The 52,833-nt window shown below is 73.6% G+C and carries 41 protein-coding genes, 1 tRNA gene and 1 pseudogene; 12 read left to right on the top strand and 31 right to left on the bottom strand.

The genetic code is table 11. The features are described from left to right. Window positions 1-429 precede the first annotated feature (429 nt). The 13 genes from ACWCXH_RS25645 to bldG all read right to left on the bottom strand — a co-directional run bounded on the left by ACWCXH_RS25645 (window position 430) and on the right by bldG (window position 17,283). Window positions 430-503 (bottom strand) — tRNA-Thr (locus tag ACWCXH_RS25645). Window positions 504-584: 81 nt separating this feature from the next. After that, window positions 585-1,244, bottom strand: a complete 660-nt coding sequence (gene leuE / locus ACWCXH_RS25640) for a leucine efflux protein LeuE (protein WP_449803821.1) — start codon at window positions 1,242-1,244, stop codon at window positions 585-587. A gap of 111 nt (window positions 1,245-1,355) precedes the next feature. Then, window positions 1,356-3,044, bottom strand: coding sequence for an alpha/beta hydrolase (locus tag ACWCXH_RS25635; RefSeq protein WP_449803820.1), 1,689 nt, complete (start codon window positions 3,042-3,044; stop codon window positions 1,356-1,358). Window positions 3,045-3,163: 119 nt separating this feature from the next. Next, window positions 3,164-4,309: a hypothetical protein gene (locus tag ACWCXH_RS25630; RefSeq protein WP_449803819.1), complete on the bottom strand. Its 1,146-nt coding sequence runs from the start codon at window positions 4,307-4,309 to the stop codon at window positions 3,164-3,166. A gap of 225 nt (window positions 4,310-4,534) precedes the next feature. Further along, complete coding sequence (locus ACWCXH_RS25625; protein WP_449803818.1) at window positions 4,535-5,746, bottom strand: DNA polymerase III subunit delta'; 1,212 nt, start codon at window positions 5,744-5,746, stop codon at window positions 4,535-4,537. A 262-nt stretch (window positions 5,747-6,008) separates the two neighbouring features. Continuing rightward, a complete protein-coding gene (tmk, locus tag ACWCXH_RS25620) occupies window positions 6,009-9,338 on the bottom strand; it encodes a dTMP kinase (RefSeq protein WP_449803817.1) in 3,330 nt (1,109 codons plus the stop codon). A 191-nt stretch (window positions 9,339-9,529) separates the two neighbouring features. Next, window positions 9,530-12,391: a type I DNA topoisomerase gene (gene topA / locus ACWCXH_RS25615; RefSeq protein ID WP_449803816.1), complete on the bottom strand. Its 2,862-nt coding sequence runs from the start codon at window positions 12,389-12,391 to the stop codon at window positions 9,530-9,532. 382 nt (window positions 12,392-12,773) lie between these two features. Further along, a complete protein-coding gene (locus tag ACWCXH_RS25610) occupies window positions 12,774-13,232 on the bottom strand; it encodes a hypothetical protein (RefSeq protein WP_449803815.1) in 459 nt (152 codons plus the stop codon). A 139-nt stretch (window positions 13,233-13,371) separates the two neighbouring features. After that, window positions 13,372-14,904: a DUF7059 domain-containing protein gene (locus ACWCXH_RS25605; protein WP_449803814.1), complete on the bottom strand. Its 1,533-nt coding sequence runs from the start codon at window positions 14,902-14,904 to the stop codon at window positions 13,372-13,374. 81 nt (window positions 14,905-14,985) lie between these two features. After that, window positions 14,986-15,741, bottom strand: coding sequence for a small secreted protein (locus tag ACWCXH_RS25600; RefSeq protein ID WP_449803813.1), 756 nt, complete (start codon window positions 15,739-15,741; stop codon window positions 14,986-14,988). A 123-nt stretch (window positions 15,742-15,864) separates the two neighbouring features. Continuing rightward, window positions 15,865-16,194 (bottom strand): hypothetical protein, encoded by a 330-nt coding sequence (locus ACWCXH_RS25595; protein ID WP_449803812.1) that lies wholly within the window; start codon window positions 16,192-16,194, stop codon window positions 15,865-15,867. Between the two features lie 169 nt (window positions 16,195-16,363). Continuing rightward, window positions 16,364-16,783 carry an ATP-binding protein gene (locus ACWCXH_RS25590; RefSeq protein ID WP_449803811.1) on the bottom strand — a complete coding sequence of 140 codons (420 nt, stop codon included), beginning with the start codon at window positions 16,781-16,783 and terminating at the stop codon, window positions 16,364-16,366. A 158-nt stretch (window positions 16,784-16,941) separates the two neighbouring features. Further along, a complete protein-coding gene (gene bldG, locus ACWCXH_RS25585) occupies window positions 16,942-17,283 on the bottom strand; it encodes an anti-sigma factor antagonist BldG (protein WP_030240921.1) in 342 nt (113 codons plus the stop codon). A gap of 223 nt (window positions 17,284-17,506) precedes the next feature. Here bldG and ACWCXH_RS25580 point away from each other — a divergent pair, with 223 nt between their 5' ends. Continuing rightward, a complete protein-coding gene (locus ACWCXH_RS25580; protein ID WP_449803810.1) occupies window positions 17,507-19,864 on the top strand; it encodes a DEAD/DEAH box helicase in 2,358 nt (785 codons plus the stop codon). On the opposite strand, the gene ACWCXH_RS25575 is transcribed toward ACWCXH_RS25580, so the two are convergent. From ACWCXH_RS25575 to ssd (ACWCXH_RS25545), 7 genes are all read right to left on the bottom strand, one after another. Then, entirely contained in the window at window positions 19,859-20,320 is a 462-nt protein-coding gene (locus tag ACWCXH_RS25575; RefSeq protein ID WP_449803809.1) for an Rv3654c family TadE-like protein, read from the bottom strand. The genes ACWCXH_RS25580 and ACWCXH_RS25575 overlap by 6 nt on opposite strands. Next, window positions 20,308-20,709: a TadE family type IV pilus minor pilin gene (locus tag ACWCXH_RS25570; protein WP_449803808.1), complete on the bottom strand. Its 402-nt coding sequence runs from the start codon at window positions 20,707-20,709 to the stop codon at window positions 20,308-20,310. The genes ACWCXH_RS25575 and ACWCXH_RS25570 overlap by 13 nt, the downstream gene beginning before the upstream one ends. After that, window positions 20,699-20,887, bottom strand: coding sequence for a DUF4244 domain-containing protein (locus ACWCXH_RS25565; protein WP_449803807.1), 189 nt, complete (start codon window positions 20,885-20,887; stop codon window positions 20,699-20,701). Before ACWCXH_RS25565 ends, ACWCXH_RS25570 begins: the two co-directional genes overlap by 11 nt. A gap of 201 nt (window positions 20,888-21,088) precedes the next feature. Continuing rightward, window positions 21,089-21,727: a type II secretion system F family protein gene (locus ACWCXH_RS25560; RefSeq protein ID WP_449803806.1), complete on the bottom strand. Its 639-nt coding sequence runs from the start codon at window positions 21,725-21,727 to the stop codon at window positions 21,089-21,091. Window positions 21,728-21,846: 119 nt separating this feature from the next. Further along, a complete protein-coding gene (locus ACWCXH_RS25555; RefSeq protein ID WP_449803805.1) occupies window positions 21,847-22,974 on the bottom strand; it encodes a type II secretion system F family protein in 1,128 nt (375 codons plus the stop codon). Window positions 22,975-23,106: 132 nt separating this feature from the next. Further along, the gene (locus ACWCXH_RS25550) at window positions 23,107-24,489 is read right to left on the bottom strand and encodes a TadA family conjugal transfer-associated ATPase (RefSeq protein ID WP_449803804.1); all 1,383 of its coding nucleotides are present in this window, start codon (window positions 24,487-24,489) and stop codon (window positions 23,107-23,109) included. Beyond that, on the bottom strand, window positions 24,489-25,148 hold the full coding sequence (gene ssd, locus ACWCXH_RS25545; protein ID WP_449803803.1) for a septum site-determining protein Ssd: 660 nt from the start codon (window positions 25,146-25,148) through the stop codon (window positions 24,489-24,491). Before ssd (ACWCXH_RS25545) ends, ACWCXH_RS25550 begins: the two co-directional genes overlap by 1 nt. A gap of 497 nt (window positions 25,149-25,645) precedes the next feature. Here ssd (ACWCXH_RS25545) and ACWCXH_RS25540 point away from each other — a divergent pair, with 497 nt between their 5' ends. After that, window positions 25,646-26,077: a hypothetical protein gene (locus tag ACWCXH_RS25540; protein ID WP_449803802.1), complete on the top strand. Its 432-nt coding sequence runs from the start codon at window positions 25,646-25,648 to the stop codon at window positions 26,075-26,077. A 78-nt stretch (window positions 26,078-26,155) separates the two neighbouring features. On the opposite strand, the gene ACWCXH_RS25535 is transcribed toward ACWCXH_RS25540, so the two are convergent. The 4 genes and pseudogenes from ACWCXH_RS25535 to ssd (ACWCXH_RS25520) form a co-directional block, all read right to left on the bottom strand. Then, a complete protein-coding gene (locus ACWCXH_RS25535; RefSeq protein WP_449803801.1) occupies window positions 26,156-28,135 on the bottom strand; it encodes a tyrosine-type recombinase/integrase in 1,980 nt (659 codons plus the stop codon). A 394-nt stretch (window positions 28,136-28,529) separates the two neighbouring features. Next, complete coding sequence (locus ACWCXH_RS25530; RefSeq protein WP_449803800.1) at window positions 28,530-28,880, bottom strand: helix-turn-helix domain-containing protein; 351 nt, start codon at window positions 28,878-28,880, stop codon at window positions 28,530-28,532. 4 nt (window positions 28,881-28,884) lie between these two features. After that, window positions 28,885-30,021: a tyrosine-type recombinase/integrase gene (locus ACWCXH_RS25525; RefSeq protein WP_449803824.1), complete on the bottom strand. Its 1,137-nt coding sequence runs from the start codon at window positions 30,019-30,021 to the stop codon at window positions 28,885-28,887. A gap of 149 nt (window positions 30,022-30,170) precedes the next feature. Further along, a pseudogene (ssd, locus tag ACWCXH_RS25520) lies at window positions 30,171-30,713 on the bottom strand (septum site-determining protein Ssd); the annotation flags it as partial. Window positions 30,714-31,425: 712 nt separating this feature from the next. On the opposite strand from ssd (ACWCXH_RS25520), the gene ACWCXH_RS25515 reads away from it, so the two are divergent. After that, window positions 31,426-32,325, top strand: coding sequence for an HAD family hydrolase (locus ACWCXH_RS25515; RefSeq protein WP_449803799.1), 900 nt, complete (start codon window positions 31,426-31,428; stop codon window positions 32,323-32,325). Window positions 32,326-32,751: 426 nt separating this feature from the next. Here the strand turns inward: ACWCXH_RS25515 and ACWCXH_RS25510 are convergent, their stop codons facing one another. After that, a complete protein-coding gene (locus ACWCXH_RS25510; protein WP_449803798.1) occupies window positions 32,752-33,642 on the bottom strand; it encodes an oxidoreductase in 891 nt (296 codons plus the stop codon). 233 nt (window positions 33,643-33,875) lie between these two features. Between ACWCXH_RS25510 and ACWCXH_RS25505 the strand changes: the two genes are divergently transcribed. The 7 genes from ACWCXH_RS25505 (at window position 33,876) to ACWCXH_RS25475 (ending at window position 44,317) form a co-directional block, all read left to right on the top strand. Further along, a complete protein-coding gene (locus ACWCXH_RS25505; protein ID WP_449803797.1) occupies window positions 33,876-34,883 on the top strand; it encodes an ATP-binding protein in 1,008 nt (335 codons plus the stop codon). A 496-nt stretch (window positions 34,884-35,379) separates the two neighbouring features. Then, on the top strand, window positions 35,380-37,788 hold the full coding sequence (locus ACWCXH_RS25500; protein WP_449803796.1) for a SulP family inorganic anion transporter: 2,409 nt from the start codon (window positions 35,380-35,382) through the stop codon (window positions 37,786-37,788). A 320-nt stretch (window positions 37,789-38,108) separates the two neighbouring features. Then, on the top strand, window positions 38,109-40,064 hold the full coding sequence (acs, locus tag ACWCXH_RS25495; RefSeq protein ID WP_449803795.1) for an acetate--CoA ligase: 1,956 nt from the start codon (window positions 38,109-38,111) through the stop codon (window positions 40,062-40,064). Window positions 40,065-40,650: 586 nt separating this feature from the next. Then, window positions 40,651-42,039, top strand: coding sequence for a Na+/H+ antiporter NhaA (gene nhaA / locus ACWCXH_RS25490; protein ID WP_449803794.1), 1,389 nt, complete (start codon window positions 40,651-40,653; stop codon window positions 42,037-42,039). A gap of 382 nt (window positions 42,040-42,421) precedes the next feature. After that, entirely contained in the window at window positions 42,422-42,898 is a 477-nt protein-coding gene (locus tag ACWCXH_RS25485; protein ID WP_449803793.1) for a phage holin family protein, read from the top strand. A 76-nt stretch (window positions 42,899-42,974) separates the two neighbouring features. Then, window positions 42,975-43,985: an alpha/beta fold hydrolase gene (locus ACWCXH_RS25480; RefSeq protein ID WP_449803792.1), complete on the top strand. Its 1,011-nt coding sequence runs from the start codon at window positions 42,975-42,977 to the stop codon at window positions 43,983-43,985. A 122-nt stretch (window positions 43,986-44,107) separates the two neighbouring features. Next, entirely contained in the window at window positions 44,108-44,317 is a 210-nt protein-coding gene (locus tag ACWCXH_RS25475) for a hypothetical protein (RefSeq protein WP_449803791.1), read from the top strand. A 75-nt stretch (window positions 44,318-44,392) separates the two neighbouring features. On the opposite strand, the gene ACWCXH_RS25470 is transcribed toward ACWCXH_RS25475, so the two are convergent. From ACWCXH_RS25470 to ACWCXH_RS25450, 5 genes are all read right to left on the bottom strand, one after another. Continuing rightward, entirely contained in the window at window positions 44,393-45,094 is a 702-nt protein-coding gene (locus ACWCXH_RS25470; RefSeq protein ID WP_449803790.1) for a metal-dependent hydrolase, read from the bottom strand. 212 nt (window positions 45,095-45,306) lie between these two features. Next, window positions 45,307-46,491 carry a MarP family serine protease gene (locus ACWCXH_RS25465; RefSeq protein WP_449803789.1) on the bottom strand — a complete coding sequence of 395 codons (1,185 nt, stop codon included), beginning with the start codon at window positions 46,489-46,491 and terminating at the stop codon, window positions 45,307-45,309. A 46-nt stretch (window positions 46,492-46,537) separates the two neighbouring features. Then, window positions 46,538-47,269: an NUDIX hydrolase gene (locus tag ACWCXH_RS25460; RefSeq protein ID WP_449803823.1), complete on the bottom strand. Its 732-nt coding sequence runs from the start codon at window positions 47,267-47,269 to the stop codon at window positions 46,538-46,540. A 14-nt stretch (window positions 47,270-47,283) separates the two neighbouring features. Continuing rightward, complete coding sequence (gene nth, locus ACWCXH_RS25455) at window positions 47,284-48,153, bottom strand: endonuclease III (RefSeq protein WP_449803788.1); 870 nt, start codon at window positions 48,151-48,153, stop codon at window positions 47,284-47,286. A gap of 572 nt (window positions 48,154-48,725) precedes the next feature. Further along, window positions 48,726-49,307 carry a CGNR zinc finger domain-containing protein gene (locus ACWCXH_RS25450; protein ID WP_449803787.1) on the bottom strand — a complete coding sequence of 194 codons (582 nt, stop codon included), beginning with the start codon at window positions 49,305-49,307 and terminating at the stop codon, window positions 48,726-48,728. A gap of 106 nt (window positions 49,308-49,413) precedes the next feature. Here ACWCXH_RS25450 and ACWCXH_RS25445 point away from each other — a divergent pair, with 106 nt between their 5' ends. After that, window positions 49,414-50,712 carry an MFS transporter gene (locus ACWCXH_RS25445; RefSeq protein WP_449803786.1) on the top strand — a complete coding sequence of 433 codons (1,299 nt, stop codon included), beginning with the start codon at window positions 49,414-49,416 and terminating at the stop codon, window positions 50,710-50,712. 112 nt (window positions 50,713-50,824) lie between these two features. Here the strand turns inward: ACWCXH_RS25445 and ACWCXH_RS25440 are convergent, their stop codons facing one another. Continuing rightward, on the bottom strand, window positions 50,825-51,652 hold the full coding sequence (locus tag ACWCXH_RS25440; RefSeq protein WP_449803785.1) for an isocitrate lyase/PEP mutase family protein: 828 nt from the start codon (window positions 51,650-51,652) through the stop codon (window positions 50,825-50,827). 136 nt (window positions 51,653-51,788) lie between these two features. Here ACWCXH_RS25440 and ACWCXH_RS25435 point away from each other — a divergent pair, with 136 nt between their 5' ends. Beyond that, window positions 51,789-52,823: a DUF5937 family protein gene (locus ACWCXH_RS25435; RefSeq protein WP_449803784.1), complete on the top strand. Its 1,035-nt coding sequence runs from the start codon at window positions 51,789-51,791 to the stop codon at window positions 52,821-52,823. Window positions 52,824-52,833 lie beyond the last annotated feature (10 nt).

Raw genomic sequence — 52,833 nt, 5'->3', positions numbered from 1 at the left:
GGACTTCAGCGGATGCAGGGGTCCGGGCGGCTCGGCCACCAGGCCGAGGCCCCGCAGCGGATCACTGCAGACTTCCTGCCTGCGTGCACCGGGTGCGCCCGCGTTCGGGGATCGCGGAGCCGACTGCGTCGACCGGCTGCGAGCGCGGCTCGCCGGTGGGCGCCATGACCGCCCGGGCCAGGACATGGCCTCGGATGACGAAGTGCAGCAGGGCGAGGGTGGACTGCCGGAGGTGCTGCCGAACTCGCGGAGCGTCGAGCCGAGCCCGCGCGGGCTCAGACCACCCCGGGCCGACTCGGCCCATGGGGCACACCCGCGCTCACGCATCGCTCACGCAAGCGATCCTGCAGCGCGCTACCGACGCCTGCCCGCACGCCAAGAAATGACAAAAGGCCCAGGTCAGCGGCTATCTGACCTGGGCCTTCACTGAGCCGCCTGCGGGATTCGAACCCGCGACCTACGCATTACGAGTGCGTTGCTCTGGCCAACTGAGCTAAGGCGGCGTCGCTGCCGTACGTGCTGGCAACGCGGGCCAGTCTACACAGGTTCGCGGGTGATCCGTACCGGGATATCCCGGCGGGGGGTCAGGCGGAGGAGACGGCGAGCTTGGCGGCGAAGCCAGCGAAGAGGACGGCGACCCCGCTGGTGAGGGTGGCGGAGAGCCGCTTGCGGCGCCGGAAGGCCGCGGCGAGGGTGGTGCCGGCGAAGATCAGCAGGGTGAGGTAGAGGAAGCTGAAGGTCTGCAGGATTCCGCCGAGCAGGGCGAAGGAGAGCGCGGGCTGCCCGTAGGACGGGTCCACGAACTGCGTGAAGAACGACAGCAGGAAGAGGATCGCCTTCGGGTTCAGCAGGCTGATCACGAGCGCGCGCCGGAACGGCCGCTCGACGGCCTCGGGGGCCTGCTCGCCCGCGGCGGAGCCGGTGTCGGCGGCGGCGCGGTGGTCGCGCCACAGCTGGCGGGCGGCCCGGAGCATGCCGAAGCCGATCCACAGCAGGTAGGCCGCGCCGCCGAACTTGACCACCGCGAAGACGGCCGGATTGGCCTTCAGGAGCGAGGCGGCGCCCAGCGAGGTGAGGCTTATGAGCGTGAAGTCGCCGACGAAGACGCCGGCGGCGGCCCGGTAGCCGGTCCGCACGCCCTTGCGGGCGGCGACGGACAGCACGTACAGGGAGTTGGGGCCGGGCAGCAGGATGATGACGAGGGCGCCGAGGACGTACGTCGTCAGGTCGTTGACTCCGAGCACGGTGCGCTCCGAAGAGAGGAGGGGGCAGGGGGCGCTCATCGTAACGTCGCACCGCTGATCGATTGAAGCTGAAACTACCTGGCGAGACGGCCCCTGATCCCCCCTGATCCCCTACCCCCCGCAGCGCATGCCTTCCTCCGGCGGCTCACCCGTGAGCAGGAAGCGGTTGACCGCGCCGTCCACGCACTCGTTGTGCCGCCCGTACGCCGTGTGCCCGTCCCCGTCGTAGGTGAGCAGCCACCCGGACTCCAGCTGCCCCGCCAGCGCCTGGGCCCACGCGTACGGCGTGGCCGGGTCGCGGGTGGTGCCGATGACGACGATCGGGGCGGCGCCCGCGGCCTGGACGGTGTGCGCCGAACCGGTGGCCTTCACCGGCCAGTAGGCGCAGGTCAGCGCCATCCACGCCAGGTCGCGGCCGAAGTGCGGCGAGGTCCGCTCGAACTCCGGCAACGCCCGCCGGACGTCCTCCGGGCCGGCGAACGGCGCGGGCAGGTCGAGGCAGTTCACGGCCGTGTTGGCGAACATCAGGTTGGGGTACGAGCCGTCCGGCTCGCGCCCGTAGTAGGAGTCCGAGAGCTTCAGCAGCCCGGTGCCGTCCCCGGCCTTGGCACCGGTGAGCGCGCCGCGCAGCTCGGGCCAGAGGAAGTCGGCGTACATCGCCTTGATGACGCCGGTGATGGCCTGGGCGTGGGTCAGGCGGCGGCCGCCGTCGGTGGTGGCCAGCGGCTGGGCGCGGACGGCCGCCAGCAGGGCGCTGAGCTGGTCGCCGGCCTCCTGCTCGGTGCGGCCGAGCGGACAGTCGCCGCGCCGGGCGCAGTCCCTGGCGAAGGCCGCCCAGGCGGTCTCGAAGCCACCGGCCTGGGCCCGGTTGCCGGTGGCGGAGTCGAGGGACGGGTCCATCGCGCCGTCCAGGACGAACCGCCCGACCCGCCCGGGGAAGAGTCCGGCGTACGTGGCACCGAGGAACGTGCCGTAGGACTTGCCGACGTAGCTGAGCCGCTCGTCGCCGAGGAGGGCGCGCAGCACGTCCATGTCGCGGGCGGCCTCGACGGTGCTGACGTGGCCGAGCGCCGCGCCGGCGTGCTGCCGGCAGCCGTCGGCGAACTCCTTGTCGGCGGCCACCAGGGCGTCGACCTCGCGCTGGTCGGCAGGGGTGAACCCGACGGACGTGTAGGCGTCCATCCGGTCGCCGCTCAGACAGGTGACGGGGCTGCTGCGGCCGACCCCGCGCGGGTCGAGCCCGACGAGGTCGTACCGGGCACGCACGTCGCCGTCGTACGCCTGGGCGACGGCCTCCACGTAGTCGACCGCCGACCCGCCGGGGCCGCCCGGGTTGAGCAGCAGCGAGCCGAGCCGGTCACCGCCCGCCCCCGCCCCCGCCCCCGCCCGGGGGACGGCGGGGGCGCGGACGGCCGTCAGGGTGAGGTCTCCGTCGGCCGGGCGGCCGTAGTCGAGCGGCACCTTGAAGGTGGTGCACTCGAATTCGTCGTCGCACGGCCGCCACGCGAGTCGCTGCCCGTAGTACGGGTCGAGCGCGGCCGGCACCGCCGCGGGCAGCGGCTCCAGCGGCGTGACCTCGGCGGGCGGCGATCCCGGCGACGCACCGACCGCCGCACCGGGCTCGGGCTCGGGCTCGTCCGACAACGCCGCACCGGGCCCGAACACGTCCGACGGCGCCGCACCCGGGCCGCCGCTGGAGCCGGAGCCGCCGCCCGGGCCGGAGCCGCCGGCGCTGCACCCGCCCGCCAACAGCCCGGCGACGACGAGCGCCGCGGCAAGTACCCGCCCAGTGGCCTTCATCCGGATCCCTTCGCTTCGATCGCCTCGATCGCCCGACTCACCCCACGAACCCGGCCAACGACGGCTGCCCGGTACCCTCCCGGGGTACCGAGCAGCACAGTGCCCGCCGAAAGCCCTGTTCAGGACGCCTTCGCCAGCGCGTCGGCCAGGTACTGCGCCGCCTGCCGCACGAGCCGCAGCCGCTCCCGGTCGGGCGTGTAGTCCTGCACGTTGTCCGAGATCCGCACGTCCGCCTTGGCCGCCGGCCCGGCACCGCCGCGCAGCGCGGCCTGCAGCTTGCGCGCCGCGTCGAGCCCGGCGGCGTCGGCCTTCGCGGCGGCGAGCATCAGCTTCGCCGCCGTGCCCGTGGGCGCCTCCGCGCCCGCCTGGGCGAGCGCGGCGGCGTCGTACCGTCCGGAGACGGCCGCCGCGACGCCGTACAGGTCCGGGCGGGCCAGCCCGGCCGCCGCGGCGCACGGCGCGCCGCCCTCGACCCCGAGCGTGCCCCAGGAGGCCGGACCGGGCGGCATGGCACGGAAGGTCGCGGCGATGACGGTGCGCAGCGTCGCGTCGTCGGCGACCGACTGCGGGGCGGCGGCGGCGAGGTCGCAGGGGTGCGCGGTGCCGTTCGGCGCCTCGGGGGCGACCAGGATGAACGGCCGCGCCTTGCCGGTCTGCAGGGCCGAGCCGATGCCCTCGAAGACGTCCGGGACCTCGGCGTCGGCGGTCTTGCGCGGGGTCGCGGCCTGCATCACGACGACGGGGAAGCGGGCGTTCGGTTCCTTGGCGTACTGCGGCGGCAGCCAGACCCGGATGTTGCGCGGCATGCCGTCCGGCCCGAGCACGGCGGACTGGAGCAGCTCCCCGCCACCCGGGTGGCCGACGCTGTCGAACCGGCTCGTCGTGGCGGCCGGTGAGGTCGCCGCCGCTGCCTGGGCCACGGCGGCCTCCGCCGTGGGCGGCGCTGCCTGCTGCCGCGGGGCCGCGCCCTGCGCCCCGCTCACGCCGGCCGCGTCCACGGCGGGCTCCGCCCTCTCCACCGGCTCCTGGCCGGCCCGCTTCATGCCGCCGAACGCGCCGAAGGCGGTGAGCAGCGTCAGCGCCGTGACGCACACCCCGCAGACCATCGCCCCGGCCGCCCGCAGCAGCATCGGCCACCGGTCGCCGGCCAGCTCGTAGGCCTCGGCGGCCCGCAGGTCGCGCCAGCGCTGATGGGCCCCGCGGGCCAGCCAGAGGCCGCCGAGGGCGGCCGCCAACAGGGGGATGACGAGGAGCGAACGGACCACGGGACGCACCACCTAGGGCGGAGGACCGGACGACCGGGGCGAGCCCGGCGCCGTACGGGACGCGACGGCCCCGGTGTCGGGGCGCAGTCGGCCCCCAGCGTGCAAGACGACCCGACGGTCACACGCGGGTGTGCCCGGCGCGTATCGCCCGTTCACTCGAAGGTGGGACACCCGAGTAGGGCGGGAAGCGGAACGCGCCCGGCCCCGCGCCTCCCCGTACGCGGCTCAGCCCGCGCGCAGCGCCACCGTCATCGCCTCGACCGCGAGCAGCGGGTCGACGTTGCGGTCCAGCGCCCGGCGGCAGGCGAGCACCGCCTCGATGCGGCGCAGCGTGCCCTCCGGCGGGCTGGCCTGGGCGACGCGGTTCAGCGCCTGCCGCTGGTCCTCGTTGGCGAGCGCGCCGGTGGAGCCGAGCTGGAGCGCGAGGACGTCGCGGTAGAAGCCGAGCAGATCGAGCAGCGCGACGCCGAGGGTCTCCCGTCGGGTGCGGGTGGCCCGGCTCTTCTGCCGCTTCTCCAGCTCCTTGACCGCCCCGGCCATCCCGCGCGGCGCCTTGCCGCCCTCGGCGGCGCCGTAGGCGGCCTTCAGGTCGTCGGTCTCCTTGGCGTCCTGCGTCTCGGCGAGCGCCTCGGCGTCGGCCTTGGCCGTGTCCACCAGGCGCTGGGCGGCGGCCAGGCAACCGCCGATGTCGGAGACCTCCAGCGGGATCCGCAGCACCTCGGTGCGCCGCGTCCTGGCCTGCTCGTCGACCGCCAGGCGGCGCGAGCGCTCGATGTCGCCCTGCCCGGCGAGCGCGGCCAGGCGCGCCGTGTCCGGGTCGACGCCGTCGCGGCGGACCAGCATGTCGGCCACTGCCTCGGCGGCCGGGGTGCGCAGGACGAGCAGGCGGCAGCGCGAGCGGATGGTCGGCAGCACGTCCTGGACGGAGGGGGCGCAGAGCAGCCAGACGGTACGGGGGGAGGGCTCCTCGACGCCCTTGAGCAGCGCGTTCGCGGCCGCCTCGGTGAGCCGGTGCGCGGCGTCCACGAGGATCACCGACCAGCGCCCGCCGGTCGGGTAGCTGGAGGCGCGCAGCACGAGGTCCCGCATGTCGCCGACGCCGATGGACAGCCCGTCGGTCCGGACGTACTTCACGTCGGCGTGGCTGCCGGCCAGCACGGTGTGGCAGCCGTCGCAGAACCCGCACCCGGGTGTGCCGCCGAGCGCGAGGTCCGGGCTGGTGCACTGGAGCGCCGCGGCGAACGCCCGCGCGGCCGTGACCTGCCCGGCCCCGGGCGGCCCGGTGAACAGCCAGGCGTGCGTCATCAGGGAGGCGTTGGCCCCCTCCGCCGGCCCGGCCCCCCGGCCGGCCAGCACCGTCGCCCCGGCCGCCCTGGCCGCGGCGGTCAGCTGCTCGACCACCCGCTCCTGGCCCACCAGGTCGTCCCAGACGGCCACTGCTGCTCCCAAGCTCCGTACGGCTGCGCTCCGCCGTCGAGCATACGTGCCCGCCCCGACACCCACTGCGCCGTCCGAGCGACCACCCGCCCCCACGCCCCCGCCGCCGCACCACCCCACCGACCAGCCCCGGCGGCCGCCGGCCACCATCTTCACGTCCGAGCCCACTCCGAACGGCCCCAGAACACGGGCGGCGCCACCAGGCTTCCTCAGCCCGGTGACGCCGCCCGTCATCCGTTCACACCGCCCTGCGGCCCCGGGATCAGCCCCGGCGCCCCCAGCGGCGGCCCTTGCCCTTGCCCTGGTCGTCGTCCTCGCCCTCGGCGCCGGCTCCGCCGCGCGGACCCTGTGGACCCTGTGGACCCTGTGGACCCTGCGGACCCTGCGGGTCCTGGCCGGGCCCGCCACCGTGCTCCCAGCGGGCCCACTCGTCGCGCGAGCCGAGCAGCGTGTCGGTGAGGCTCGGGAGGTCGTCCATCGGCGTCTCCTCGGCCCAGTCCGGCCGCGGCCGCGGCTCGGCGGCACCTTCCGGCGCCTGGCCCTCGCCGGCCACCGGAAGCTCCCGGGTGCTCTCCACGGACTCCTCGCGCCACAGGCCCGGGGGCACCCGGTCCCCGGCGCGACCCGGGGCGACGCGCGGCAGCACCTCGGTCCGGTCGGCTTCCGCCGACACCTTCGGCAGCACGGCGGTCTCGTCCGCCCCACCCGGAACCACCGGCAGCTTCGCCGTCTCGTCCACCGCCGACTGCCGATCCCGCAGCGACAGCTCGCGCGTGGTCTCGTCGGCGGCCCCGCCCGAAGCATCCACACCCTTCGGCGCCCGCAGCTGCGTGGTCGCCGCGTCACCCGGCACCGGAGGCGCCGCCGGACGCCCGACATCCCCGCCCTCGGCACGGTCGGCCGCGGCTGCGGCCGCGGCGAGCGCGGCGGCCTGGGCCAGCCGGGCCTCCTCGGCGCGCTGGAGCGCCTCCTCCGCACGGCGGCGCTGCTCCTCGCGCTGGAGCTCCCGCTGCCGCTGGAGTTCCGCCTGCGCGGCCGCCTCGTCGGCGAGCCGCTTGCGCTCGGCGGCCTCGGCGGCCAGGCGGGCCTCTTCCTCGGCCTTGCGGCGGGCCTCCTCCTCGGCCTTGCGGCGAGCCTCCTCCTCGGCCCGGCGCCGGGCCTCCTCCTCGGCCTTGCGGCGTGCCTCGGCGGCGGCCCGCTCGGCCTCCTCCTTCGCCAGCCGCTCCTTCTCGGCCTGCTCGGCCCGGAGCTGCTCCAGCAGCTCCTGCCGCTTGCGCTCGGCGGCCTCCGCCTCGGCCTTCTTCCGGGCCTCCTCGGCGGCGCGCCGCTCGGCCTCCTCCCGCGCCAGCCGTTCCTGCTCGGCGCGGGCGGCCTTCTCCTGCTCGGAGAGCGGCAGCTCGCGGTCGAGCCGGTGGCGGATCGCGGTGGTGACGGAGCCGGGCGCCTGGCTGCCGTCGACGACCAGGTAGCGCGCCGGGTCGGCCGCCGCGAGGGCGAGGAAGCCGGCCCGGACCCGCTGGTGGAACTCGGTCGGCTCGGACTCCAGCCGGTCCAGCGCCTCGGTGAAGCGCTCCCGCGCCCTGGTCGGGTCGACGTCCAGGACGACGGTCAGGTCGGGCACCAGCCCGCCGGTGGCCCACCGGGAGATCCGCGCGACCTCGGTCGCGGCGAGGTCGCGCCCGGCACCCTGGTAGGCGATGGAGGAGTCCATGTACCGGTCGGTGATGACGACGGCGCCGCGCGCGAGGGCCGGGCGGATGACGTTCTCGACGTGCTCGGCCCGGTCGGCCGCGTAGATCAGCGCCTCGGCGCGGTGCGAGAGGCCGGTGTTGCCGACGTCCAGGACGAGGCCGCGCAGCCGCTGCCCGACCGGGCTGCCGCCGGGCTCGCGGGTGAGCACCACCTCGTGGCCCTTGCCGCGGATCCACTCGGCGAGCGCCTGGGCCTGGGTGGACTTGCCGGCGCCGTCGCCGCCCTCCAGGGCGATGAAGAAGCCGGTGCCGGTGGTGCGGTGCGGTGCCGGGCCCCCACCGCCGCGCACGGCGTCGACCAGGTCGCGGCCGAACGGGGCGGAGCCGCGCCGGTCGTCGGTCTTGAGCAGCACGACGGCGGCGAGCACCAGCGTGAGCAGGCCCGCGGTGGCGACGGCGAGGGCCGCGCCGCCGTGGATGAAGGTGAACGAGCCGGGCTTGACCGTGCCGTACTCGACGTCGCCGTAGGCACCGGCGATCAGCGGGACGGCGACCAGCGCGGCGCCGACGACGGCCCGCAGCACGGCGTGCAGGTGCTCGGTGACCTTGGGCAGCCGGGCCTCCTCGACCTCCTGGGCGAGCAGGGTGCGCCCGGCCGAGACGACGATCCCGGCGGCGAGGCCGGCCAGCACGGTGAGCAGCAGGACCAGGACGTAGTCGAGCACGAGCCCGGCCAGGATCAGCGTCACGCCCTCGGTGACCAGCGCCAGCGGAAGCAGCCGGCGGCGGGAGAGGGAGGGCAGGGTGGCCCGGGTGAGCCGGACGCCGGCCGCGGGTGCGCCGGTGGCGGCGAGCACGAGCAGGCCGTAGCCGATCGGCCCGGCCCGGTGCTCGGCGGCGGTGAGCAGCGCGAGTGCGGCGACGCCGGCCATCGAGGCGTGGGCGGCGGCGACGGCGAAGGTGAAGTAGGGGGCGCTGCCGGTGCGGCCCTTCTTGAGGGCGGGACCCGGGGTGGCGTCCGTCGGGGCGCGCAGGCCCTGCAGCGGCGAGTGCGGGGCGACGGCGACCGGGCCGACGGGCAGCTGCTGGAGGTGGCTTCGGACGGCGGCGGCGGTGAACAGGCCGGCCGCGCCGAGGGCCGCGAAGGTCACCTGGTGGGCCCGGAGCCAGTCCGAGCCGAGCGCCGCGAAGATGTTGTTGAGCAGGGTGAACACGACCAGGCCGACGGCGGCGAGCGGCAGGGTGGCCCAGCCGGTGAACCGGTCGATACTCCGGACGGTCTCCAGGCTGGCGCCGGACGGCCGCTGCTCGGCGGCGGGCGCGTACGGGTCGGCGGGCGGCAGCAGGCCGGGGACGGCGGCGTCCTTGGCGATGGCCCGGACGCGCTCGGCGGCGCCGGTCACGAAGACGGTGGCGAGCAGGACGTACGGCGCGGCGCCGGACGGCTTCGGGCCGGAGCCCAGCCAGACGGTCCACCAGGGCGCGATTCCGATCAGGACGGCGCACAGCGCGTCGGCGCCGACCAGCGTCCAGCGCCGGTCCAGCTTGCCGACGACCAGCTGGTGCACCGGTCCGAGCAGCAGGACGCCGGTCACCAGGGTGGCCGCCAGCCGGGCGGCGAAGACCGCGGCGACGGCGAAGGCCAGGCTGCGCGGCAGGTCGCCGAACTGGCCGCCGAGGGCGGCGGCGATCACGGTGAGCGCGAGCAGCACCAGCAGTCCTAGCCGGTCGGCGGTGCCGCCGATCAGCCCGGTGGTCCACAGGCGCCGGTAGGGCCGCGTCCGCAGCAGGGCGCGGGCCCGCTCCACCGGGGTTCCGGCGGGCGCGACCTCGGGCAGGTCGGGCATGGCGGCTCTGGCGGCCGGGGCGGCGCTGGGGGTGGGCTGCTCCTCGCTCGTCATACGGTCAGCGTAGCGGTCGGGGGTTGGCCGGAAAGAGACGAACAGCGTTCCGGATCAGGCTCATCACCTGGTTGTGACGATCCCCGCACACATGTCCGCCGTCCCCGAACGGCCCGGACCCGTCCCCGGACACACCTCGGGCCCGTGCCCCCCGTGAAGGGGACACGGGCCCGAGGGTCACCGTCGGAGGGTCAGCCCTCGTCGGTGGCCGTGGTCTTGCTCGCGGCGGTCTTCTTCGCCGCCGTCTTCTTCGCCGCGGCCGTGGTGGTCTTCTTGGCCGCCGTCTTCTTCACGGCCGTCTTCTTCGCCGCGGTCTTCGTCGCCGCCGCCTTCTTGGTGGCGGTCGCCTTCTTCGCCGGGGCCTTCTTGGCCGCCTTCTTCACCGGCCCGCGCGCCCGCTTCTCGGCGAGCAGCTCGTAGCCGCGCTCCGGCGTGATCGTCGCGACATCATCGTCCTTGCGCAGCGTGGCATTGGTCTCGCCGTCGGTCACGTACGGCCCGAAGCGGCCGTCCTTGACCACGACCGGACGCTCGCTGACCGGGTCGGTGCCCAGCTCCCGCAGCGGCGGGGCGGCGGCGGCCCGGCCGCGCTGCTTGGGCTGCGCGTAGATCGCCAGCGCCTCGTCGAGGGTGATCGTGAAGAGCTGGTCCTCGCCGGTGAGCGAGCGCGAGTCGGTGCCGCGCTTGAGGTACGGGCCGTACCGGCCGTTCTGCGCGGTGATCTCGACGCCCTCGGCGTCCGCCCCGACCACGCGCGGCAGCGAGAGCAGCCGCAGCGCGTCCTCCAGGGTGACGGTCTCCAGCGACATCGTCTTGAACAGCGAGGCGGTGCGCGCCTTGACCGCGTTCTTGCCGGTCTTCGGCGTGCCCTCGGGCAGGATCTCGGTCACGTACGGGCCGTAGCGGCCGTCCTTGGCGACCAGCATGTTGCCGCTGACGGGGTCCTGGCCGAGCTCGAAGTCGCCGCTGGGCTTGGCCAGCAGCTCCTCGGCCAGCTCGACGGTGAGCTCGTCCGGCGGCAGGTCGTCCGGGATGTCGGCGCGCTGGCCGGGCTCGCCCTCGACGGCGGAGGCGCGCTCGACGTACGGGCCGTAGCGGCCGACGCGCAGCGTGATGTCGTCGCTGACCCGAAACGAGCTGATCTCGCGGGCGTCGATCGCGCCGAGGTCGGTGACGAGCTCCTTCAGACCGCCCAGGTGGTCGCCGTCGCCGTTGCCGGCCTCGGCGGCGCGCCCGGTCTCGATGCCCTCGCCCTCGCCGAAGTAGAAGCGCTTCAGCCACGGCACGGACTGCGCCTCACCGGCGGCGATCCGGTCGAGGTCGTCCTCCATCTTGGCGGTGAAGTCGTAGTCGACCAGTCGGCCGAAGTGCTTCTCCAGCAGGTTGACCACGGCGAAGGAGAGGAAGGACGGGACGAGCGCCGTCCCCTTCTTGAAGACGTACCGGCGCTGGATGATCGTGTCGATGATCGACGCGTACGTGGAGGGGCGGCCGATCTCCCGGTCCTCCAGCTCCTTGACCAGCGAGGCCTCGGTGTAGCGCGCCGGCGGCTTGGTCGCGTGGCCCTCGGGGGTGAGCTGCTCGGCGGCCAGCGGGTCGCCCTCGGCGACCTGCGGCAGCCGGCGCTCGCGGTCGTCGAGCTCGGCGTTCGGGTCGTCGGCGCCCTCGACGTAGGCCTTGAGGAAGCCGTGGAAGGTGATGATCTTGCCGGAGGCGGAGAACTCGACGTCCCGGCCGTCCGCGGAGGTGCCGCCGACCCGGACGGTGACGGACTGGCCGACCGCGTCCTTCATCTGGGAGGCGACGGTGCGCATCCAGATCAGCTCGTACAGCCGGAAGTCGTCGCCGCTCAGGCCGGTCTCGGCCGGGGTGCGGAAGCGGTCGCCGGAGGGGCGGACGGCCTCGTGCGCCTCCTGGGCGTTCTTGACCTTGCTGGCGTAGGTGCGCGGCGCGTCCGGCAGGTAGTCGGCGCCGTAGAGCTGGGTGACCTGCGCGCGGGCGGCGGCGACCGCGGTGTCCGACAGGGTGGTGGAGTCGGTGCGCATATAGGTGATGAAGCCGTTCTCGTACAGCTTCTGGGCCACCTGCATGGTCCGCTTGGCACCGAAGCCCAGCTTGCGGCTGGCCTCCTGCTGGAGCGTGGTGGTGCGGAACGGCGCGTACGGCGAGCGGCGGTAGGGCTTGGACTCGACGCTGCGGACGCTGAACGCGGTCTGTTCGAGGGCGGCGACCAGCTGGCGGGCGGCCTGCTCGTCCAGGTGGAGGGTGTTGGCGCTGGCGGCCTTCAGGCGGCCGTCCGAACCGAAGTCGCGGCCGCTGGCGATCCGCTTGCCGTCGACGCTCGCGAGCCGGGCGCCGAAGGTCTCCGGGTTGGCCGCGTCGGCCGGGGTGCGGCCGGTGCCGAAGGTGCCGACGAGGTCCCAGTAGGACGCGCTGCGGAAGGCCATCCGCTCGCGCTCGCGCTCGACCACCAGACGGGTCGCGACGGACTGCACGCGGCCGGCCGACAGCTTCGGCATGACCTTCTTCCACAGCACCGGCGAGACCTCGAAGCCGTAGAGGCGGTCGAGGATGCGGCGGGTCTCCTGGGCGTCGACCAGGCGCTGGTTCAGCTCGCGCGGGTTGGCCACCGCCTCCTGGATCGCGGTCTTGGTGATCTCGTGGAACACCATGCGGTGCACCGGCACCTTGGGCTTGAGGACCTGCTGGAGGTGCCACGCGATGGCCTCGCCCTCGCGGTCCTCATCGGTGGCGAGGAACAGCTCGTCGGACTCCGCGAGCAGCGACTTCAACTTGCTGACCTGGGACTTCTTGTCCGCGTTGACCACGTAGATGGGAGCGAAGTCGTGGTCCACGTCCACCCCGAGGCGGCGCACCTCGCCGGTGTACTTGTCCGGCACCTCGGCCGCGGTGCTGGGCAGGTCGCGGATGTGCCCGACGCTCGCCTCGACGATGTAGCCGGGGCCCAGGTAGCCCTTGATCGTCTTCGCCTTGGCCGGCGACTCGACAATGACGAGTCGCTGTCCGTGCGCGGTCTCGCTGCTCGGGGACACCTTCGCTCTTCTCTCCCGGTCGTTATGTGAGCTGGTCGGCGCTGGCAGCACGGGCTGCGCTCCGCCCGACCCCTCCACCGTCCCGGGGCTGCCGCTGAACGACTACCCCACCAGCGGAGTGTGACCGTACCCCGGCCACCCTTGTCAAACGGACGGATCCCGCTTTTTCACTTGCCAGGCCCACCGACGCCACTCGAACGGTAACCCGATGACGGAGCTTCGTGCCCCGTAGAGGGGGGCATCGGCGGGTTCGGGAGGATGGAATGACGGATTTCAAGATCTGTCAACGGAAAAATCGACGGATCGCAAGGGTCCGCATGATGTGAAATGTGAACCAGCCGGTGTGCCCGGCGGCCGAAGGACGTGGCCCCGGCCGGCCCCCTCAGCCGACGACGGCGGCCAGCAGGCCCGCCCCCGCTGCCAGACAGCAGGTGCCGAGCGCGCTCCACAGCACGTCCGCCACCGCCGGGCGGCTGATCTCCCCCGCCGCCAGTACGATCCGCTCCGGACGGCGCGGGTCGTAGCAGATCCGGACGGAGGTGCCGGGAGCGAGGCGGGCGGGACGGCGCAGCGGCGTGTGGCCACGCGGACGGGCGAGCACCCGCTCGGCGCACCGCCCGGCTCCGGGACCGCCGACCGACGGCAGGGCGCAGAAGGCGAGCAGCGGTGCGCTGTCGAGCTCGCCGTGCGCGTCGTCCTCGGCGACGACGACGGCCTCGGCCGGCACGCCCCGGCGGCGGACCCGGTGGCGAAGGCGCACTTCGGCGGCGCACCAGAACAGCAGCGCGCCACCGAACAGGGCGAGCACCAGCCCGCCCACGACCGCCGTCGTCCTGTCCACCCCTCGCCCCCGGCTCCCCAGCTCTGTCCACAGCCTGTGGACAGAGCCTCGCAGCGGGGGGCCAACGCGGGACGGCCGTCCGACGGCCGCCGGACGAACCAGGGACTACAGGGAGGTAAACCGCGCGGCGGCGCCCGGGTCAGGCGACGGGGCGGATGAAGCCCTGCTCGGTCAGCAGCCGCAGCGACTCTGGCACGCGGTCCCGCAGGACGACCCGGTCCTCGCCCAGCAACTGCGCGATCGCGTCCACGATCTCGCCCGCCGGCAGCGTCCCGTCGCAGACCCCGACGAAGCCCGCGCCGACCGTGTCCACCTTGGTGGCCCGTCGCATGCCGCGGTTGTGACGCAGGATCACGTGCTCCGGATCCTCCGCACCGGGCGCGCCGACCTGCTCCTGAACCACCTCGTCGGCCAGCACGTACCGGGCCGCGAGCAGGCCCGCGTCGTCGTGCGAGCGCAGGAAGTCCTGCCGGTCGAACCACTCCTCGATGTGCGGGCCGAGCGGCTGCTCCACCGGGTGCGGCCACTCCTCCACCCGGACCGTCGGACGCTCGGCGCCACTCGCCCGCAGGGTGATCCAGCCCATCCCGATGCCCTCGACCCGGCCCGCCTCGAAGGCGTCCAGCCACTCGCCGTACCGGGCCTGGTAGTCGCCGCCCGGGCCCCGGTGGTCGCCGCCGTCGCGCAGCCACAACTCGGCGTACTGGGCGACGTCCTGGACCTCGCGCTGGACGATCCAGGCGTCCAGCCCGGTGCCCGCGACCCAGCCGGCCAGCCGCTCGTGCCAGTCCTCGCCCTTGACGTGCTGCCAGTTGGCGAGCAACTGGCAGTAGCCGCCCGGTTCCAGGTGGGCGGCGGCGGAGCGGACCAGGGTGCGGCACAGGTCGTCGCCGGCCATGCCGCCGTCGCGGTAGGTGAACCGGCCGGCGGGCGAGATAACGAACGGCGGGTTGGAGACGATCAGGTCGAACTTCCGCTCCCCGACCGGCTCGAAGAGGCTCCCGGTGAGCGCCTCGGTGTTGTCGAAGCCGGACAGCGCCAGGGTCAGCTCGGAGAAGCGCAGCGCGCGCGGGTTGAGGTCGGTGGCGGTGACCTTCTGGGCGTGCCGGGCCGCGTGCAGCGCCTGCACACCGGAGCCCGAACCGAGGTCCAGCGCGGCCCGGACGGGGCGGCGCACGGTGATGTTGGCCAGCGTCGTGGACGCGCCGCCGACCCCGAGCACCAGGTCCCTGCGGGCCACGCCGTGCGCCGCCTCACCGGAGCCGATGCCACCCGCGCCACCCACCGCGCAACCCAGGTCGGAGACCACCCAGGCGTCCGAACTCGGCAGTCCGGCCACCTCGTTGGCGTACGGGCGGACGTCCACGGTGGCGCGCACCCGGTCGCCGTCCGGGCGCAGCCAGCCGTCCGCGAGGCAGTCCTCGACCGGCAGCGCGGCCGCGGCCGCCTTGTACGGCACCGGCTGCTGGAGCAGGAACAGCCGGACCAGCGTCTCCAGCGGGCTGCCGCCGCGGGTCGCGCGCAGCGCCGGGACCGCCTCGCTGCGGGCCAGCGCCGCGTAGCCGGTGGGCCCGAGCAGGTCGAGGCAGCCGTCGGCGGTGAACGAGGCGGCGAGCAGTGCCTCGCGCAGCTTGGCGAGGCGGGTGGGGTCGAGAACGGGGCTACTGATCACCCCGCCATTGTCCCCCGGGGTCGGAGCGCAACCGCCGCGCCCGGGCCGGGGCGCGGCGGGTGTGCCTCGGGCGTGCGCCGGTCAGCTCGCGCTGGGCGCGGGCGTGGACGGGGCGGCCGTCGTGGTGGCGGCAGGGGTGGCCGCCGGGCTGGCGCCGCCCGACGCGGACGGAGCCGGGGTGCCGCCGGGCGCGGCGGAGGGGGTGCCGCTCGCGCCGTCCGTCGGTGCGGCCGTCGCCGGGGCCGTCCCGCTGCCGCCCGGGGCGGGGGTGGTCGCCCCGGCGCTCGGGGCGGTGGTCGCGGACGGCTTGCAGCCCTCCTGCTTGGCCATGGCCGCGCCGAGCTCGCCGCGCTGCAGCTTGGCCTGCGCCTGGGTGGACAGGGTGGCCAGCTGCTGCACCTGGTCGGCGACGCTGCGCAGCCCGTCGGCGAACTTGGCCTGATCGGTGTTGGGCAGCGCGTCCAGCTTCTTCTGGACGTCCAGGTAGCCGTCGGCCGCCTTGTTCAGCTCGGCGACGGTGTCCTTCTGCAGGTTCGCGCCGTCGTCCACCTTGGGCGCCCCGGCCGCGTCGACGGCCTTCGCGATGTCCTGGTTGGTCTTGGCGAGGCGCCCGATGTCGGCGGAGAGCCGCTTCTGCAGGTCGGCCGGGGCCTCGCCGGTCTTCACCTGGCCGGTGTCGGCGAGCGCCGCCTGGGCCTGGGCGATCGGGTCCTTGGCCGCGCCGCAGACGTTCGACGCCCAGGACTCCAGCTGCTTGCTGTTGTCGTCGCCGCAGCCGACGGCGCCGAACGCGAGCAGCACGCCGAGGGCGGGTACGGTCAGCAATCGCTTGTTCACCGGGAGAGGCCTTTCGGTACGGTCGTCTTCGGTCGTGTTCGGTCGTCGAACCTACACGGCCGCCGATCCGCCTCCGGTTCCCGGCCGGCACGGCGCTCTTGCGCCCGGCCCTCTTCGCCCGGCTCAGGCCCGCCCGGTGCCCGCCCCGGACCCGTCGGGACCCGGCTCAGGCCCGGACGACGCGGATCGGGTCGCCCGGCCGGGTGGTGGGCAACACCGGTTCGTCGGCGGCTGTTCGGCGCTGCCGCCGAACGCGGTCATGAACTCGGCGTGCATGCCCTGCTCGGCCGCGATCGCACCGGCCGCGTCGTCCGCGAAGGCCCGTACGTCCTCCTCGCCCCAGGTGCCGGCCGACGAGCCGATCGGCAGCTCCGCCCGGAGTGCCTCGGCGGTGGGGGTGGCCCGCAGGGTGGCGGTCGCCTGACCGGCCGGCCACAGAATGCGTATCCGCATGGTCGCCCTCTTCCGCGACAGGTCCGATCGTCGATCGGACCCGGCCGTGCCGGAAGCAGCGAACCGCCGGATTCAACAGTTTGTCAACGGTATCCCCAGCGATGGACGCACGGGGCAGCCGGACAGCCAGGACCTGCCTGCCCTCGGCCTCAGATGCCTTCTGCCGGCCTCAGACCGCGACGGCGTCGACCGAGACCGGCCAGCTCATCCGGATCAGGGCACCGCCCGCGCCGTTGGTGACCTCCAGGTCCTCGACCAGGCCGGTGATCACGGCCAGGCCCAGGGTGTCCTCGTCCGGGTCGCCGCCCTCGGCCGCACCGGAGGCCGGGGCGGCCGACGGGCCGGCCTCGTCCTCGACCTCGATGAGGAAACGCTTCTCCTGGTCGGTCAGCGCGACCCTGACCGTGCCGCCGATGCCACCGCGCTGGTGCAGCCCGACCGCGCGGGAGCACGCCTCGCCGACGGCGAGCCGTACCTCGTCGAGCACCGACTCGTCGACCCCGGCCCGTCTGGCGACTGCCGCGGCGACCAGCCGGGCCGTCCGGACGTGCTCGGGAAGCGCGCTGAATCGAAGTTCGACGGTTGCCATCTCTCCCCCTCGGGGTGCTCCGACCGGGGCCGACGTCGCGGCCCCTGCGGGCCGGCCGAACCGGCCCCGGTGCGGCCGGGAGCAACCGGGGCGACGAAGCCCCGACCGCCCGGACGCGTGAATCGGGCGGGCCGGCCACGGGGACCGGCCCGGCCGCGTCAGTCGGTCGCGCTGACCGCGTCGTCCACCGAAGTGTGGATCGGGAAGACCTTGGTCAGGCCGGTGATGCGGAAGATCTTCAGGATGCGCTCCTGGTTGCAGACGAGGCGCAGCGAGCCCTCGTGGGCACGCACCCGCTTCAGACCGCCCACCAGCACACCCAGACCGGTCGAATCGAGGAAGTCCACACCCTCCATGTCGACGACGAGGTGGTACTTGCCGTCGTTGACGAGCTCGACCAGCTGCTCCCGCAGCTTCGGGGCGGTGTACACATCGATCTCGCCGCCAACCTCGACGACCGTACGATCGCCGACTGAACGGGTCGACAGGGACAGGTCCACGGAACCTCCAGCACCTTGCCTTGCTACGTCATGTGCGTTCCTCGGCCGGACGGCCGCCACCGCATGGTCGCGAGCCCCGGGCGCGCCCAGCCAACGCGTGGCAAGCCTCGGCGCTGCGACCCACGGCCATACGGCCGTCACGGCCACATTCAACCACCTGCGACCATGCCCGCACGATGGCTTACGACGATTCTCCGTCACGCCGGTGACACACTGGGTCCCCATGCCGCCCCGACACAGCCTGCCCGAGGCACTACTGACGACCCTGTCCACCACCCGCGGGCGGTCCGACCGGCTCACCCATACGGAGCACCTTCCCGCCCGACCTGCGCGTTATGCGCCCTGGCCGGACTCGATCCGTCCCGAGATCGCGGCCGCCGCCCGCACCGTCGGAGTGGAACAGCCCTGGGTGCACCAGGCGGAAGCCATGAACCTGGCCAAAACCGGCCAGACTGTGGTGATCGCCACAGGGACCGCCTCGGGCAAGTCGCTCGGCTACCTGGCCCCGGTCCTGAGCGATCTGCTGGACGGCACCGAAGCCCGCAACGGCCGTGGTGCGACCGCCCTCTACCTCGCCCCGACCAAGGCGCTCGCCGCCGACCAGCGCCGCCGCGCCGCCGAACTCGCCCCGCCCCGGGTCCGGGCCGCCCTCTACGACGGCGACACCCCGCCCGAGGAGCGCGAGTGGGTCCGCCAGTACGCCTCGTACGTGCTCACCAACCCGGACATGCTGCACCGGGGCATCCTGCCCGCCCATGCCCGCTGGTCCTCCTTCCTCAAGGTGCTGCGCTACGTGGTTGTCGACGAGTGCCACAGCTACCGGGGCGTGTTCGGCTCGCACGTCGCCCAGGTGCTGCGGCGGCTGCGCCGCGTCTGCGCCCGTTACGGTTCGTCACCCACCTTCCTGCTCGCCTCCGCCACCACCGCCGACCCGGCCGCCACCGCCGGCCGACTGACCGGCCTGCCCGCCGTCGCCGTCACCGAGGACGCCTCGCCGCGCGGGCCGATGGTCTTCGGCCTCTGGGAGCCGCCGCTGACCGAGAACGTCGGCGAGCACGGCGCGCCCGTCCGCCGCACCGCCACCGCCGAGGCGGCGTACCTGCTCACGGACCTCGTCGAGCAGCAGACCCGGACCGTCGTGTTCGTCCGCTCCCGCCGGGCCGCCGAACTCGTCGCGCTCCAGGCCCAGGACCAGCTCGGCCGACCGCTCGCCGACCGGGTGGCCGCCTACCGCGGCGGCTACCTCGCCGATGAACGCCGGGCCCTGGAACGCGCCCTGCACAGCGGCCGGCTGCTCGGCCTCGCCTCCACCTCCGCTCTCGAACTGGGCGTCGACGTCTCCGGCCTCGACGCCGTCCTGATGGCGGGCTACCCCGGCACCCGGGCCTCGCTGTGGCAGCAGGCGGGCCGGGCCGGGCGCGAGGCCCAGGGCGCGCTGGCCGTCCTGATCGCCCGGGACGACCCGCTGGACACCTACCTGGTGCACCACCCCGAGGCGCTGTTCGCGGCGCCCGTCGAGGCCACCGTGCTCGACCCCGACAACCCGCACGTCCTCGCCCCGCACCTGTGCGCGGCCGCGGCCGAACTCCCGCTCACCGACGCCGACCTGGAGCTGTTCGGCCCCTCCACCGCACCGCTGCTCCCCGTCCTGGAGCGCCGCGGCCTGCTGCGCCGCCGCAGCGACGGCTCCTGGTACTGGACCCGCCGCGAACGCGCGGCCGACGCCGTCGACCTGCGCGGCAGCGGCGGCAGCCCGGTGCAGATCGTCGAGGCCGACACCGGCCGGTTGCTCGGCACGGTGGACGCCTCCGCCGCCCACACCACGGTCCACACCGGGGCCGTCCATCTGCACCAGGGACGCACCTTCCTGGTCCGCGAACTCGACCTGGAGAACTCCGTCGCCCTGGTCGACGCGGCCGACCCGCCGTACACCACGGCCGCCCGCGACATCACCTCCATCTCCGTGCTCGACACCGACACCACCGTCCGCTGGGGCGAGGGCCGGCTCAGCTTCGGTTCGGTGGAGGTGGTCAACCAGGTGGTCGGCTACCTCCGGAAGCGGATCTCCACCGGGGAGATCATGGGCGAGAGCAAGCTCGACCTGCCGCCCCGCACGCTGCGCACCCGGGCAGTCTGGTGGTCCGTCACCGAGGACCAGCTCCTCGACGCGGACATCCCGCTCGACCGGTTGCCCGGTGCCGCCCACGCCGCCGAGCACGCCTCGATCGGCCTGCTGCCGCTGTTCGCCACCTGCGACCGCTGGGACATCGGCGGCGTCTCCGTCCCGCTGCACCCCGACACCGAGCTGCCCACGGTGTTCGTCTACGACGGCCACCCGGGCGGGGCCGGCTTCGCGGAACGCGGCTTCCAGCGGGCCGTCCAGTGGCTGACGGCCACTCGCGAGGCGATCGCCGCCTGCGAGTGCGAGCGCGGCTGCCCCTCCTGCGTGCAGTCGCCCAAGTGCGGCAACGGGAACGACCCGCTGGACAAGGCCGCGGCCGTCCGGCTTCTGGACGTCCTGCTGGCCGGCTCCCCGGAGGCGGCGGACGGGGCTCCCACCCCCACCGACACCGGCTCATGAGCCCTCCTCCGCCGGGGTGACCGCGGCCCGGAGCGGGCCGGCACGGGCCCGGGCTCGCGCCGGACCGACCGGGAGCCGTACGGGCAGCCCCACGACGGGCACCTCGGCCACCACCTCGACGGCGTCCTCGTCCCGGTCCACCGCGCAGGACACCAGGCCCGCCCCCTGCGCGGCGACGATCCCGAGCGCCCGCCCGCACCCGCCGTCCGGGTCCAGCAACAGCCGGTCCGCCGCCGCGAGAGCCGCGAGATCGGCCGCCGCCTCGGCCCGGTGCCGGGCGACGACGACCGCACCGAACGACATCGTCGCCGCGAACACCGAGCAGCCGAGCATCGCGAAGGCCAGCAGCCAGACCGTCGCCGAGCCGGTGTCCGCCGACCCGCCACGTCCGCGCGCAGTGGCGGCCCGGAACCGCACTCGTACCGCCGACCACAGCCACCGGGTCAGGTCGGCCATGTCGCTCCTCCTCCCACCAACGTGTCCTCCCGCGCCGCCACTGCGGCGGCGCTGAGCCGCACCGAGAGCAGGCCGGCGAGCCTGCCCGGCGCCCCGCAGGGCGCCTCCACGGTGACCCGCACGGTGTCGGCCGCCAGAGCCACCTCGACCTGCGCCCCGGGCGGCGCCGCCTCGCGGGCGACCTCGGCCGCGCCGACCTCCCCGCGGGCAGCGGCCCGGGCACCGGCCCGGGCCGCGTCCACGCATCGGATCTGGGCCGCCGCCGCGAGCACACCCCAGATCAGCAGCACCGCGAGCAGCACCAGCGCCGGCATGGCCACCGCCGTCTCCGCCGTGACGAACCCCGCGTCACCGCGCACCCGGCTGCGCCCCCGCCCCCTACGTCGCATGGAGCGCCCGCTCCAGCAGATCGGTCAGTGCCCCCGTGACGGTCGCACTGGTCACCACCTTGTAGAGCCCGGCCGCGAAAGCACACGCGCCCAGCGTGCCGACCGCGTACTCCGCCGTGGTCATCCCGGCGTCCGACCGGCCCCTGGCACGGGCCACCCGCCGGACCCTGCGCGCCACCCAGCGTCCTCGCTGCCTCCACACCCCGGGCAACGGCCGGGACGGAAGAGCGTTCACGAGCCTGGGTGCGATCACAACAGCCATGGTCTTCTCCTCATTGGTTTCGACTGATTTCGACTGGTTTCGGATGCATGCGATGAACTCGATGGATGTCGATCCGCGGGCCGCGGCAATCGACGTACTGGGCACCCCGCCCCTCCCTCACATCGCCAGAGCGAAGCGGCTGGTCAGCCCCACGACGACCGGCACGACGCCGATCAGCACGAAGGCCGGGAGGAAGCAGAGCCCGAGCGGCGCGGTGGCCAGCACCCCGGCCCGGCGGACCCGGGCGTGGGCCGCCCTGCCCGCCGCCGTCCGCCGGGCGTGGGCGAGCCCGGTCAGCGGCCCGGCCGCCGGGGAGCCGCCGAGGCTCGTACGGACCATGCAGCGGGCCAGCGGAGCCAGCGAAGGGTGCTGCTCGCCCAGCCGGCTCCAGCACAGTTCCGGCGGCGCGCCCAAGGCCAGTTCGGCCCCGATCGCCACCAGCCGGGGCCCCATCGGAGCACCCACACTCCGCCCGACCGCCATGACCGCCACGGAGGGCGAGGCCGCCGAACCGAGGCAGGCCGCCAACAACTCGGCGCTCAGCGGTAGTTGTCGGGTGAGCAGCTCCTCCTCCAGCTCCGCCCGCCGATCGGCCGGCGACCGTGCCCGCGCCAACGCCCGGTAGGCGCCCACTGCCAGGACCACCCCGCCGAGCAGACCGAGGCCACCGCCGAGCAGCAGTGCCGCTCCGGAGCCCACCACGGCCGCCATCACCGACCGCCGCAGCGCCCCACCCTCGTCCCGTGCCAACGGCACCGGCCGCACCACCGGCGCCCGCCCGAGGAGCCGGACTGAGGCCCGACGCCGCCTCGCCCACCGGAGCATCGGCACAACTCCCGCCGCCACAGCAGCCGTCACGGCCATCGCACCCCGCATCACCCCGCCACCGCCTCTGCCCCGACAGTCCCGCTGCTCGCCCACAGGCCGTGCCAAGCCCGCCGACGCGACAGACCGGCCCGCGCCCGCCCGGTGCTCCGGACGCCCCGCTCACCACGTGTCCGCCCGGAGCGGCGTGTGGAGGCCTCCAGAGCCCCGGGCGCCGCCCGCCCGACTCTCGGCGCCCGCGCCGCCCACGAGCCCGGCGCAACAGCACCGCCCCCCGGGCCCGCAGGCCCCTCCAGACCACCCCGAGCCGCCGCCCGCACGATCCGCGCCGTCCAGGCCACTCCCAGCCCTTCCAGGCCCGCGCCCACCGCGAGGCACCCGAGCCCGGCGGACGTGTGCAGGAGGACGTCCACCGGCCTCGCCCCCATCGCGGTGCCCAGCAACAGCCCGGCCGCCGGCAGGGCCGCCAGGACGGCGATCGTCGTTCGCGGACCGGCCAGTTCACCGGCGATCTCCTCGGCCAGGGCCTGCTCGCCGCGCAGCGCCTCCGCTACCCGGTCCAGCGCGGCGGCCAGCCCCGAGCCCCCGTCGGAGGCGACCCACCAGCAGGCCGCGATCGACGCCGCCCCACTCCCGCCCGGGAGTTCGGCGAGCAGGTGGAGCGCGGCGGGCACATCGCCCCCGTACCGGCCGGCCGCCAGCCGTGCCATCGGCTCCTCGCCCAGCCTGCGCAGGGCCTCCGGATCGGCAGCGGTGCGCGCCGTCACCACGTGGAGCGCCTGCTCGGGCGTCGACCCGCTGCGCAACTCCCCGGCCAGCCCGGCGCAGAGTTCGACCACACCGGCCGCCCGGCGCCTCGCCTCCACCGCCACGCTCCGCCGCCGACGCCACCGCCGAAGCGGCACGACGCCGAGCGCGCCAACGAGCACCGGCACCGGCGAGGCCGTAGCGGACCCGGCCGCCAATCCCGCGGGGAGGAGCAGCAGTTCGGGAACCAGCCACTGCGGCGGCCCGGATGCTCCCGCCGGCCTCATGGACGGGACCGGCGGCCCGGCGCCCGCCAGCACCAGCCTGGACCGCCGGCCGCCCGGCATCTGCTGCTGCACCGCGTGCCACCCGCCGAGCGCGACCACGCACAACGCCATGGCCCACCACAGCGAGATCTGACTGTTGATCATCTTGTGAACCTCCTCGTCATTGACCCTTCCTGCCCCGGTCCCCCAGCAGTGCGAGGGCACCCGCCGAGAGCACGCTCAGCAGCAGGACGAACCCGAGTTCCGCCGCCCGCACGCTCGCCTCCGCGAGCCCCGTCACGGCGGCCCCGCCGAGAGCGTGACCCCGCGCGCCGCCAGCAGCCCGGTCAGCCGCTCCCAGCCGGCCTTCGGGACCGTGCCGCCCTCCGCCGTGAACTCCACCGCCGGGATGGTCACGGCCAGGCCGTCACCGTCCCCCGCCAGCGTGTGGATCTCGGCCACCCGGCGCCGCCCCGAGCCCGGCTCCCGGACCAGGTGCACCACCAGGTCCAGCGCGGCCCGGAGTTGGCTGTGCAACGCCGGACGGTCGAGCCCGGCGAGCGAGCCCAGCGCCTCCAGCCGCACCGGCACGTCCGCCGCCGTATTGGCGTGGACCGTCCCGCAGCCGCCCTCGTGGCCGGTGTTCAGCGCGGCCAGCAGGTCCGACACCTCGGCCCCGCGCACCTCGCCGATGACCAGCCGGTCGGGCCGCATCCGCAGTGCCTGCCGGACGAGGTCCCGGAGGGTGAGCTCGCCGAGCCCCTCCTGGTTGGGCGGCCTGCTCTGCAACCGGACCACGTGCGGATGGGCCGGTTGCAGCTCGGCGGAGTCCTCGGCGACCACGATCCGCTCGTCCGGGCCGGCGAGGCCGAGCAGGGCCGCGAGGAGGGTGGTCTTGCCCGTCCCCGTGCCGCCGGAGACCAGGAGCGACAGCCGGGCCCGCACGATGCCGGCCAGCAGGTCGGCGCCCTCCGGCGGCAGCGCCCCGCCCGCCACCAACTCGGCGAGCGTGAACGGCCGGGGCCGGCAGACCCGCAGCGAGATGTGCGTACAGCCGGCCGCGATCGGCGGCAGTACGGCGTGCAGCCTGGTGCCGTCCGGGAGCCGGGCGTCCACCCAGGGACGGGCGTCGTCCAGCCGCCGCCCCGCCGCGGTGGCCAGCCGGTGGGCCAGCCGCCGCACCGCCTCGGCGTCGGCGAAGCGGACCGCGGTGGCCCGGTGCAGGCCGCCGCCACGGTCGACCCACACCTCCTCCGGACCGTTCACCAGGACGTCCGTGACATCGGGCTCCGCCAGCAGCCGGTCCAGCGGGCCCGCGCCCACCAGTTCGGCGCGCAGCGAGCGCACGGTGTCCAGGACCTCGTCCCCGCCGAGCGGCGGCCTGGTGGCACGCAGCGCGGCGGCGACGGAGCCGTCCGTCGGAGCGGCGCCCGACTCGGCCAGCCGCAGCCGGACCGCGTCCAGCAGTGCCGCCGTCCGCTCCTCCCGGGCCGTCCGCCCGTACGGGCAGGGGCGGGACTGCCGGGACGGCTCGTCCGGTGGCGGCGGGACGCTCCGGAGCGGCCGGTGCTCCCGCGCGCCGCCGGCCCGGCCGAGCGAGCCGCCCGGACCGCCGGTGCCGCCCGGACCGCCCGAACCGCCCGAACCGGCCCCGGCTCCTGTTCTACGCAGACGGACCATCAGTACACACCTCCGCCGACCGCCGGCACCGGCGGCAGCACCTCGTCCAGGAAGGTCGCGCAGAAGCGCGCGAGCGGGCCGCTGTCCCGCGTGCCGGGCGGCACGCCCTTCTCGACGTCCTCGGCCAGGCCGGGCTCCGGCTCCAGCTCCCCCGCGAGCTCCAGCCGCAGCCCGCGGGCGATGCGCCCGGCCGGGAGTCCGCGCGCCCACAACGGGCGCACCACCGCCCGGACGTCCCCGAGCCGCATCCGGGCCGCCGCCGCGACCCGGTCGGCGGCGGCCACCGCCCGCAGCTCGGCCGGGACCACCAGCAGGGCCAGGTCGGACTGCTCCAGCGCCTGCCCGGCCGCCGCGTCGAGATGGCGCGCCACGTCGACCACCACCAGTCCGCCACGCCGTCTGGAGGCCGCCAGGACGCTGCGCATGGCCTCGGGCGGCACGGCCAGGGTGTCGCCACGGTCCCAGGAGAGGCAGGACAGCCTGGACGGCCGTTTGAGCGCTGGCAGCGCACGGGCCAGCTCGGCACCGCTGACCCGGCCGCGCGAGCCGACCAGATCGGGCCAGCGCAGCCCGCGGGCCGTCTCGCCGCCGAGGAGGATGTCGAGGCCGCCGCCCAGCGAAACCGACGAGTTCCCGAATTCCGGAGGCAGAACAGCCACGAACCCGCTGCAGATGGCCTGTTCTGACCGAGAACCTGCAACGGGTTCAGGCCAAGGCGTAAGCCCGGCGCAAAGCACCCCCCGCAATAAGCTGCCAGGTCCCGCCCTCAGCTCGGTGTGGACTGGGCCGCCGGGGTGGATCCCTGGTGCCGCCAGCTGCGGAGGAGTCATGCCGATCAAGGTGGCCGCGTATGTTCGTTATCTCGATAAATGCGCACCGGTAGCGCCGAGTAACGAAGGCAGGGCTCGATGGCTGAGGAACAGACATTTTCCGTACAGGTCAATTTCCGCGGCTGCCTCCATACCGTGACAGTCCGCGGAAGGTGTGGCCCGCCGCCAATGGTAATGATGGTGTTTAAACAGGGAGAGATCCCGCCTCCGTCTGGGCGCCTGCGCTTCGAGTGTTCAGTGTGTAAAGGTGCGGGCACATTCCAGTTCACGGCGCCACACAGCGGCTGGGATCGGCCGTTTTCGGTTGTCAAGGTGGAGCACTCAACGTGACTGACGTGGTCGAGGCCGCCGAACTGAGTGGCGACGACAACGAAAAGAAGGCCTTTGCTTGGGAAGTTATTAAGAACTCCAACGATGTCGTCTTGTCCTTCGCCAAGCTGATGGCGACCGTCGCACTGACGGCCGTCGGCGTAGTGCTAACGCTAGCCAAGTTGGTCGAGTTGGAGAAGTACTCCACTGCCTGGCTGGTCTGGCTCACCATTGTGTGCGCCGGGTTTTTCGTCGCGAGTCTCATGTTCTCGTATGCGGTCCATGCCCGTCACATTCTTGTTGGCCCGGATGACTACGATGATGTAGTAGAGCAAGTCTTGGAAGCCGCTCAACATAGACACCGGGCTACGACGGTCGGGCTGCTGGTCCTTGGGGCAGCGACAGTGGGGGCGATCATTCTGATCGTGGCTGCACTCGAATCCGCATAGAATCAAGAACCGTCCGAGACGGATCGGCACTCTTCGAACGACGATCGGCCCCGCCCCCACTCGCCGGATTGCCCCTGATCACGCTTGGATGGGATCCACCTTTTTATCCGGGTGGGCGGCAGCAACGTATCTCGTGGCGGTCGCGCTGCAGATTCCGAAGACGCGCATGAGGCGGACCGGGTCGGCGGTTTCCCGGGCCTCGTCGTAGATCCGGTCCTGCCGGAGCTTGCCTGCGCTGATGCCGACCCGCTCGAATGGGTTCTTGATGACCTCCCAGCCGACCAGGGGGTGAAGGTCGTTGACCGCGGTCTGCCTGCTGGTGATCAGGTAGGGGTTGGTGCAGTCTGGCCAGCGCTCGAAGCGTTCGGTGATCAAGGCGGTCGCGAGGTTCAGGGTGAGTTCGTCGAGATAGACCACGTGGTCCATGCGGCCGGGGCGGCGGACTCGTAGCTGGCCTCGGGCCCGGTCGAGGTCTTCCAACCGCAGTTGGCGGATCTGGGTCATGGCGAGGGCGTGGACCGCTGCCAGGGTGACGATCAGCTTGTCGCGGGTGCCGGGGACCTTGTCGAGCAGGCCGCGGAGGCGGTCCGAGGGCAGAGGAGTCGGCAGGTGTCGCGCGACTGCCAGGGCGACGGTGCGGGCAGGATCACGGAAGATCAGCCGCTCGCGTTTCAAGGCCCGGAACATCGAGCGGAGACTGACGTGGACGGCCCGGGCGGCGGTTCCTCGAAGCGGCTCCAGGACCTCTTCGATGTGCTCTTTGGTGACCTCTTTGGGGTCGCCGAGGCCGCTTGCGTCCCAGGCCCGCAGGGTAGCGGCGACGTCGTGGACGTAGTGCCTGACGGTCACCGAGGCGAGGGAGTTGCTCGGCTTGCTGCCCTGCCCGGTCAGCACGTCGATCCATGCGTGGACCGCGTCGCCGAACGCCTTCGGCAACTCGTCCGCGATCCTGCGAGCCGTCACAAGCTGGCTGTCCACCGGTGTGTCGGCGGCCAGGAGACCTCGCCGTCGCAGGTAGTTGACGACGCGGGCGCCTTGGTGGTTCGAGCTGAGGGCCGCCACCGCCTTCACGTCGCGCTCGGGGATCGGCGCGTCGGCGCCGAGGTGGGCGACCAGGATCCGCAGGGTGCGGGTGCTGCCGCCCAGCTGGGCCCGCGACCAGCCGCGTTGGCTGATGTATGCGGCGAAGTCGCCCATCACCTCCTCGGCGAGGGCGGTCAGCGCGGGCAACTCGGCCTCGTCCAGCCTCCTCCAGTCCCGAGGCGGGGTGGAGAACAGCTCCAGCTGCCCCGGGTCGACCAGGTGGGCAGAGGCCGCGTGGGCGGCCCGCTCTGCGGCCTGTGCGAGCCGGCGCTTGGATTCGAAGCGACCCTTGCGGCGGGGACCCGGGTAGCGCGCGTCGAGCGTCCGCAGTTGCGGTGCGGCGTCACCGCCGAGCCACAACTGGTCGCCGCCGACCATGGCGATGCCGGCGAAGTCGACCTTGGTCTCGGTGGTCACCATCCGGCAGAACCGGCAGAGCCCGTCAGCCTTGGCAACGGGAAGGACCCGGTGGCAGCGCTCGCATTCACCGGCGCCGCGGTGCAAGTAGGACCACTGGCGGCAGTCAAGGCAGACGGTGAGACCGTCGTTGGCCCAGGCGAAGCAGTGACCACAACTTCCGTGGCTTAGTTCAGAGTTGGGGACAAGCCGGGCCCGCTTGAGGGCCAGTAGTCCGGCGCGGTCCAGGGCTTCGCCGACGGTGGGGTGCATCATCGGCAGCTGCCGCACCACCTCCGGCCGGACCTGCCGTTCACCGGGCTCGCGCGCGGCCAAGGCCAGGCGGGCCATGCCCCAAGTCAGCCGGAACCAGGCGGCCTTGACGCCTCTGGCCTTGGCGATATTCCTCAGTTCGGCGATGACCAGATCAAGGTCAGGCAGGTCTCGGTCGTGGATGCGGGGCGGGTCGTACTTCGTGAAGGACCGCCGCGGGGTGGGGAACAAGGGGAGCTGGCCGGACATCTCCGGCGGACAGATCCGTGGGTCGTCCTGCACCGGCGTCGGGCAGAGCTCGCGCACCCACGGCGGGATCTTCTGGACCACCATCGGCCGGTCGTGCCTTCGCAGCGGCAACGCCTCGGGCAGGGTGACCCCGGCCAGCGAGAACGCCAGCTGCAGGGGCCGACCCGGCGGCAGGTAGCCGCGTTTGACCTCCGACCACATCCACTCTTCGTCCTGGCCTGCACGGACGGCCAGCAGGCAGGCCCGGCAGGTGCCGTCCCGACCGACCGGCTGGGGGTAGCCGCAGCGGCGGCAAGTCCCCCAGTGCCGCCCCTGTGTGCCCTTGGCGGCCCAGCCCCGCATGCGTCCGCAGGGCAGGCAGACCCAGTGCATGGTGACCTCGCCCCAGCCCGCGCAGTACTCGCAGGAGCCAACCGGGGGCCGCTTCCGTCGTGCCATCGTCGCGTCCCGGTCAGTTCGGGGGCATCGAGCGCCGCCGCCCGCCGCTGCCCGGCTTGGGGACCGGCCGGAGCGGGCCGGACGGCCCGGCTCCGCCACCGCCGGCGGCCGCCTGCTTCTCGGTTTCGCGCCCCCCGCCGGCCACCTCGACCGGCTCGGCCTCCATCAGGTCCGCGACAGTGCAGTCCAGCGCGGTGCAGATCATGTCCAGGTCGTCGAGCCTGATCGTGATCGGCTTGTTCGACCACAGGGCCGCGACCTTGCTCAGCGAGGGGGTGAACCCGACCTCGGCGAAGGCTGCCTGCAACTGGGTGGGGCGCCAGATGTCGCGCCGGGCGGCGACCCAGCGCAGGTTCCACTTCATCGGATCACGCTTCCAAGCTCAGCCGGCGAACTGCTCGCCGGGAAGACTCCAGACTCTGCCTCTCCGGGTCGCCCTTGGCGGTCGCAAGATACCCAACCGTAGTGGTCGCCCAGGTGTGGCCCAACAAGACCTGCACGTCCCACAACGGCATGCCGGCCTCGTAGTTGTGGGTCGCGCAAGCATGGCGAAGGAGATGCGGGAAAAGCTCGGTGACCAGCCCCTTCAGGTGCTGCTTGGAAGCAGTCTTCAGGGCCCTGCGGAAGGTGTCCGGCAACACCGCCGGGGCGATCGGCATGTTCAGCGCGGCGATCGCCTTCGGCAGCCGCTCGGAGGGGAACAGGGGCGCGTGCGGATCGCTCGCGTCGTCGCGGAACTCGCCGCGGATCTCCTCGATGTACCACCACAGCAGGTCACGGCCCTCCTGGAACAGGAACGCCTCCCGCTCGCGCGGTCCGGAGCCGCGGGCGCCCTTGCCGAAGACGAGGAAGCGCCCCCACTGGCCGTTCTCCCAGTGGACATCGCCCATCCGCACCGCGCAGAGCTCGGCGGCCCGCACCCCGGAGATGTAGGTGAGCTTGGACATCACGTAGTTCCGGGCGGCCACCGGGTACTTCCGCTCGGTCGGCAGCGCGTCCCGCCACGAGGCGAAGAACTCCTTCATCGCCCGGGCGGACGGCGGGATCCGCAGCCCGAAGTCGCCGCGGTGCCGTGGCCGGTTGAACGGGTCGATCGGCGACTCCACCGCCGCCCCGAACCGTCGCAGGATCTCACCCGCGTAGCGCTGTTCGAGGAAGGCGAAGTAGCCGTCGATCTTCGTCAGCTTCGCCCTCATTGTGGTGTGCTTCCCCGGCTTGCCGGGCCCGGCGAAGTACCGGTCCAGGTCCCGCGAAGTCAGCCGCCACGGGACGACGTCGTAGAACGAGCAGACCTCCAGCACCGGCGCCACCAGCGTCTGCAGCGTCTTCGCCGACAGCCCCGCCACGTCCCTCGCCCAGCAGTACTCGGCGAGCGTGTCCTGAAACAGGGCCCGCTCGTCCGCTGGCGTGGAGGTCTCGGCAGCCTTCCGCTGCAGGGTGAGCACATCGGCCAGGCCCGGCTCCCCGGGCCGGTCCTGCACATCGACGCCGCTACCGCCGGTGATCAGCGAGAGACGGCGAGTCTCGGAATCTGCCACGAGGCAGCAAATTACGCGCCGAACTCCTGGAATCTGCCAGCAACCGGGACAATCTCACACGATCGAGTGGAGATCCCTTGCAGGGCTGTGACCAGCCCGAACAGCGCAAACCCAGCACCAAGGCTCACTGGCGAACCCGTCGGATCTCCACTTGGATCGCCGTCGATCAGCATCGTCCGCCGGCCGGACCGCGCCGCGGTGACCGCGAGGGCGCAGGCCAGGGTGGAGGCCCCGGCACCGCCGCGGCCGCCGAGCACGGCGACGGTGAGCGCCGGGGGCCCGACGCCCTCGGCCGCGTCGGCGATCCGGTCGAGCAGCCAGGCCTCGGCGTCCGGGAGGAACAGCACGTGCTCGGCGCCGAGTTGGACCGCTCTGACCCACACCTCCGGGTCGTCCAGGTCCAGTCCGAGCAGCAGAACCCCGGCGCGCCGGGGCAGGCCCGCGCACAGGGCCACCTGGTCGTCCCCGACCAGGACCAGCGAGGAACTCTCCCAGAGGCCGCGGGTCGGCGGGGCACCGCGGATCAGCTGCGGATCGGTGCCCGCGGCCGCGCAGAGCCGCAACAGGTGCTCGGCGAGGCGCTCGTCCCCGGTGAGGACCAGCGGTCCGGTGGCTCCGGGCCCCTCGACGGCGGTGTGGCCGGTGATCGGCGTCGACATGGTGGTCTCCCCTCCGCGCCGTGGACCGCTCGCGGCGGCCGACGGCGCACGTCCGACGGTTCCGGCGGACGGCCGCCCGGGAGGGCCCGGGAGAGGCCCTGAGGGAGGCCCCGGCGACCGCCGCCGACCCTCACGGTGGAGGTTGATCCGGATTCCGTCATCGGGCTTCCGAATCCCTGTGGACAACTCAACGCCTGTGGATAAATGCGTTCACCCGGGCGGGGGGCTAATGAGCCAAGAATTGACGAACCGGGATCACGGAGATGAACCGGGGACTCCGGTCGCGCTTACCGCGTGACCTTGCCGGACACGTCGCGCGGAGCCGTCCGAGCGCCCGCGGCGCCGGAACGGGGGCGGCAAGTGGCCACCGGCGCGCATGAGCAAATGGCAACACAGAGTGACGAAAGATGGTGGACGGACCCCCGCGCCGACACCCCCTGTACACCTCGGGCAGCCTGCCGCGCATACCTGCCACGAGGCGCCTTCAAGCCCTGAAAATGGCCCCGGACGTGCGACGACCCCCGCCGGGGGGGAGAGCGGGGGTCGTCTATCCACAGCCCGACTCGGGGGGGAGGAGCCGGACCGGGTTAGCACGGTCGCGAACGATCCGTGACTTCCATGGTGTACCCGAGAGGCCAGAAACACAAACCCGCACGCCCACGAGTACGCCGAATGGCGGGGTGTTTTGTGGCTCCCTCTATCCTCGGTTCCCGTGGACACCACCGAGAACGCCGACGACCGCGCCGACGACTCCGCGGGCGGCACCACCGAGCCCGCCGAGGCCCCCGCTCCCGCCCGCCCCCGGCCGGGCGGCACGCGCACAGCGGCCTTCTTCGACCTGGACAAGACCATCATCGCCAAGTCGAGCGCACTGGCCTTCAGCCGCCCGTTCTACCAGGGCGGCCTGATCAACCGTCGGGCCGTACTGCGCAGCGCGTACGCCCAGTTCGTGTTCCTGGTCGGCGGCGCGGACCACGACCAGATGGAGAAGATGCGCGAGTACCTCTCGTCGCTCACCCGGGGCTGGAACGTGCAGCAGGTCCGCGAGATCGTCGCCGAGACACTGCACAACCTGATCGATCCGATCATCTACGACGAGGCCGCTTCGCTGATCGAGCAGCACCACGCGGCCGGCCGGGACGTGGTGATCGTCAGCAGCTCGGGCTCCGAGGTGGTCGAGCCGATCGGCGCCCTGCTCGGCGCGGACCACGTGATCGCCACCAGGCTGAAGATCGAGGACGGCTGCTACACCGGCGAGATCGAGTACTACGCCTACGCCGAGAACAAGGCCGCCGCCATCCGGGAGTTGGCTGACACCGAGGGCTACGACCTGGCCCAGTCCTACGCCTACAGCGACTCCTCCACCGACCTGCCGCTGCTGGAGGCCGTCGGCCACCCGTCCGCCGTCAACCCGGACCGCGCACTGCGGAAGGAGGCGGCGGCCCGGGAGTGGCCTGTGCTGGTCTTCGACAAGCCGGTGGAACTGCGGCGCCGGCTCCCGGAGTTCTCCACTCCGAGCGGCTCGGTGCTCACCGCCGTGGCGGTCGGGACGGCCGTGCTGACCGCCGGCGTGATCTGGTACCTGGCCCGGCGCCGCCGGCCGGCGCCCTGAGCCCGGGGCCGGCCGCCGCGGATCGCCCGCTCCGGGCCCGACAACTCTCTGCAATTGGGACAAAACGGGCAATTGCCGCAGACTTCCTGTTTCGGGTTCCCCTTTCGCCCGAAACGCGATACAAATGAAGCACGGCCCGCGAGACCCGGTCAGGACCGAAGAGGTCAAACCGACAACGCAGTTCAGGCCCACGGACCGCGCGTACAAGTAGCCGAGCACCCACATGCAGCCGACCCGCTGTCGGGCCGCCGGACCAGACGAACGGGCAGGATCCCCGTCTGATCGGCACTTCCGGTGCATGCTTGGTCACCTGGCACCTGTACCAGCGGCGGCACCCGGCAGGATCAGGTGCCGCCGCATCTTCGCACCCGGGCAAGGGGATTCGGGCCCGCGAGGCCCCGAGGGGGCCCGAGGACGGCCGCCGGATCAGACCATCCCGCGCTGCATCGCCTCGCAGACCGCCGTACTCTCCCGCACGCCGAGCCGCAAGGCCCGACCGCAATGGGCGATCCAGGCCGCCATGCCCTCCGCCGTCCCGGACAGGTAGCCGGCCAGCGCGCGCCGGTAGGCGTCCGTCCCGAGCTCGGCGAGGCCGACCTCGGCCGGGCAGATCGACTTCGGGTCGAGCCCCTCGGCGATCAGCACGATCCGCTGGGCGGCGCGCGCGATCACCCCGTTGTACGCGCCGAACGGGCGCAGTGCGAGCAGTTCCCCGTGGACCACCGACGCGACGACGAGGGCCGGCGTCCCGACGCCCTGCCCCTCCGCCCGCGCGACCAGCAGACGCGAGAGCTGGTCGAGGCGCGCGGCCACCTCCTCGGCCCCGGGGGCGGGCGGCAGCGCGGGCAGCGGGGCGTCCACCTCGACGACCTCGACGCTCTCCACCGGCTCCAGGTCCAGCGGGAACAGGTCCTCGGCCGCCTCCCCCGCCCGCCGCGGCCGGCCCGCGGCCGGGTCGGCGTCGCCGACCGCGAGCAGGTGCAGCCGGGCCAGCACCTGGAGCGGCGAGTGCCGCCAGACGCTGAGCAGCTGGCCGGCCTCGGCGGCGATCCGCAGGGCGGCGCCGACCGTACGGGCTCCGTCGTCCGCGCTGAAGTCGCTGCGGCGCCGGACCTCCTCCAGCGGCCAGTCCGCCCCGGCCAGCGCCGCGGACGCGCGGGCGCCGCGCAGCGCGGACTCGGAGGTGACCTCGGCCGCGCGGCGGCGCATCACCCGGTGGCCGTAGAGGCGGTCGACGGCCTTGCGCACCTCGGCCACCGCGTCGGGCACCCCGGGGAGCTGGGCCAGCGGGGCGAGGGGATCTGTTCCAGTGCTCACCTACCCGAGAGTAATGAACAGGCCGCCCCTCCCGGAACAGCAACCCCGCATCACCCGTTAGAGGCAATCCTCACTTCCCGTCCGCGGGGACGCCCAAACCCCGGCTAGCATAACCACTATCGGAGACGATAACGATTTCCAGTTACGTCCCGGCGCCAGTTGAGCTCCCAGGGCGAGACCCGGGGGCGGAACCCCCCGGAGCGAGAGCCCCCGAGCGAGAGCCGGAGTCCCAGATGAAGATCGCCTTCGTCGGCAAGGGCGGCAGCGGCAAGACCACACTGTCCGCGCTGTTCATCCGCCATCTGGCCGCCACGGGTCGGCCGGTGATCGCCGTCGACGCCGACATCAACCAGCACCTCGGTCCGGCGCTCGGCCTGACGGACGATCAGGCCTCCGCGCTGCCCTCGCTCGGCGCACACCTCCCGGAGATCAAGGAATACCTGCGCGGCAGCAATCGGCTGATCGGCTCGGCCGACGAGATGATCAAAACCACACCGCCCGGCCGGGGTTCGCGTCTGCTGCGCATCGTCGAGGAGAACCCGGTCTACGCCGCCTGCGCGCGGCCGATCGCGCTGGACGAGGGCTCGGTGCGACTGCTCGCGACCGGCGCCTTCACCGAGGAGGACCTCGGGGTGGCCTGCTACCACTCCAAGGTCGGCGCGGTCGAGCTGCTGCTCAACCACCTGGTGGACGGCCGCGACGAGTACCTCGTCACCGACATGACGGCGGGCTCCGACTCCTTCGCCTCCGGCCTGTTCACCCGCTTCGACCTGACCTTCCTGGTCGCCGAGCCGACCCGCAAGGGCGTCTCGGTCTACCGCCAGTACAAGGACTACGCCCGCGACTTCGGCGTTCACCTGAGGGTGATTGGCAACAAGGTGCAGGGCCCGGACGACCTGGAGTTCCTGCGCCGAGAGGTCGGCGACGACCTGCTCACGACCTTCGGACACTCGGACTGGGTGCGGCGCCTGGAGCAGGGCGCCGAGCCGCCGCTGAAGACCCTGGAGCCGGCCAACCGGGCCGTGCTGGAGCAGTTGCTGACCGAGGTCGACGCCGCCCACGACCGGCGCGACGCGCGGCGCTACACCGACCAGGCCGTGCTCTTCCACCTGCGGAACGCGGAGAGTTGGGCCAACGCCAAGGTGGGGGTCGACCTCGCGACCCAGGTGGACCACGGGTTCGTGCTGGGCGAGTTCGCGCACGGCGGCGAGCGGCCCGCCCCGGCTGGCGCGCCCGCCTGACGAACCGTCCGAACCACTCCCGGAGCACCCCCGAACCACTCCCGAGCCATTTCCGGACCACCGTCGGCCGAGCCGGCGAACGGCACCCGAACGGGCCGCGCCCTCCCCCGCCTCCGGGGAGGGCGCGGCCCGTTCGACGTGTCCGGGTTGCCCCATCAGCAGATTTCCGCCGGTTCGAACACCACCCAATGGGGTGAATAAGGGGCTTTCCCCCTTCCGCCCCGAACGACTGCGTGCAAAGCTTTCATTACCCTCGGTTTACCGAGTCTTGATGGTCCGTCCCGGCGGCCCTCCGCGAGGCCTCCCGCTCCTCGCCGAGGCCCCTGGCGGGCCCTGATGGTCAAGGTCCGGCCGGTGACACCCGCACTCCCCGCCGCGCCCACGCCATCCCGCCACACCGTCGCGACCCACGACAGCCGATCCGCCCCGGACCCCCACGACCGGACTCACCGCCGGACCTGACTGCGTTCGTTCCCCCGGACAGACGGGAAAGACAATGACCCTCGACATCTCCAGCGCCCCCATCGCCTCCGACACGACAGACCACGCGCCGCCGGGCCCCGGCTCCGGCCCCCGCGTCCGGTGGATGCAGGACCTCTCGGCCTCCGTGGTGGTCTTCCTGATCGCTGTGCCGTTCTCCCTCGGCATCGCGCTCGCGACCGGGGCCCCGCTCACCGCGGGCCTCGCCGCGGCCGCCGTCGGCGGCATCGTCGTCGGGCTGCTCGGCGGCACGCCCCTCCAGGTCAGCGGGCCCTCGGCCGCGCTGACGGTCATCACGGCCGGGCTGATCGCCCAGTACGGCTGGCAGGCCACCTGCGCCATCACCCTCGCCGCCGGGCTGATCCAGCTCCTCCTCGGCGCACGCCGAGTGGCCCGGACGGCGCTCGCCGTCTCGCCCGCCATCGTGCACGGCATGCTGGCCGGGGTCGGGCTCGCCATCGCCATCGCCCAGCTGCACGTCGTGCTCGGCGGCTCCCCCCAGAGCTCCGCGATCGCCAACCTCCTCGCACTGCCCGGGCAGTTGGCGGACCCGCACCCGCCCGCCCTGCTGATCGGCGCGGTGACCGTGGTCGCCCTGCTCGGCTGGCCACGCCTCGGCCGACTCCCCGGCCGCGCAGGCACGTTGGGCGCCAAGCTGGCCAGGGTGCCCGGACCGCTGGCCGCCGTCGCCGCCGCCACCACCCTCGCCACCGCGACGAACCTTCCGCTCGCCCACATCGAACTGCCCTCCTGGCAGCCGCACTCGTTCGTCCCCGCCCTCCCGCACGGGCCGCTCGCCGGAGTGCTCGCCGCCGTCCTCACCGTCACCGCCGTCGCGAGCGTCGAGTCGCTGCTCTCCGCCGTCGCGATCGACCGGATGTCCCGACGCACCGGCGACCTCGACCGCGAACTGCGCGGCCAAGGCGTCGCCAACATCGTCAGCGGCCTGCTCGGCGGACTCCCGATCGCCGGCGGCGCGGTGCGCAGCACCGCCAACGTGCGCGCGGGCGGGCAGACCAGGTGGGCCTCGGTCCTGCACGGTGTCTGGGTGCTCGCGGCCGCGGTGGCGCTGACCGGCGGGCTGCGCCGGATCCCGCTGGCCGCACTGGGCGCGCTGGTGCTGGTCGTCGGGCTGCAGATGATGAGCTTCGCGCACATCCGCAAGGTGCACCGGCACCGCGAGTTCCCGGTCTACCTGACCACCGGGCTGGGCGTCGTGGTGTTCGGCGTGCTGTGGGGCGTGGCGCTCGGCGCCGCCACCGCCGTCCTGCTCGCGCTCTACCGGCTCACCCGCGCCCACGTGGACGTGCTGGCCGGCCCCGACGGTTCGGTGACGGTCCAGACACACGGCCCGCTCACCTTCACCGCCGTGCCCCGGCTGAGCCGGGCACTGGCCGGGATCCCCTCCGACACCGACGTGACAGTGGTCCACGACGGGTCCTTCCTGGACCACGCCGCGTACGAGACGCTGCACAGCTGGCGCTCCGGGCACCAGGCCTCGGGCGGCCGGGTCTCGATGGTGACGCGGCGCCAGGACGACGAGGTGCTCGACCCCGACGGGACGGTCCGTGCCGGGAGCTCCCCCGGCCCGCACCGCTGCCGGGCCTGGACGCCCTGGGTCGGCCACCACTGCATCGAGCAGCAGGAGGACCCGCACGGTCGGCTGCTCGACGGCGTCCGGGTCTTCCAGCAGCACACCGCCCCGCTGATCCGGCCCGAACTCGCCCGGCTGGCCCGGGAGGGGCAGACGCCCTCCCAGCTCTTCCTGACCTGCGCGGACTCGCGGATGGTCACCAGCATGATCACCAACAGCGGCCCGGGCGACCTGTTCACCGTCCGCAACGTCGGCAACCTCGTGCCGGCCCCGTTCGAGCCCGGCGCGGCCGACGACTCGGTGGCCGCCGCGGTGCAGTACGCCGTCGAGGCGCTGGAGGTGCGCTCGATCACGGTCTGCGGCCACTCCGGCTGCGGGGCGATGAAGGCTCTGCTGGACGGCGTCCACGAGCGCCCCGGCACGCCGACCCCGCTGACCCGCTGGCTGCGCAACGGCCGCGGCTCGCTGGACCGGCTCCGACGGGCCCCCGCCGAGTTCGCCGACCGGCCCGTGGTGGACCTGGCGGAGCAGCTCTGCATCACCAACGTCGTCCAGCAGTTGGATCAGTTGATGGCGAATCCGGCGGTGGAGCGCCGGGTCGAGGAGGGCACCCTGCGCCTGGTCGGGATGTACTTCGACTTCGCGACCGCCCAGGCGTACGTCCTCGACCGCGCGGCCGGCACTTTCAGTCCGGTCGAGGCGCGGCCGGTCGGGACACGTCCGGCCGAGGCACCGGGCACACCGGCGGTGCGCCCGCCCGAAGGAGCGAATGGAATCCCGGACCGGGTGCCCGCCGCCGGCAGTGAGGAGGATCCCCAGCTGGCCGCCTGAGAGCCGGGCCCGCGCCCCCTCCGGGTGGGCCGGGGCGCGGGCCCCCTTCACCGACCTCCACGGTTTCCGCAGCGGCATCCACTCGGCCGTTCCGACGCCCTCCCGACGCCGTTCCGGTGGCCGCTGCGACAGCCGGCCGCGGGGGTCCGTGCTCGGCCCGGCCCTGACGACGTCATTCACCTCTCGCTCAAAGGTCTACACCAATTCCCGGGTGCCTCTTGTCAAGTGGGCTCTTCGCCTGGTGAGCTGTGCGCTGGGACACACGGGACAATCCCCACGCACGGGATCGTCCCAGATCATGACTCGATGAGGAGTGCGTGTTGAGCAACGAGAGCCTGGCCAACCTGCTCAAGGAGGAGCGTCGCTTCGCTCCGCCGGCAGAACTCGCCGCAGCGGCCAACGTCACCGCGGCCGCGTACGCGCAGGCCTCCGAGGACCGCCTGGGCTTCTGGGCCGAGCAGGCCCGCCGCCTCAGCTGGGCCGTCGAGCCCACCGAGACGCTCGACTGGTCCAACCCGCCGTTCGCCAAGTGGTTCGCCGACGGCAAGCTCAACGTGGCCTACAACTGCGTCGACCGGCACGTCGAGAACGGCCTCGGCGACCGGGTCGCCATCCACTTCGAGGGCGAGCCCGGCGACAGCCGCTCGATCACCTACGCCCAGCTGAAGGACGAGGTGTCGCAGGCCGCCAACGCGCTGCTGGAGCTCGGCGTCGCCAAGGGCGACCGGGTGGCGGTCTACCTGCCGATGATCGCCGAGGCGGTCGTCGCGATCCTCGCCTGCGCCCGGATCGGCGCCACCCACTCGGTGGTCTTCGGCGGCTTCTCCGCCGACGCCGTCGCCTCCCGCATCCAGGACGCCCAGGCCAAGCTCGTCATCACCGCCGACGGCGGCTACCGCCGCGGCAAGCCGTCCGCGCTCAAGCCGGCCATCGACGAGGCCCTCACCAAGGTCGAGGGCGTCGAGCACGTCCTGGTGGTCCGCCGCACCGGGCAGGAGACCGCCTGGACCGAGGGCCGCGACGTGTGGTGGCACGAGATCACCGCGCGCCAGTCCACCGAGCACACCCCCGAGGCGCACGACGCCGAGCACCCGCTGTTCATCCTGTACACCTCGGGCACCACCGGGAAGCCCAAGGGCATCCTGCACACCTCGGGCGGCTACCTCACCCAGGCCAGCTACACCCACCACGCGGTCTTCGACCTCAAGCCGGAGACCGACGTCTACTGGTGCACCGCCGACATCGGCTGGGTCACCGGCCACTCGTACATCGTCTACGGCCCGCTGGCCAACGGCGCCACCCAGGTCGTCTACGAGGGCACCCCGGACACCCCGCACCAGGGCCGGTTCTGGGAGATCGTCCAGAAGTACCGGGTGACGATCCTCTACACCGCGCCCACCGCGATCCGCACGTTCATGAAGTGGGGCGACGACATCCCCGCGAAGTTCGACCTGTCCTCGCTGCGGGTGCTGGGCAGCGTCGGCGAGCCGATCAACCCCGAGGCGTGGATCTGGTACCGCGAGCACATCGGCGCCGGCAAGACCCCGATCGTGGACACCTGGTGGCAGACCGAGACCGGCGCCATGATGATCAGCCCGCTGCCGGGCGTCACCGAGACCAAGCCGGGCTCGGCCCAGCGCGCCCTGCCGGGCATCGCGGCCACCGTCGTCGACGACAACGGCGTCGAGGTCCCGAACGGCTCCGGCGGCTACCTGGTGCTCACCGAACCGTGGCCGTCGATGCTCCGCACCATCTGGGGCGACGACCAGCGGTACATCGACACCTACTGGTCGCGCTTCGAGGGCCGCTACTTCGCCGGTGACGGTGCCAAGAAGGACGAGGACGGCGACATCTGGCTGCTCGGCCGGGTCGACGACGTCATGCTCGTCTCCGGCCACAACATCTCCACCACCGAGGTCGAATCGGCCCTGGTCGGCCACTCCTCGGTGGCCGAATCCGCCGTGGTCGGCGCCACGGACGCCACCACCGGCCAGGCGATCGTCGCCTTCGTGATCCTGCGCGGCGGCGTCACCGAGACCCCTGAGCTGGTCGAGGAGCTGCGGGCGCACGTCGGCCGCACGCTCGGCCCGATCGCCAAGCCGAAGCAGATCAAGGTGGTCGGCGAGCTGCCGAAGACCCGCTCCGGCAAGATCATGCGCCGCCTGCTGCGCGACATCGCCGAGGGCCGCGAGGTCGGTGACACCACCACCCTCGCCGACAGCACGGTGATGAGCCAGATCCAGGCCCAGCTCCCGCCCACCGGCAGCAACGGCTGAGCACGCTGACTCCTGAGTGAGGCGACGGGCGGTGCCCCGGGCGGTGATGACCGCCCGGGGCACCGTCGTCTCGCGGGCGTCGTCGTCAGGCCGGGACAGGCCCGAGGTGTGGGTGGCCAGGTGGAGCAGGGTGATCGGCCGCGCGTGCGGGTAGCCGGAGCCGACGTCGGCGGGCAGACAGCGGTCGATCGGATCGTCGTACCGGACCTCGCCCTGGGCGGCGGCCGCCCGGCGAGCAGCAGCTCGGTGAACGTCCTGGTGACGGAACCGCATTCGAACCGGGTGTCGGCCCGGGCCGGGCGGCGCCTGCACCCGACGGCAGGAACGCGTTCACTCGTCTGCACGCGGCCGGGGCCATTCGGGTGCGGCGCCGGTGCTCCGCGAGGGTGCAGAACGCGCGGCCAGGGCTTGGGTCCTCAGCTGGGACAAATCCGAATGTACTCGAACGTTCCAGCTAGACTGTCAAAGACGCATCAAGATCCTCGAACGGGAATCCGGGCGTCAAAGGGCGCGCCGGGAAGTCTGGTCGGCACTTCGCACCACGAGTGCATCCGATTGCCGTTCCCAGCCCGCAGGAGGTCCGAGCGTGACCCGACAGCCGCCCGTCAACGAGCCGACGACCCACCGCCGGCAGCTCCTCGGCCGGCTGCCCCTGCCCGAGCGCGCGTACATCACCGACGCGCTGCGCACCGAGACGGTCGGCGGCATCCTGCTGCTGGCCGCCGCCGTGGTCGCGCTGATCTGGGCCAACGTCTGGCCGCACGCGTACGAGAGCGTCCTCGACCGCACCGTCGGCCCGTCCGCCCCGCTCCACCTCGACCTGACGCTCGGCGGCTGGGCCAAGGACGGCCTGTTGACGATCTTCTTCTTCGTCGCCGGCATCGAGCTCAAGCGCGAGTTCGTCGCGGGCGAGCTGCGCAGCCCGAGCGCCGCCGTGCTGCCCGTGATAGCCGCGGTCTGCGGCGTCGCGCTTCCCGCGATCCTGTTCGCCCTGATCAACTCGGGCGACGGCGGCCATCCGACCGGCTGGGCGATCCCGACCGCCACCGACATCGCCTTCGCCCTCGGCGTCCTGGCCGTGGTCGGCAGCCACCTGCCCTCGGCGCTGCGCGCCTTCCTGCTCACCCTGGCCGTCGTGGACGACCTGATCGCCATCCTGATCATCGCGATCTTCTACAGCTCCGGCATCAGGTTCTGGGCGCTCGGCCTGGCCTTCGCCGGCCTGGTGCTGTTCTGGTTCCTGCACCGGCGCGGGGTGCACGGCTGGTACCTGTTCGTGCCGCTGGCCTTCGTCGTCTGGGCACTGATGCACGAGAGCGGCGTGCACGCCACGGTCGCGGGCGTCGCCATGGGCCTGATGCTGCGCTGCCACCGCGAGGGCGACGAGGAGCACTCCCCCGGCGAGCACATCGAGCACCTCGTCCGCCCGCTGTCGGCCGGGCTGGCCGTCCCGGTGTTCGCACTGCTCGCGGCCGGGGTGACGATCTCCTTCCCGGCGCTGCGCGAGGTGTTCACCCAGGCCACGCCGCTCGGCATCGTCATCGGCCTGCTGGTCGGCAAGACGGTGGGCATCTTCGGCGGCACCTGGCTGGCCGCCCGGTTCACCAGGGCGGAACTGAACCCGCAGCTCAAGTGGGCCGACATGTTCGCAGTCGCGGTGCTCGCGGGAATCGGCTTCACCGTCTCGCTGCTGATCAGCGAGCTGGCCTTCCCCGGGGACCCGGCGCTGGCCGACCGCTCGAAGACGGCCGTCCTGGTGGGCTCGCTGCTCTGCGCGGTGGTCGCGACCGTGCTGCTCAAACTGCGCAACCGGCACTACCGCGCGCTGTGCGAGGAGGAGGACCGGGACCTGGACGGCGACGGCATCCCGGACGTCTACCAGCCGGACGACCCGGCCTGGCGGGCCCGGGTGGCGAAGCTCGCGCCGCACCCCGGCGACGACCGGCCGGACGCCGGTCGGGGCACGGCCCGCTGATCCCGAATCCGTCCCACCGAGCCCGCCCGTCCCGATGACCGGGTCCGCCCTGACGACCGGGTCCGTCCCGTTCACCCACCCGTTCGCGCCGAACAGCTGCTGAGAGTCGCTCAGGGCCCCTGTGGCCCGCCGGGCGCCCGCCCCGCGCTCCCGGCACCCACGAGGACCCCTGCAGCCCCGCAGGGGCCCTCCACGGGCTCCACGGGGCGTCGGGCCACCGGGACACGTCGCTCCGGCGGGGCCCCGGAGTGGTGTGCGACTGGCCGGTAGGGGCATGATTCTGAGCTGTCGACAGTCCACTGACGCCTCCGGGCCCCCTCCGGTCCCCGGAACCGCACCGAGCGGCGGCGTCACGCCGCACAGCCGCAGAGGAGAACCGCTGATGCCCGCAGGAGCCGCAGACCCGTCCAGCAACGGCCGGGCGCCCTACGAGGGCGAGCGTTCGGTGGGGCAGCTGTTCGCGGCGGCCACCGCCGACCTGTCCGCGCTGGTCCACGACGAGATCGCGCTCGCCAAGGCCGAGCTGCGGGCGGACGTCAAGCGCGGCGTGTCCGGCGGTGTGTCGCTGACGGTCGCCGGGGTGGTGGCGCTGGCCGCCGTCCCGATGCTGAGCGCCGCGGCGGCCTTCGGCATCCACGCGCTCGGCCTGTCGCTCGGCTGGTCGTTCCTGATCGTGGCCGGCGCCTACCTCCTGCTCGCGGCGCTGCTCGGCATGCTGGCGTGGCGTTCGTTCAAGAGGATCGAGAAGCCGGTCCGCACCATCGAGGGCGCTCAGAAGACCGCCGACGTGCTGAAGAACGCCCGTCCGCGGCCGGCCACCAAGGAGGAGATCGACCGCGCGCTGGGCCGCATCCCGTAAGGGCGCGCCCCCGTCGGGTGCACCGACAGCGAGTGCCGGGCGCGTGTTCGACGCACGGATGTGACACGCTCTCGGTATGCCGCTTGACCAGAAGCCCGTGCCCGCGCAGCCGTCCGCCGACTCCGGCCCCGACCAGGAGCCCGGCCGGGAGGCTGTCGACAGGGCCGCGGAGACAGCGGAGGCCGAGGCCTGGAGCATCCGGCAGGGAGGCCCGTGGACGCACCGCGACCTCGCCGCCAACGGCGCCCGGTTCCACATCGCCGAGCTGGGCGAGGGCCCGCTGGTGCTGCTGGTGCACGGCTGGCCGCAGTACTGGTGGGCCTGGCGCCACCAGCTGACCGCGCTCGCCGAGGCCGGCTACCGGGCGGTCGCGCTCGACCTGCGGGGCATCGGCGGCAGCGACCGCACCCCGCGCGGGTACGACCCGGGCAACCTCGCCCTGGACGTCACCGGGGTGATCCGCTCGCTCGGCGAGCGCCGGGCCCACCTGGTCGGGCACGCCTCCGGCGGCACCCTGGCCTGGGTGGCGGCGGTGATGCGCCCGTCGGTGATCCAGAGCCTCACCGTGGTGTCCGCCGCGCACCCGCGGGACCTGCGCCGGGCGCTGCTCACCGACCGCCGGCAGATCGCCGCCTTCGAGCACGTGCTGGGCTTCCAGCGGCCGTGGATACCGGAACGCCGCCTGGTCGCCGACGACGCCGCACTGGTCGCCCGCTACCTGGACGAGTGGACCGGGCCGGACACACTGGACGAGGCCGCGGTGCACGCGTACCGGCAGGCGATCCAGATCCCCAGCACGGCGCACTGCTCGATCGAGCCGTACCGCTGGCTGCTGCGGTCGATGGCCCGTCCGGACGGCATCCAGTTCGCCCGCCGGATGAAGAAGCCGATCAGCGCGCCCACACTGCACGTCCAGGGGGCGTCCGACCCGGTGCTGCTGTCGCACACCGCGCTCGGCGGCGGCGAGTACGTGGCGGCGCCGTACCGCTGGCGGCTGATGCCGGGCGTCGGGCACTTCCCGCACGAGGAGGCGCCGGAGGAGTTCACGACGGAGCTGCTGGACTGGATCGGCGGGCACAAGGAGTGAGCCGCTGAACAGGGCCTCTGCTCCCAACCCCCGTGATGTTGTGTTCATATGACAAACGCATAGGACACTTTCGATGCCGCCTGGGCGGTTACCCCGACCGGCTCAGGGGCATCCATTCCGGTATGACCTGGATGCCCGATCGCGGCGGCGCGTCGCGCGCCCGACGCCAGAACAGCTCGCACCGGTCCGCCCCCCGTTCCGAGTGGGCGGACGACCTCGGCTACGACGGCACGGACCGCCGTCAGCGCTCGGCGCAGCGACAACTCGGCATCCCGCGCATCCTCGGCCGACGCGCCCGCTGGGTGGGCGCACGACTGCGGCGCGAGACCTGAGGTCCCGCGCCGCGGTCGTCAAGAACGCGCCGCTCGGTCCGCACTTTGGACGCCGCCCGGTTCGCGATCGTCGCGTCAGTTCACGATCGTCGGCGACAGTGCCGTGAACCAGAGCAGGGCGAAGGTCGCCACCGACATGATCGGCACCAGCACCTTGGTCTCGACGTCGTTGCCGCTGCGCTTGATCAGCACGATCTCGTAGCGCTCCTTGTGCGGCCAGAGCAGCGGCGCGCCCTTCTTCGTCAGGCAGTCGCCCAGCAGGTGCGCCAGCGTGCCCAGGCCGACCGCGTACGGCAGCCAGCCGGGGGCGTTCGGCATCCAGGTGTTCATCCCGAAGGTGCCGAGCGCGGCCAGGCCGACGACGGTGATCCACGCCTCCGGGCCGTCGCCGGGCGGGCAGAGCCGCAGCGCCCGGACCGCGAGCGCCAGCAGGAAGAACGTCACCGCGAGGGTGAAGTTGCGGCCCAGGAAGGTGACGCCCGCCCAGGTGCCGCCGCCCATCAGCGCGACGAACAGCAGCGAGTGGGTGGCGTGCCGGTGACCGCCGGAGGCCCAGGCGACGAAGCGGCAGAGCGCCTTGGAGACCGGGCCGAGGAAGTTGGCGATCGAGCCGTCGTGGTGGTCGAGGTCCGGCAGCAGTGCCGCGCCCGCGCACAGCACCGTGCCCATCAATATGTCCGCCGGCTGCAGCGTGGTGTGCAGCAGCAGCGGGGGCAGGAACGGCGCCGATGCCGCATACAGCATCGCCCCGCTGACCGCGTGCGAGTGACCCATCATCGGACTACCACGACCTCCCGTTGACTCACTCCGGAACGGCGCCGGATTGAGCCGAACGGGTGAGCGCGGCCGAGGCTACCAGGGCGGACTGACGGTCCGACGGATATCCGGTCTCCGCCGCACCGGCGCGCCGACCGGCGGTGATGAACCGGACGGGCCCGGCGAACCGACCGGTCCCGGTGCGCCGGCAGGCCCTCGCGCGCCGGACGGCGTCAGAGCGCGCAGCCCTGGGTGTCCACCCGCGCCGTCGCGGAGCTGCCCTTCTCGGCGTCGTCCTTCACCTCGGCCGCCGTGAGCACGTACCCGGTGTCGGCGCTGTCCAGCGACTTGGCGAACACCACGCCGTACACCTGGCCGTCCGGGGCGAGCAGCGGGCCGCCGCTGTTGCCCTGGCGGACGAGCGAGCGGACGGAGTAGACGTCGCGCACGACCTGGCCGCGGTGGTAGATGTCCGGGCCGTTGGCCTGGATGCGGCCGCGGATGCGGGCGGGCTGGACGTTGAAGGCGCCGTTCTCGGGGAAGCCGGCCACGATGGCGTTGTCGTTGGTCCTGGCCTCGCCCGCGAAGGCCAGCGGGGGCGCGTTCAGCTTGGGCACGTCGAGGACCGCGATGTCGCGCTGCCAGTCGTAGCGGACCACCGTCGCGTCGTAGAGCTGGCCGACGCCGCCGATCTGCACGGTCGGCTCGTCGACCCCGCCGACCACGTGGGCGTTGGTCATCACCCGGTGCGGGGCGAAGACGAAACCGCTGCCCTCCAGGGTCTTGCCGCAGGAGGTGGCGGTGCCGACCACCTTGACCAGGCTCTGCCGGGCCTTCGCCACCACCGGGCTGGCGGCCAGCGCGGGGTCGGGCGTGTCGACCTGGGTGATCGGCTCGTGCTCGAAGGGGTTGAAGACCTGGGGGAAGCCGTTGCGGGCGAGCACCTTCGAGAAGTCCGAGAACCAGTTCGGCGCGTCGCCGGGCAGCGCGTCCTGGACGCCGCCGAGGATCGCCGAGGAGCGGACCTGCTTGGAGACCGTCGGCAGGGACGTTCCCGCGAGCGCGGAGCCGATCAGCCAGGCCACCAGCAGCATCGAGATCACGTTGACGACCGCTCCGCCGGCCGCGTCCAGCACCCGCGCGGGACGGCGGTCGATGTGGCCGCGCAGCTTCCAGCCGAAGTGCGTGGTGATCGCCTGGCCGATCGCGGCGAACACGATCACCACGACGACGGCCACCACCGAGGCCGTCGTGCCGGGGCTCAGGTGGTCGAGCAGCAGCGGCAGCAGCTGCACCGCGAGCAGGCCGCCGCCGAGGAAGCCCACGACCGACAGCACGCCCACCACGAAGCCCTGCCGGTAGCCCGACACGGCGAAACCGACGGCGGCGAGGATCAGCAGCACATCCAGGACGTTCACCCGGACACCCTCCCACGACCTGCGGCACGACCGCGCGGACGGGCCCTCACGAGGGACCGGCTTCGCCGCCCAGCAGCGCGCGGGAGCGCTCGGTGTCGCCCTGCACCAGGGCCAGCGCGTCGTCCGAGAGGTCGACGATCCGGGACGGGTCCCACGGCCGCTCCAGGCCGCTGTGGTGCAGCACCCGGTCGATCACCCCGGCGGTGAAGCCCCAGACCAGCCGCCCGGCCACCGCGAACGCCGGGCCCAGGTGCCCGGACGGATGCCGCAGCCGGACCCGGTTCGCCGGGTCGGCGAGCTCCGCGATCGTCACCCGGAACACGGCGCCCGTCTCCCCCGCGTCCACCGGGCGCACCGGCGACTCCTCGCGCCACCAGCCGAGCACCGGGGTCACCACGAAGCGGCTCACCGGGATGTAGAGGGCGGGCAGCGCGGCGAACACCTGCACCCCGGCCGGGTCCAGGCCGGTCTCCTCCCAGGCCTCGCGCAGCGCCGCCGCGATCGGGCCGGGGCCGTCCGGGTCGCCGTCCTCCGGGTCGAGCGCGCCGCCCGGGAAGGACGGCTGCCCGGCGTGCGAGCGCAGCGAGCGGGCCCGCTCGATCAGCAGCAGGTCGGGGCCCTGCTCGCACTCCCCGAAGAGCATCAGCACGGCGGCCGCCCGGGCGTCCTCCACCGGCGGCAGGAAGCGGCTCAGCTGCTCGGGCAGCACGCGCTCGGCGGCGTCCCGGACGGGCTCCAGCCACTCCGGCAGACCGTCCCGCTCGATCTCCCGCGCCATCGGCTCCGGCCCGCTCACTCGCCCACCGCCAGGTCCGCGACGTGTCCCCGGTGGGCGGCGGCGTCGGCGCGCGCGGCGGCCTCGCCGGGGAAGTCCCCCGGGGGCTTCAGCCGCTGACCGGGATGGCCGCCCATCTCGTACTTGAGCAGTTTCCTCGCCTTCTCCGGGTCCGTCTCGCCCTCGCCGTACGACGGGCAGAGCGGCGCGATCGGGCAGGCTCCGCAGGCGGGCTTCTGGGAGTGGCAGATCCGGCGGCCGTGGAAGACCACGCGGTGCGAGAGCATCGTCCACTCGGACTTCGGGAAGATCTCGGCGACGGCCAGCTCGACCTTCACCGGGTCGTCCTCGGTGGTCCAGCCGAACCGCCTCGCCAGGCGCCCGAAGTGGGTGTCGACGGTGATCCCCGGGACGCCGAAGGCGTTGCCGAGGACGACGTTGGCGGTCTTGCGGCCGACTCCGGGCAGGGTCACCAGGTCGTCCAGGCGGCCCGGGACCTCGCCGCCGAAGTCGTCGCGCAGCGCGATCGACAGGCCGATGAGCGACTTCGCCTTGTTCCGGAAGAACCCGGTCGGGCGGATGATCTCCTCCAGCTCCTCCGGGTTCGCCGCCGCCATGTCCTCCGGGGCGGGGTACCGGGCGAACAGTGCGGGCGTCGTCTGGTTCACCCGCAGGTCCGTCGTCTGTGCCGACAGCACGGTGGCCACCAGCAGTTGGAAGGGGTTCTCGAAGTCCAGCTCCGGGTGCGCGTACGGATACAGCTCCGCGAGCTCCCGGTTGATCCTGCGCGCCCGCCGCACCATCGCCAGCCGGGACTCGGGCTTCCTCGGCTTCGCCGCGGGCTTCGCCTTCGGAGCCGCCGTCTTCCGGACCTTGCTCTCTGCCATGCACGAAGGCTACGCCGGACAGCCGGACCCGTGCGCCGCGTTGGCCGTCCCCGACCGCACCGGCCCGGGTGGTGGCGGGGGTTACGCCGCGGAGGGTGCGGGCGGCCGGCGTCGCGGGCGTGGTCGAACTCAGCCGCAGTGTGCTTCTCCCGCCCGAGATCGAGGAGTTGACGCTGGTGCGCGAAACGGATCCGCGGTACTGGAGGTACGACATCGAGGCCCGCGTGCGCGAGACCGTCCACAGGCTGTGGACGGTCTCGCGGCCCGGCGCGGCGGTCGCCGAGCAGCTGGCCGCGCGCCACACCGTCTACACCTACGACCGGCGCGGGCGCGGCGGGGGCGCGGACACCGCGCCGTTCGCCGTCGAGCGCGAGATCGAGGACCTCGCGGCCGCCGGCGACTCGGCCCACGTGATCGGCGTCTCCTCCGGCGCGGCGCTCGCGCTGCGGGCCGCCGCGAGCGGGGTCGCGATCCGAGAAGGCCCTGGGCGAGCTCGGTTTCACCGACTGACGCGCCCGCAGCACCCGTGCGCCCCGGAGGGATCCCTCCGGGGCGCACCGGTTTCCCGGGCGTCAGGCCGACTGCTCGCGCTGCCGGTGGTAGTGGCGGGCGGCGCGGGCCCGGTTGCCGCAGCCGGGCCCGCACCACTCGCGGCGCGGGTGGTCCTTGACGAAGAACTGGACGCAGCCCGGCCCGTGGCAGGCCCTCAGGTCGGCCGCGAGCGGACCGCCGAGCAGGTCGGCAGTGCCGTGGGCGAGCGCGGCGAGCGCGGCGGGGAACCCGTCGCGGCCGGTCCGCTGGACGACGGTGAGCCCGGTTCCGTCGGCGGTCAGGACGGGCCAGCGCGGCGCGGCGGCGGACGCCTCGTTGATCCGCTCGACCTCGACGGCAGGGGCCGGCTCGCCGTCGACGAACGCGCGCAGAACGGTACGGACCGCGTCGCGCAGCACCCGGAAACCCGCCAGGTCGGCCTCGTCGGCCGACAGCCCGGGAGCATCGGCCTCGGACGCCAGCCAGGCGGCGAGCTCCTCCGGCGTCCCGACGGTGTCCCGGACCTTCCCCCGGACGGCGATCAGCGTGTTGGCGAACGCGACGGCGAGCGGCAGGCCCGGTGAGGACTGTGCCGTGCGCTCCTGAGCAGTGACGGAATCCATGGACCTAATGGTAGCCACCCCTTGCAACCATCAAGTCCAGCTGCCATGATTCTAACGGTTGATCAAGCGCCAGCCGTAAGAATTGACTCAGGGGGAGTACCACCGGATGACCGCCACCGCGATCGGGCCCGACCCGCAGACCCGTTCGGCCGACCAGCAGCAGCCGGCCCGGCTGCGACACAACCGGGACTTCCTCAAGTTCTGGTCCGGCGAGACCCTCTCGCTGCTCGGCAGCCAGGTCACCACGCTCGCCCTGCCGCTCACCGCCGTCATCGCCTTCGACGCCACGCCCGAGCAGGTCGGCCTGCTGCGCTTCCTGCAGCTGGTCCCCTACCTCGGCCTCGCGCTGGTCTTCGGCGTCCTGGTCGACCGGATGCGGCGCAGGCGCGTCATGCTCCTGGCCAACGGCGCCCGGATGGTGCTCATCGGACTGATCCCGCTGCTGGCCGCGACCCACCACCTGACGCTGCCGGTGCTGCTGACGCTCGCCTGCGCGATCGGCGTCTTCTCCGTCCTGTTCGACGTCAGCTGGATGTCCTTCGTCCCGACCCTGGTGAAGGACCCGAAGCACTACGTCGAGGCCAACCAGAAGCTCGGCGTCACCTCCTCCACGGCGGACGTCGCAGGGCCCGGCCTGGCGGGCGTGCTGATCGGCACCCTGACCGCGCCGGTCGCGCTGGCGGCGGACGCCCTCTCCTACCTGGTCTCGCTGCTGACGCTGCTGTGGATCCGCACGCCCGAGCCCCGCCCCGAGCCGCCGGCGGAGGGCCGGCACCTCGGACGGGAGCTGGCCGAGGGCCTGCGCTGGGTCTTCGGCGACCGCGTCCTGCGCCCGCTGGCGCTGGTGGGGCCGTTCTGCAACTTCTCGATGATCTCGGTGTGGACGGTGTTCGTCCTGTACGCGGTGCGCGACCAGGGGCTGACACCCACCCAGATCGGCGTCGTCTTCTCCGCCTCCTCGGTCGGCGGGCTGGCGGGGGCGGCCGTCTCCGGGCGGGTGATCAAGCGGTTGCGGCTGGGCCTGGTCTACGCGGTCTCGATGGCGGCGATCTTCGCGAGTCCGCTGCTGGTCGCGTTCGCGGACGGTCCGAAGCCGGTGCGGATGGCCCTGTTCGTCGGCTCGTTCTTCGTCGGCTACCTGGGGCTCGGCGTGGCCGGCGTGGTGATGGTCAGCCTGCGCCAGACCCTGACGCCGCAGCCGCTGATGGGCCGGATGAACGCGGCGTTCCGCACCCTGCTGTTCGGCGGCGGCTCTCTGGGCGGCCTGCTCGGCGGCGTCATCGGCGGGGCCCTCGGGCTGCGCCAGGGCCTCATGGCGATCGCCGTCGGCTCGGCCCTGATGCTCGTCCCGCTCGCCCTCTCGCCGGTCAGCCGACTGCGCGAACTGCCGCCGCCGGCCGCCTGATCCGCACCCGCCCCGGACCACCGGGGTCGTCCGGCCCGCTCGGGGGAGGGGCCGGGCGACCCCGGTTCGACGCGTCCGCCCGGCCTCGGCGCCTCCGCCCGGGTTCGGCGCGTCAGCCCCCGTAGAGGGAGTTCAGCTCGCCGAAGCCGAGCGAGCCGTCGAGCTCCGTCAGCGTCCCGGCACCCAGCAGTTCGGCGGCGGCCCGGCGCGCGGCGGTGTACGCGAGCTGGGCGAGGCCCGTACCGACGCTGACGCGGCGCACCCCCGCGGCGGCGAGTTCGGCGACGGTCGGCCCGCCCGCGACGGCCATCGCGTTCACCGGCAGCGCGGTGCGCCCGCACAACTCGGCCAGCGCGTCGAGGTCCAGCAGCCCGGGGACGAACAGTCCGTCCGCACCCGCCTCCGCGTAGGCCTCGGCCCGCTCCAGCACGTCGTCGAGCCCGCCCAGGCCGAACAGGAACACGTCCGTCCTCGCGTTGACCACCAGCTCCGGCAGGCCCCCCGCGGCCGCCGCCCTCCGGGCCGCCCGCAGCCGCGCGGCCTGCTCGGCCACCGGGAACAGCGGACCGCCGACGGCCGTCGAGTCCTCCAGGTTGACACCGACCGCGCCCGCGCCGATCACCGCCTCCACGGTTGCGGCGACGTCCGCGGGCAGCGGACCGTAGCCGCCCTCGGCATCGACGGTGACCGGCACGTCCACCGCCGCGACGATCCGGCGGGCCGCCTCGACCATCTCCGCCCGGCCCAGCCGCTGGCCGTCCCCGGCCCCGAGCGACCACGAGACGCCGCCGCTGGTGGTGGCGACCGCCGGGGCGCCGGCCGAGGCGATCACGGCGGCGCTGCCCGCGTCCCAGGCATTGGGCAGCACGAGCACGCCGCCCTCGACGAGCTTGCGGAGCTTTCCGGCACGCTCGCGCAACTCCGGTGCGGTGGTGGACATTCGAAGCACCCGCTTTCGTACGGACCGATGGCGTCGAAGGCATCCTGCGGCCCGGCCCCGCGCCGCCACCAGTGATTAAGCTGGGGCCGAATCTTCCGGGAGGGCGGCCGCCGAGCGGCCGGAGAGGATGCCCCGCATGCGGACCGAGCTGACGTTCTCCGCGAACGACGTCGCCCAGACCCGTTTCGCCGTCTCCCCCATGCAGGAGGTGGTGACCAGCCTCCGCGCCCTCGCCCACTCCCCCGTCCCCGCGCTGCACCGCCGCTGGGCCGACCAGGTCGGCGGCCGGATCGCCGCCGCCGGGCTCGACCGCGGCCGGCTCGCCGCCATGGTCCCGCCCACCGGCCACCTGCCCGACTTCCTCAACCCGACCCCGACGGGCTCCGCCCCCACCCTCGCCGAGGAGCTGGCCGCGATCACCGCGACCGGCCCCGACCAGGTCCGGGCCGACCTCGACATCGTCGCCGCCGAGGCCCCCGGCGGCCGGCTGCCCGCCGTGCTGGAGCCGCTCCACCGCGACCCGCCCGCCCGGCTCCCGCAGCTCGCCGCCGAGATCGAGGCGTACTGGGAGATCGCGCTCGCCCCCTACTGGGCCCGGATCCGCGCACTGCTGGAGGCCGACGTCTTCCACCGCTCCCGGCAGGCCGCCGAGCACGGCAGCGCCCGTGTGCTCGACGACCTGCACGAGACGGTCCGCTGGGACGGCACCGCGCTGCGCATGGAGGGACGGCACTGCCTCGTCTCCCGGCTCCACACCGGGGCCGGCCTGCTGCTCCTGCCGTCCGTGTTCGCCTGGCCGCGCATCCTCACCCGGGTGCTCCCGCCCGACCCGCCGCAGCTGGTCTACCCGGCGCGCGGCGTGGCCACCCTGTGGGAGCCCCGCACCACGGCCTGCCCGGACGCCCTGGCCGCCGTCCTCGGCAGGTCGCGCGCCCGGCTGCTGGCCGAGCTGGAGTCCCCGGCCTCGACCACCGAGCTGGCCCGCCGCACCGGCCTGTCCGCCGCGGGCGTCTCCCAGCACCTCACCGCCCTGCGCGCCGCCGGGCTGACCAGCGCCCACCGGGCCGGGCACACCGTCCTCTACGCCCGCACGGCCACCGCCGAATCCCTGCTCGACCAGCCCGGAGGGACATTCGACCGGACCGGCCCCGCGGCGCGGCCCGGCACCTGACCGAACCGTA

The organism is Kitasatospora sp. NPDC001660 (assembly GCF_053596725.1).
This window is presented reverse-complemented; position numbering and strand designations above follow the sequence as displayed.

Bases quoted from the DNA above. Each gene is read 5' to 3' on its own strand.
- ACWCXH_RS25480 (WP_449803792.1), top strand. From the start codon at position 42,975: ATGCCGCTTGACCAGAAGCCCGTGCCCGCGCAGCCGTCCGCCGACTCC.
- ACWCXH_RS25530 (WP_449803800.1), bottom strand. From the start codon at position 28,880: ATGAAGTGGAACCTGCGCTGGGTCGCCGCCCGGCGCGACATCTGGCGC.
- ACWCXH_RS25555 (WP_449803805.1), bottom strand. From the start codon at position 22,974: ATGATCAACAGTCAGATCTCGCTGTGGTGGGCCATGGCGTTGTGCGTG.
- ACWCXH_RS25445 (WP_449803786.1), top strand. From the start codon at position 49,414: ATGACCGCCACCGCGATCGGGCCCGACCCGCAGACCCGTTCGGCCGAC.
- ACWCXH_RS25460 (WP_449803823.1), bottom strand. From the start codon at position 47,269: ATGGCGCGGGAGATCGAGCGGGACGGTCTGCCGGAGTGGCTGGAGCCC.
- tmk (WP_449803817.1), bottom strand. From the start codon at position 9,338: ATGACGAGCGAGGAGCAGCCCACCCCCAGCGCCGCCCCGGCCGCCAGA.
- ACWCXH_RS25595 (WP_449803812.1), bottom strand. From the start codon at position 16,194: ATGCGGATACGCATTCTGTGGCCGGCCGGTCAGGCGACCGCCACCCTG.
- ACWCXH_RS25450 (WP_449803787.1), bottom strand. From the start codon at position 49,307: ATGGATTCCGTCACTGCTCAGGAGCGCACGGCACAGTCCTCACCGGGC.
- ACWCXH_RS25580 (WP_449803810.1), top strand. From the start codon at position 17,507: ATGCCGCCCCGACACAGCCTGCCCGAGGCACTACTGACGACCCTGTCC.
- ACWCXH_RS25500 (WP_449803796.1), top strand. From the start codon at position 35,380: ATGACCCTCGACATCTCCAGCGCCCCCATCGCCTCCGACACGACAGAC.
- nth (WP_449803788.1), bottom strand. From the start codon at position 48,153: ATGGCAGAGAGCAAGGTCCGGAAGACGGCGGCTCCGAAGGCGAAGCCC.
- ACWCXH_RS25475 (WP_449803791.1), top strand. From the start codon at position 44,108: ATGACCTGGATGCCCGATCGCGGCGGCGCGTCGCGCGCCCGACGCCAG.
- ACWCXH_RS25470 (WP_449803790.1), bottom strand. From the start codon at position 45,094: ATGATGGGTCACTCGCACGCGGTCAGCGGGGCGATGCTGTATGCGGCA.
- ACWCXH_RS25575 (WP_449803809.1), bottom strand. From the start codon at position 20,320: ATGGCCGACCTGACCCGGTGGCTGTGGTCGGCGGTACGAGTGCGGTTC.
- ACWCXH_RS25570 (WP_449803808.1), bottom strand. From the start codon at position 20,709: ATGCGACGTAGGGGGCGGGGGCGCAGCCGGGTGCGCGGTGACGCGGGG.
- ACWCXH_RS25505 (WP_449803797.1), top strand. From the start codon at position 33,876: ATGAAGATCGCCTTCGTCGGCAAGGGCGGCAGCGGCAAGACCACACTG.
- ACWCXH_RS25635 (WP_449803820.1), bottom strand. From the start codon at position 3,044: ATGAAGGCCACTGGGCGGGTACTTGCCGCGGCGCTCGTCGTCGCCGGG.
- ACWCXH_RS25435 (WP_449803784.1), top strand. From the start codon at position 51,789: ATGCGGACCGAGCTGACGTTCTCCGCGAACGACGTCGCCCAGACCCGT.
- ACWCXH_RS25485 (WP_449803793.1), top strand. From the start codon at position 42,422: ATGCCCGCAGGAGCCGCAGACCCGTCCAGCAACGGCCGGGCGCCCTAC.
- ACWCXH_RS25590 (WP_449803811.1), bottom strand. From the start codon at position 16,783: ATGGCAACCGTCGAACTTCGATTCAGCGCGCTTCCCGAGCACGTCCGG.
- ACWCXH_RS25550 (WP_449803804.1), bottom strand. From the start codon at position 24,489: ATGGTCCGTCTGCGTAGAACAGGAGCCGGGGCCGGTTCGGGCGGTTCG.
- ACWCXH_RS25440 (WP_449803785.1), bottom strand. From the start codon at position 51,652: ATGTCCACCACCGCACCGGAGTTGCGCGAGCGTGCCGGAAAGCTCCGC.